Below are 56666 nucleotides of genomic sequence, written 5' to 3' on the forward strand. Positions count from 1 at the left end.
GGGGGGCCGAAGCCGGTGGCCGAGGTGAACAGCACGTTCAGCGGTCCGAACAGGGTGGTCGCCCCGCGCAGCGCGCCCACCAGGAGCGGGTTGCCGACCGTGCCGAGAGCGAGGACGGAGAGCTGACCGGTCGCGTTGCCCACCCCGAACTCCACGACGAAGCGACGGCCGAGGTGACCGCGCCGCAGCAGCGGGCGCAGACTCAGCGGGGTCCCGGCCACCTCGCGGTGGAGCAGGGCGACGGAGAGCAGGAGGGCGGGCAGCGCGGACAGCCCCCAGACGGCGATCAGCCGTGCGGCCCCGGCGCCGTACGGCTGTGTGGACAGCGCGGCCAGCACGCAGCCGAGCCGGAGCAGGTCGGCCGTCAGCGCGAGGTGGGGCTGCTGGAGGGTGGAGAAGGCGTACCGCACGGCGTCCTGGCCGAGGACCACGGGCAGCACGACGCCCAGCATCAGCAGGGCGCGGGCGGTGTCGCCGGGCAGGAAGAGACAGACCGCGGCGAGGAGCGCGCCGAGCGCCGCCGCGCCGAGCAGGGTGAGGACGACGGCCGAGCGGCAGGCGCCGCGGATCTCGTCGCTCCGGCCGCGTTTCAGTACGAGGGGCTGACCGGTGTGGGCGCCGGAGATGCCGAGCAGCACGGTGAAGACGAGGTACACCGCCGAGAAGCGGGCGAAGTCGGTCATGGTGGAGAGCCGGGCGGCCGCCACCAGCACCAGGATGTTGGTGAGGGCCGCCACGCCCTGGTCCGCGACCGAGCAGACGATCGCGGTACGGGTCCTCACGGGCACCCGTGAGGGGGCCCTCATGAACGCCCGGCGGGCAGGTTGTAGGCGCGCAGGCCGAGCGTTTCGGTGGGGTCGCCGGTGGTCGCCGGTCCGGCGACGGGGGCGCCCGGACCACCGCCGGTGCGGCGGCGCGCGGACTTCTGCCGTTTGGCGCGCCGCGTGCGGGCGAGGCGGCCCCGGGCGGGGTGCAGCAGGGCGCCGAGCACGGAGCCGCCGGACGCGCCGATGATCTCGCGGATGCGTTCCAGGTCGCTGCGGTGCACCTCGCGCGGGTCGCAGACGACCATGACGCCCTCCACCCGGTCCACCAGGGCGACCGCGTCGGCGTACGACAGGACGGGCGGGGCGAGGACGATGACCACGGCTCCGGGCCGGTCGGCCTCGGCGACGATGCGGCCGACGGGCGCGGAGGTCAGGGCACGCGGCACGTTGTCCACCTTGGCCCCGGCCACCAGGGCGAAGGCGCCGGAGCCGGGGACGTCGACGTTGGCGCGGCTGCCCGCGGGCCAGATGCCGCCGCCCTCGTGGGCCCAGCGGGGCCGTACGCCGTGTGCCGCCAGGTCCAGTTCCCGGGCCAGCGACGGGGTGCGCAGATCGGCCTCGACGAGGAGTACGTCGCGGCCCATCTCGGCGAAGGCGGCGGCCAGGTTGACCGCTGCGGCCGCCGCCGCCGCGTTGTCGTCGCGGGGCGCGGTGACCAGCAGACGGCGGCGCTGGGCGAACGCCGGGTCGTAGGCGAGCCGGAACGCCACCGCCCGGTACTCCTCGGCGAGCCTGCTGCCGCCGCGGCCGATCGCGAGCAGGGTGCCCGTGGCCGTGCGCTCGCGGGGCAGGGTGCCGAGCAGCGGGGCGCCGAGGGAGCGGACGAGTTCGCGGGTGGAGCGGACGGCCGGGTCGAAGACGAGGCGCACCCAGGACAGCAGCAGGCCGAGCGCGAGGCCGAGGACGCCGCCGAGCCCGAGCAGCAGCGGCAGACCGGCTCCGGTGGGCCGTGTCGGGGCGACGGGCTTCTTGTTGAGATAGCCGGGGGTGGTGTCCAAAGCTTTCAACTCGGAGATTTTGCGCGTGAGTTCGGAGATGGAGACGATGAGGTTGGCGCGGGCGCTGCTCACGTCGTCGGCTTCGTTCGCCCCGATCTGCTGTTCCAGCAGGTCGCGCTTGTCCTCCAGCGGTTCCAGCTGGGCCCGGTAGCCGATGGCCATGTTCGCGATGCTTTCCTCGGTGCGCGCCTTGCGGTGGGCGAGGTAGGCGTTCGCGAGGGCCTCGGCGCGGACACTGGACTGGGCGGGGGTGCTGCCGGTGTAGGAGAAGCGGAGCGTGAGGGTGTTGGGCGGGTTGGTGACCTGGAGGCCGGAGAGCAGCTGCCCGGGGAGGACCGGGTCGCCCTGCTCGGCCAGGGTTTGTGCGGCCAGGGTGCCGACGGTGTCGCTGACGGCGTTCTGCCGCTCGGAGCCGATGTTGATGCCCTTGTCCGCCGAGGCGCCGGTGGCGAAGGGGTCGGCGGTGGCGGAACGGACCTGGACCTCGCCCGTGGCGGTGTAGGTGTCCTCTCCGGCGAGGGCGAGGTAGCCGCCGCCGAGGAGGCCGACGACGACACCGGCGGCCAGCAGCGAGCGGTAGCGCAGGAGTTGGCGGAACTGGTCGCGCAGCAGCGCCGGTTCGTCCTGTTCCTCCAGGGCGCGGATCGGATGCGTCATCGGGGCGGGCTCCCTTGTGCGTTCCCTGAAGCGTTGCCGTGCGCGCCACCTGGTGCGTCGCCAGGCGCGTCGTCGCCAGGCGCGTCGTCGCCAGGCGGGTGATTGCCGGACGTGTTTCCTGAAGCGTCGCCCGGCACGGTGTTCTCGTGCGCGTCGTGCCGTACGTCGCCCAGGAGCTCGGCCAGCAGGGCGTCGAAGCGGGCCAGTCCCGCCTCCCGGCTCAGGTGGTGGGTGACATAGCGCGGTCCATGGGCGCCGAGCGCGTCCGCCGCGGCGGGGTCCCCCGCGAGCTTGCGTACGGCGGCCAGCAGGGCGTCCGGGGCCTCGGGGGCGACGAGCACTCCGGCACCCGAGCGCCGCACCTCGTCCGCCGTGCCGCCCTCGTCGGCGACGGAGGCGACGACCGGGCGCCCCGAGACGAAGTAGGAGGTGAGTTTGGACGGGACGCTCATATCGAGGACCGAGGCACGCTGGGTCACCGCGAGGACATCGGCGGCGGCGAGGATGTCGGTGAACTCCGCCGCTCCGGCGGGCGGCAGGAAGTCGAGGTTGGCCAGCCCGGCGGCGCGGGCGCGCAGCGCGTCGCGCTGGTTGCCGTCGCCCATCAGCACGACCCGGACGTCCGGTGCCCGGCGCGCCGCGTCGACCAGTACCTCAAGCCCCTGCTTGAGGCCCATGTTGCCGGAGTGCAGCAGGACCGGGGTGCCCTCGGCCCAGCCCAGCCGGGCCCGGGTGGCCGCCCGGTCGGCGGTCGGGCCCTGTACATGGGTCCAGTTGGGCACCAGACGAATGCGGGCGGGGTCCACGCCGAGGGCCCTGACGCCGGGTACGAAGCTCTCGTGGATGACCCCGACGAGTGCCGCGCCGCGCAGGGCGTAGCGCTCGGCGGCAGCGGCCACGGCTGCCGCCCGGCCGCCTCCCCGGATACCGCTCTGCGCGGCCGCCGCGCCCATCAGGTCCTGGACGACGGGGAGGTAGGGGACGCCGTGGCGGTGGGCGATCCGGGCGCCGATGACACCGCCCGCGAGGCTCGGCATCTGGGCGATCACGGCGTCCGGCCGTCCGGGCGGCGGCGCGAGGAGCCCATGCCCGAGGACACTCGCCTCGAACGCCGCTCTGCGCAACGCCGTCTGACGGGACGGCACATAGTGCCTCCGGCGGTGGACGACGACGGCCTCACGGGTCTCCGTGGCCCGCCACACCCCCCGGTAGCGGGCGTCGAGGCGCCACGACGGGTAGTGCGGCATGCCGGTGAGCACCTGGAGCCTGGCACCGGAGGCGGCCCAGTGCTCGGCGAGCTGGGTGGCGTACGGGCCGATGCCCGTGAGCTCCGGTGCGTAGTTGGTCGAGACCACCAGAAGACGGCGGTTCTCGAACGGCCTGTGCTGGTCGCCAGCGGACATCACACGATCGCCTTCCCCCCGGAACAGCATCCGCTCCCCTCGGGGAACAGCCCACTGCTGAGCTTATCCGTTCACGGGTTGCACAAGTGTTCTTCACAGTATGGTCGTTGGACATCACCACACATCACGTTCACCGTGGGGGGAGAGAACGGATGGTGCAGCACAGAGTCGGTTACGCGCCGGGGGTGTACGACCTTTTCCATGTCGGACACCTGAACATCCTGCGCCACGCCCGCAGTCAGTGCGACTACCTGGTCGCGGGGGTCGTCTCGGACGAGATGGCCGCCCTCGCCAAGGGGCACAAGCCGGTGATCCCGCTGCCCGAACGGCTGGAGATCGTGCGCAGCGTCCGCTACGTGGACGCCGCGTTCGTCGAGACGGTGCCGGACAAGGTCGAGACCTGGCAGCAGGTCCGGTTCGACGTCATCTTCAAGGGTGACGACTGGCGGGGCACGGCGAAGGGGAAGCGGCTGGAGCGGGACTTCGCCGAAGTGGGCGTGGAGGTCGTCTACTTCCCGTACACCGTGCACACCTCCAGCACCCAGTTGCGCCGCGCGCTGGAGGTCCTGGTCAGTCAGCCCGGAGCGCTCTCAGCTCCCTGAACCATTTGACGAGGAACGCCACCAGGAACACGGCGTGCACAACGGCGAGCACGGCGTACCCGGCCCGGAACGCCCCGGGTGCGCCGAGCAGCGGGAACACCAGGCAGAACACCCCGTAGTCCGCGGGAAGGAGCGCCACGGCCCGCACCCGGGACACCGGTGGGGCGCCACCGGCGGGGACCGGCCGGGCGGCGGCCCTGCCCAGCTGTTCCCGCAGCAGTCCGGCGCAGAAGGTGAGCACCGCGACGAACAGGAAGCCCAGCGGCAGCAACAGCCAGCCGTGACTGGGCAGTTCGCCGAAACGGTAGAAGGAGATCAGTACGGCGGTGTGGACGAGGATCATCTTCGCGCAGTCCACGACATGGTCCAGCCACTCACCGTCGGGTCCGCCGCGTCCGGTGAGCCGGGCTAGCTGCCCGTCGGCCGAATCGAAGGCGAAACCGGTCACCAGCCCCGCCCAGACGGCGAGCCCGATCCCCCACGAGGGTTCGGCCAGGGCGACCGAGGCAATGGCCGCGAAGGTGAACAACGCGCTGATCAAGGTGACTTGATTGGGTGTCAGCCCCGCCCGGTGGGCCCCCGCCGCGAGCACCCGCCCCGCCGGCCGGTTCACGTACCGCGAATAGAGCGAGACGCCCTTGGCCGTTTTCTGTGCGCCGCGCAATTCGCGCAGCACTGTACCCGTGCTTCCCATACGCCCCCCAGCGTCCGGCATTGCCCGCATCATGGCACGTACATGCCTCCTTGTGGGGTGGAGTCGGGATCTCCCCCGGACCGACCGGCGGATGGGGGCCGGCCGGTCTTACTCCGGAGGTAATCGACCCCACCCGGGCCCCCGCGTCATGGTGTGCGTACCGCACCGGAGCACCGGAGCGGTACGGCAGAGGCCCCCAGGGGCCCGGCGAGAGGACCGGCACCATGACCGCACACGAGGACGCCGTGCAGCGCTACTTCACCGCCTGGAACACCACCGGGCCCGAGGAGCTGGAGAAGGCGGTGGCCGCCGCGTTCACCGAGGAGGCCACGTACACCGACCCACTGGCCGACGCCCGGGGGCACGACGGTCTGGTGGCCGCGATCAGCGGCGCGCATCAGCAGTTCCCCGGCTTCGGCTTCCGGCTGACCGGTACCCCGGACGCGCATCACGACCTCGTCCGCTTCACCTGGGACCTGGTCTCCGAAGCGGACGGCTCGGCGCCCGCCGCCGGGTTCGATGTGATCAGGCTGGACGGGGACGGACGGATCAGCTCGGTCAGCGGCTTCCTGGACCGCTTGCCGGGGGCGTGAACCCGACCGCGTCCCAGGGGCGTGCAGCCCTTCTCCTCCGTCACTTCTCCCGGGTCAGCTGCTCGTCCAGTTCGTCGAAGAGCAGCTCGCTGTGGTCGACCTGCCCGGTCCGGTACGCGGACCGGGCCACCAGATGCGCGGCCACCGGGCCCGTGAGCATCTGGAAGAAGCCGATCAGGGCGAGGGTGGCCAGGTCCATTCCGCTGCGCAGCCGCAGCGCCACCCCGGCCAGCACCAGCAGCATCCCGAGCGTCTGCGGTTTGGTCGCGGCGTGGCTGCGTGCCAGGACGTCCGGCAGCCGCAGCATGCCGATCACCCCGAGCAGGCAGATCAGCGCGCCGACGAGGAGCAGCACGGCACCGGCCGTGTCGACGATCCGGAGCCAGACGTTCACCGTCGGCCCTCCTCACTGCCGGGGGCGGGCGGGGGTACGGGGCGGGACAGCGGCCGGTCGCGTACGGCGATGAAGCGGGCGATGCCCACCGAACCGGTGAAGCCGAGGAACGCCAGGACCAGCATGATCGGGAAGTAGAACGAATCCCGGGCGAACGCCGACTTGGCGCCGAGGCCCGCGATGATCAGGGCGGCGCACACATCCAGCGAGATCGCCCGGTCGAGCATGGAGGGACCGCGCCAGATCCGGATCAGCAGCAGCGCCCCGGCGACGACGATCATCACGACGGCGGCGGTCAGCAGGACCCGGTCGACGGTCTCGGGTGCACTCATGAGGCGTCCCTCCCACTGCCCGGAGGCGGTGCGGTCGGGGGCGGTGCGGTCGGGGGAGGCACGGCCACCCGCGCGATCTCGTCGCGGGTGCCGAACGCCCGTACGGTCAGCTCCTCAAGCCGCCACACCGAACGCCGGGCCGCTTCGAGCTCCTCCGGCCGGTCCGCGTCCAGGACGTGCAGGAAGACCGTGGCGGTGGCGCGGCGCACCTCGACGATCGCGCCGCCCGGCACGTTGGAGACGGCGACGGCGGTCGCGGCGAGCATCAGGTCGCTGCGGCAGCGCAGCGGTACGCCGATGACGGCCGCCCGGTGCGGATGCCCGGCGAAGATCTGCCGGGTGACCTTCACGCCCGAGGTGTACATGTCGTAGAAGAGGTAGGCGACGAGCCGCAGGATGCCCCAGAGGTGCAGCCGCAGCCCGAGGTCGACGCGGGGCAGCGGGAAGGCCAGGCAGACGGCGACGGCGACGACCACGCCCGTCAGTACGTTGGCCCAGCTCAGCGTGGACCAGAGCAGCACCCAGATCAGGGTGAGCCAGGCGATCAGCGGAAGGTCGAGCACGCGTCCGCGGCGGTCGCCGAACTCGCAGCTGAAGGGCGGCAGGTCGGCGTTGCGGAACGACAGGGTGAGGATGCGTCTCACCGGCCGAGCACCTCCTCGATGTAGGGCGTCCGCTTCAGGAGTTCGGCGGCCGAGCGGTCGGTGTACTCGGTCAGGGGGCCCGCGAACACGGTGAAGGCGAGGCCGAGCGCGACGGTGGCGGCGGTGGCCGCGGTCATCGTGCGGGGCAGCCGGGTCGTGGTGGTGACGGCCCGTCCGTGCAGGGTGGCGGCGACGACCCGGCCGGCCGGATGGTGCCGGGGCCCGATGCCCTCGTCGCCGGTACCGGGGATGTTGTCGGGGCCCGGGTCGGTGTCGGTGTCGCTGTCGTCGTTGTCGTCGTCGGCCTCCAGGACGGTGCCGTCGGCGGCCTGGCCGGGCGGAGCGGCCCGCCAGAACGCCAGGTTCCAGACCTTGGCCATCACGTACAGCGTGACGAGGCTGGTCGCCGTCGACCCGATGACCAGGATCCAGGGCCAGACCCCGCCGTCGGCGACACCGGCCCGCATCAGCCCGAGCTTCCCGATGAACCCGGACAGCGGGGGAATTCCGGCGAGGTTCATCGCGGGGACGAAGAAGAGGAGCGCGAGGACCGGGGCCGCTTTCGCGAGGCCGCCGAGCCTGGTGAGTTCGGTGGTGCCGCCGCGGCGTTCGATGAGCCCGGCGACGAGGAACAGCGTCGTCTGGACGGTGATGTGGTGGGCGACGTAGACGATGGCGCCGCCGTACGCCTGACGGGTGGCCAGGCCGATCCCGAAGACCATGTAGCCGATGTGGCTGATCAGGGTGAAGGAGAGCAGCCGCTTGAGGTCGGTCTGGGCGACCGCGCCGAGGATGCCGATGACCATCGAGGCGAGTGCGGCGGCCATCAGGAGGTCGCCGAGCCGGTTGCCGGGGAAGAGCAGGGTCTCCGTGCGCAGCATGCAGTAGACGCCGACCTTGGTGAGCAGGCCCGCGAAGACGGCGGTGACGGGGGCCGGGGCGGTGGGGTAGGAGTCGGGGAGCCAGGCGGCGAGCGGAAACACGGCGGCCTTGATCGCGAAGACGGTCAGCAGCATCGCCTGGATCAGGGTCTGTACGCCGAGCGGGAGTTCGCCCAGGCGCTGTGCCAGCTGCGCGAAGTTGGCGGTGCCGGTCGCCGCGTACGTCATGGCGATCGCGGTGAGGAACAGCATCGAGGAGAACAGCGAGATGATCACGTACGTGGAGCCCGCCCGGATCCGGGGTCCGGTGCCGCCGAGGGTCAGCAGGACGAAGCTGGCGACCAGCATGATCTCGAAGCCGACGTAGAGGTTCACGAGGTCTCCGGCGAGGAAGGTGCAGGAGACCCCGGCGACCAGGATGAGATACGCCGGGTGGAAGACGGCCACCGGTGTCTCCTCGTCCCGGTCGGCCATGCCCTGGCCGAGCGAGTAGACCAGCACGCAGAGCGTGACGGACGAGGAGACGGTGAGCATCAGCCCGGTCAGCCGGTCGGCGACCAGGGTGATGCCGAGCGGCGGGGCGAAGTCACCGAGGTGGACGGAGAGCGGTCCCCCGGTGTCGGCGGCGATCATCAGGATGACCGAGAGCGCCGTGACGGCGGAGAGCACGGCGACGCTGATGAAGCGCTGGAAGCGTTTGAGGCGGGTGCCGAAGGCGAGGCTGAGGCCGGTGGCGCAGAGCGGCAGCAGCACCGGCAGCGGGACGAGCGCGTTCATCCGGTCACTCCTCGGTCGTCGTGGTCGCCGTCGCCGCGCCCGTCGTGCGCGTAGTCCTCCGGGTCCGCGCCCAGGACGTCGTGCCACAGGTCGCCGGACGCGTCGCGGCCCCGCGCCTGGAGGGCGCGGTCGGCGCGCAGCCGGGAGCGCAGGCGGCGGCGCTCCTCCAGGTAGCGGTCGCGTTCCTCGCGGGTGGGCTCGGCCCCGGAGCGGTACTCCTCGCGCAGTTGGGCCCGCTCCCCCAGCACCTCGGCGCGCAGCACGATGCGCCGGTCCTCCAGGTCGTCGTGCACCTCGTCGGTGCCGGTGAGCTGGTGGCCCCGGTAGGCCATGGCGAGGAGGAACGCCGTGGTGGCGAGGGTGATGACGATGGCGGTGAGCGCGATGGCCTGCGGCAGCGGGTCGGTGACCCGGCGCAGCGGTACGCCGTAGAGCAGGGGTGCCGCACCGGCCGTGCCGGTGGCGGACAGGACGAGCAGGTTGATGCCGTTGCCCGTGATGACTGCGCCGAGCAGGATGCGGGTCAGTGGCCGGGTGAGCATGAGGATGCCCCCGACCGCGCAGAGCACCACGGCGGTGGCGAGGAGCGAGGCGCTGACGGTCATCGGGGGGTGCCTCCCGCTTCGGGGCCGCCGGCCGGGGCCAGTACGCCCGCCGCCCGTTCGATCTGCCGGTCGATCTTGGCGCCGAGGGCCCGCACGATGTCCAGGACGACGCCGAGGACCAGCAGGTAGACCCCGAAGTCGAAGAGGACGGACGTGCCCAGGTGGTAGTCGCCGAACACCGGCAGATGTCCGCGGTACGTCCAGGCGTGCAGCACGGTGCCGTCCACGAGGCCGAGCAGGGCGACTCCGGTGGACACGAAGAGGCCGAGTCCGGTGAAGAGTCCGGGCTGCAGGGGGGCCGCCTGGGCGAGTTCGAAGCGGCCGCCCGCCAGGTAGCGGGTGATGAGGGCGAGTCCGGCGACGAGTCCGGCGACGAAGCCGCCGCCCGGCATGTTCTCGGCGCAGAACAGCAGGTACACGGAGAGCACCAGGATCGGGTGGAACAGCAGCCGGGCCACCACTTCGAAGACGACGGAGCGGTGTTCGGGGGCGAGCGTCTGCCCGGCCGCCAGCCAGCTCCGCTCGGGGGCGGTGTCGAGCCCCCGCGACAGTCCGCCCAGCGGGCGCGCGGAGAGCGACCAGGCGGTCCGGCCCCGCAGTTCCTCCGGGGCCATGGAGCCTTCGCTGCGGCGGTGCAGGTAGATCAGGCTCGTCACGCCGATCGCGGCGGCGGCGAGCACCGCGGACTCCCCCATCGTGTCCCAGGAGCGCAGGTCGACGAGGATGGTGGCGACGACGTCCTTGAGCCCGTGGTGGGCGGTCTCCTCGACCATCGCGGCACCGGCCGGTTCGGCGGTACGCGCGGCGGCGGCGACCCACACCACCACGCCGACGGTCGCCGCGGCGGCCAGCGCCACCGGGATACGGGCGGCACGCCGCCATGAGCTGACGGACTCCTGGAAGTGCACCGGCATCCGGCGCAGCACCAGCACGAACACGATCATCGACACGGTCTCGACGCAGAACTGGGTGAGCGCCAGGTCGGGGGCGCCCTGGACGACGAAGAGCAGCGCCGCCCCGTATCCGGTCAGCCCCGCCAGCACGACGGCCTTCATCCGGCGGCTCACGGTCAGGCAGAACAGGGCCGCGGCGCAGGTCAGCACGGCGACGGCGCCCTGGAGCGGGGTGTCCCAGACCCGGGGCGCCGCCGCCCCTTTCCAGGGCCGGTCGGTGATCAGCACCGCGAGCTGCCCGGCGAGCATCACCAGGAGTGTGGTGGCGAGGTAGACGGACAGGGAGCCTCGCTGGACGAAGCCGGTGACCTGGAGGGCGAGGCGTTCCAGGCCCAGCAGCAGATGGCCGAAGACGCTGTCGGCGGTGGGCCAGGCGATCCGGCGGGAGAGCCGGGTGACACCCGTACGCCCGGCGAAGAGCACGGCACCGACCGCCCAGGCGACCGCCGACAGGAGCAGGGCGAGGCCGAGGCCGTGCCAGAGGGAGAGGTGGTAGGGGTGTGCGGGGGCGGGGAAGGCGGCCGCGTACGCGCCGAACAGCCGGTCGGTCCAGCCGACGCCGGGGCCCAGCACGAGTCCGCACAGGGCGAGCAGGGCGGGCGGGGCGAGAAAGGCCCAGCCGACGCGGTGGACGGGGGTGTCCTCGACGCCGGGTTTCCGGAAGAAGGCGCCCCAGACGAACCGGAGGGTGTACGCGGTGGTCAGCGCCGAGCCCGCGACGACAGCGGCGAGCGCCCACCGGTCGGCGGTGTCCCCGTGCAGCAGCGCTTCGAAGGCGGCTTCCTTGGCGGCGAAGCCGAGCAGGGGTGGCAGCGCGGCCATGGAGGCGGCGGCGAGCACGGCGACGGTGGCGACGTGCGGCAGCGCCCGGCCGACGCCGGAGAGTCTGCGCAGGTCGCGCGTTCCGGCCGCGTGGTCGACGATGCCGGTGACGAGGAACAGCGGCGCCTTGAAGAGCGCGTGAGCGAAGATCATGACGGCGGCGGCGAGCGCGGCGTCCCGGTTGCCCACTCCGGCGAGCAGGGTGAGGAAGCCGAGCTGGCTGACGGTTCCGTAGGCGAGGACGAGTTTCAGGTCGTTCAGGCGCAGCGCGCGCCAGCCGCCGAGCAGCATGGTCGCGGCGCCGAGCACCAGGACGACCGGCCGCCAGACCGGGATGTCGGCGAAGGCGGGGGCGAGCCGCGCCACGAGGTAGACACCGGCCTTGACCATGGCCGCGGCGTGCAGATAGGCGCTGACGGGGGTGGGTGCGGCCATGGCGTTCGGCAGCCACATGGAGAACGGCCAGAGCGCGGACTTCGACAGCGCCCCGAGGAGGACCAGGACGACGGCCACCTCGACGGCGAGGGTCGGCTCGGGCGGGTCGGCGACGATGGCGGAGATCCGGTAGGTGCCCGCCGCCTGACCGAGGATCAGGAAGCCGATGAGCATCGCGAGCCCGCCGAACGTGGTGACGGTGAGGGCCTGGAGGGCGGACCGGCGGTTCTTCTTGCGTTCGCTGCCGTGGCCGATCAGCAGGTAGGAGAAGACCGTGGTCAGCTCCCAGAACACATAGAGGGAGATCAGGTCGTCGGCGAGGACGAGGGCGAGCATGGCGCCCGCGAAGGCGAGCAGGTTCCCGGCGAAGCGGGCCAGTTGCGGAGTGTCGTCGCCGAAGTAGGAGGCGCAGTACAGGAGCACGAGGGTGCCGACTCCGGCCGCCAGCAGCACCATCAGTTCGGCCAGGGCGTCCAGGCGCAGGGCGAAGGAGACGTCGTACGCCGGGATCCACTGCCAGGACGAGGTGACCGACCGTCCGGAGGCCGCCATGTCCCACTGGGTGGCCGCCCAGACGGTGGCGGCGGCCGGGGGCAGGGCGAGGACGACGAAGGCCCGGCTGCCGAGCCGGTGCACCAGCGGGCCCGCGCAGGCCGCCAGCAGGAAATGGCAGACGATGAGCGCGGTCACCGTGGAGCATCCGGAATAAAGGGCACCAAATACAGATATATCCCTTGACCCGGTTCACCCGTACGGCGCGCCGCGCGAACCCGGACCACCGTGCGGGGGCCCTTCCTTCCGCGCCGGGCGAGCTCCTGCCCGCCCACCGTGCCGGGCACGCTCACACGTGGTCGGCGCACTTCCCGCCGTGGTCGCAGAAGGGGGCGTTCCCCGTGCGCCCGCAGCCGCACAGCATCACCCGGGTCTCCCGCCGGGCGCCTTCGAGGGTGTCGATCTCCAGGTCCCCGCGCAGATGGAGTACGCCGTCGGCGTGCAGGGAGACATGGGTCGGCGTATCGGGGACCTCGTCCGGCAGGCCGTCGGTGCGGTGGTACTGGAGGGCGCCGCTCGGGCAGCGCTGGATGACGTCGGCCACCTCGTCGGCGGAGGCGTTGGCCGGCATGATCCACGGCTTGTGCCCGACCTCGAACACGGTGGGCAGCCCGTGCACGCATTCGGCGGCGTGCAGGCAGCGGTGGGCGTCGTAGCTGACGGTGATGCCCTCGCCGTCGTACGACCGGGCGGCGGGGTGCGGGGGCGGTTCGCTGGTCACGCCTCCACCCTCACCCCGGGCGCGCCGCCCCGCTACTCGACGGCCCGGGTCCCGCCGCGCGCCGAACGGACCCGGTCCCGCCGCGCCTCGGCCGGACGGGACCGTACCGCTGCTCGGGCAGGCCGGACGCGGGATTCATGGGGATGACGTGGGCGCGCCGTGTTGCCCATGTGAGGCCGCTTTCTTTTCTTTTTTGCAGTGTGACTAATATCTATGTGTCGAAGTTCTCAACGGAATTGACCAGTCGTGAGGCTGGCACCCATCGTCAAGGAGCATGCCCTGCGCACGCGCGCGTCTCGGCGGACCGACTCGACCACCATGTCGTTGCGGACAGCCCTGCTCGTACTGGCCATCGTCCCCGGTGTCGCACTGGCAGCCCTCTGGGCCGTCACCAGTGGACAGACACTGCTCGACTTTCAACGCCAGGCAGCCCAGGGACAGTTGGCCGAGAAAGCCGGCCAACCGTCCAACATCGTGTACTACAACCTGCAGGAGGAGCGGCGGCTGAGCGCCGAAGCCCTGGCCGCCTCCGGAGGTTCCACCGAGGCCCTGGACCGTCAGCGGGGGCTCACCGACGACGCGATCGACACCTTCCAGTCGGTCTCCGACGTGTCCACCGACGACGCTCCCGCGGAGGTCCGTGACGCGGTCGGCAAGGCCCGCGAAGAGATCAAACAGCTGCCCGCCCAGCGAACTCTGGTCGACCAGGGCGACAACAAGCAGCAAACAGTGGTGTACGACTACTACACCGACCTGATCGCCGTGGACCTCAAGCTGTTCTCCGCGCTCAGCCATGTGGACAACGGCAAGGTGACCACGCTGTCGCAGCCGCTCGTCGACCTGTTCTGGACCAAGGAGATGATCTCCCGTTCGGACGCGATCCTGGCCCGTGGCTGGCCCAAGGGAAAGCTGAGCGTCGAGGACCTCCAGCAGCTGCGCGGGGAGGTCTCCGCCCAGCCCTTCCAGTACGGCACCAAGGTCCTTCCCTACCTGCCCGACGACGAGCGGTCGATGTGGCAGGAGATCACCGACAGCGAGGCGTGGAAGGCCAAGACCGCCGTCGAGGAGAAGGCCCTGCGGCCCGCCACCCCCGACGACGCCGGAATGGTGGCCCTCGACACGGAGCACAAGACCTGGCGTCAGGCGATGGACGACCTCACGCCCCAGCTGGTGGAGCTGCTGGAGCACCGCACCGCGATGGTCGTCGAGCAGGGCAAGGGGACCGTCATGTCCCTGCTGCTCAAGATGGCGCTCACCACCGTGATCGGTCTGGCCGCCGTGATCGCGGTCATCGTGACCACCTGGCGCCTCACCCGCACGCTGCGCCGCCGGATCGGCGGTCTCCAGGAACGGGCCGAGGAGCTGGAGAAGACGCTCCCCGAGGTCGTCGAACGGCTGGGCCAGGGCGAGAAGATCGATGTCGAGGCCGAGGCCCGCGCGATCGAGCCGGACAACCGCGGCGGTGCGTCCGACGAGCTCACCAAGCTCGGTGACGCGCTGAACCTGGCGCGCACCAGCGCCCTCAACGCCGCGGTCAGACAGGCCGACCAGCACCGCGGCTTCGAGCGGCTCCTCCAGCGCATCGCCCGCCGCACCCAGCAGCTGATCGGCCAGCAGCTGAAGAAGCTGGACGAGCTGGAGCGCAAGCACGAGGACCCCGAGGTACTGGACGGGCTGTTCGACCTCGACCACCTCACCGCGCGCCTGCGACGGTACGAGGAGAACCTCGTCATCCTCGCCGGAGGTGCCCCGCACCGGCGCTGGCGCAAGCCCGTACCCCTGCTGGACGTCATGCGGTCCGCGCAGGGCGAGGTGCAGGACTACCGCCGTGTGGTGCTGGATCTCGACGGCACCCCGTGGCTGGCCGAGCGGGCCATCGGCCCGGTCTCCCATGTGCTGGCCGAGCTGATCGAGAACGCGCTGAGCTTCTCCCGGCCGCCCAGCCCGGTCGAGGTCCGCGCCGCCAAGGTGAGCCGGGGCCTGGCCATCGAGGTCGAGGACCGCGGTCTCGGGATGGACGAGAAGCAGCTGGCCGAGGCCAATGAGCTGATGAGCCGGCCGCCCCGGATGGACGTCCTCGCGCACGCGGACGACATCCGTCTCGGCCTCTATGTGATCGCCCGCCTCGCGGACCAGCACGGTCTGCGGGTCGAGTTCCGGCCGTCCGCCTTCGGCGGTACGCGGGTCGTCGTCCTCGTCCCCGACGAGCTGACGGTCGCCGATCCGTCCGCCGGTCCCGTCGGTGTGCCGCCGGTCGCCGCGCTCCCCTCCTCCCCGGGCCGGACCGCGGCGTCCACCGCCGCTCCGGGCGCCCTGCCCACCCGCGTCCAGGGCAGGGCGCTGGCCGGGGTCACCGCCCTGGTCGACCACGCCGCCGCCCGCGCGGAACGCGGCGAACGCACCGAACGCACCGGTCAGCCGGAGCAGCCGGACGGGCGGGACCTGCCGGGCCGGTCCGAGCAGCCCGAGCAGCCCCCGCAGGCCGATCCGTTCGCCGCCCCCGGGCAGCCGTACACGACCCCGCAGGACCCGTACGCGCCGGTCCCACAGCCGTACGCCGGCGCCGAGGGCACGTACTCCGTCCCGGAGCAGCCGTACGCGTCCGCCGAGGAGACGTACGCCTCGCCCGACGAGCCGTACGCGCCGTCGGAGCAGGCGTACGGACCGGCCGGGCAGCCGTACGTGAGCGCCGAGTCCGCGTCCGCGTACCCGCCGCCGGGGAACCCGTTCCCGGTGGAGGCGAACCGCTACGGCGGCGCCGAGGACCCGTACGCCGCGCCGGAGCAGCCGTACATGACGGCAGCCGGGCAGTACCCGGTGCCGGGTCACCCGTACGCGTCCGCCGAGGACCCGTATCCCGCGCCGCCCGAGCCGTCGTACCCGCAGACCTACGCGGAGCCGTCGTACCCGGAGCCGTACGCGGAGCCGTCGTACCCGGAGCCGTACGTGGAGCGCGACCCCGTCACGCCCCCGCTCCCGGTGCAGTCGGAACACCCGGCCCTCCCCCCGGCACCGGCGCTCGCGGAGTCCGGTGGGGAGCCCCCGCTCCCGCGCCGGGTCCGCCAGGCCAGCCTGGTGGACGAGCTGCGGATCGATCCGGCAGCCCGGCCCGCCGTGCCCAGGCCCCCGAGCTGGGACGAGAACCCGCTGCTCCGGCCGGCCCCGCGTCGGGCCGGAGCCGCCATCGGGGCGTTCCAGCGGAGGTCGCGCGCGGCACGCGCGACCGAGGAGCCGCCGGCACCGCCCGTACCTCCCGCCTCCCCCTTTCCCACGAGAGAAGAACGGTCATGACACGCACAACGGCCACCCTCCAGGATCTCGACTGGCTGCTCGACGGATTGGTGGACTCGGTGGCCGAGACGCTGAACGCCGTCCTGCTGTCCGACGACGGACTGGTGGTGAGCCATTCGCGCACCATCGAGCGGGCCGACGCCGAGCGGCTGGCCGCCATCTGCACCGGCCAGCAGAGCCTCGCCCGGGGGGCCGGCCAGCTGTTCAACGGTGGTTCCGTCCACCAGGTCATCGTCGAACTGGCCGACCTGTGGCTTTTCATCATCACGGCGGGCCAGGGCACCCATCTGGCCGTGGTCGCCTCCCAGGAGGTGGACGCCGAGGTGATGTCGCTGGCCATGCACAACCTGGTCCAGCAGGTCGGCCAGAAGCTCAGCGCCCCGGTGCGCGGTGACTTCGACGCCTTCGGTACCGGGGACGGGCAGCGGGTGTGACGCCCTACTGGGACGAGGAGCCGGAGGAGGACGGCGCGGGCACCATGGTCCGCCCGTACACCATCACCCGGGGCCGGACCGCTCCCGAGCGGGACGACTTCACCCTCATCACCGTGCTGACGACCGCGAACGATCCGCGGGACATCCACGGTGTACCCCTGCGAGCGGGCAGGCTCCAGCCGGAGCACCGCATGATCCTGGACCGCTGCCGGCACTCGGCCGCGGTCGCCGAGGTCTCCGCCGACCTCGATCTGCCGGTCTCGGTGACCAAGATCCTGCTGGCGGATCTGGTCTCCCAGGGCCTGCTGCTGGCCCGTGCCCCGCTGTCGGTGGCACGGGCGTCCGGCGGGGCCCGCATGGGCCTGCTGGCCGCTGTACGTGACGGACTCCGGAGACTCTGAACCAAGATGACAACCCCTCAGACCGCGCCCAGCGCCGTCAAGATCCTCATAGCCGGCGGCTTCGGCGTCGGAAAGACCACCCTGGTGGGCGCCGTCAGCGAAGTGGCGCCGCTGCGCACCGAGGAGTACCTGACCAAGGCCAGCATCGGAGTGGACGATCTGGCCGGTGTCGGCCAGAAGGACACCACCACCGTGGCCCTGGACTTCGGGCGGATCACGGTCAGCCCCGAGCTGGTGGTCTACCTCTTCGGGACCCCGGGCCAGGAACGCTTCTGGTTCATGTGGAACGACCTGGTCAACGGGGCGCTCGGTGGCGTCGTGATCGCCGACACCCGGCGGCTCGACACCAGTTTCGCCTCGATCGACTTCTTCGAGAGCCGGGACATCCCGTTCGTCGTCGCGATCAACTGCTTCCACGGTCACAACACCCGTACCAAGGAAGAGATCCGGTCCGCGCTCGACCTCGATCCGCATGTTCCGCTGCTGATCGGCGACGTCCGGGAGCGGCCGTTCGGGCGCGATGTGCTGCTCGCGCTGGTGGACCACCTGATGAGTCTGCCCGCGGCGGCCGGCTGACCGCCGCCCCTCCTCCCCCGTACCTCTTCTCTCTCACCTTTCGTATCGGAGATCCGAGATGGCATCACCCCTGCGCGTACTGATCCACGGCGGCGGGATCGGCGGGCTGACCCTCGCCGTCGCGCTGGCCCGTCGCGGTCACACCGTCGAGGTCGTCGAACTGCGTGACGAGCTGGACGCGCTCGGCGTCGGCATCATCCAGCCCTCCAACGCCCTGCATGTCATGCGGGAGATCGGGGTCCTCGACGACTGCGTGAAGGCGGGGTTCGAGTGGGAGGTGCTGACCATCTGCGACCCGGCCGGTGCCACGCTCGCCAAGATCCCGCAGCCGCGGATGGGCGACGCCCCCTCCAACAACGGCATACCGCGCCCCGCCCTGGCCAGGGTGCTCGGCGACGCCGCCGCCGCTGCCGGGGTGCCGATCCGCTTCGGTACGACGATCGGCGAACTGGCCGACGACGGCTCCGGCGTGGACGTGACCCTGTCCGACGGCTCGGCCGCCCGCTGGGACCTGGTTGTGGGCTTCGACGGCATCGGTTCGCCGCTGCGCACCCGGCTCTACGGCGACCGCTTCCGCCCCGAGTACACGGGCTTCGCCAACTGGCGGGTCACCGTGCCCCGTCAGCCCGAGGTCCAGGGTGTCGTGATGAGCACGGGCAACCAGGCCGCCAAGGCGCTGCTGACCCCCATCACGGACGAACTGATGTATCTGGGCGCGGTGTTCGCCGAGGCCGAGGACTTCCGGCCGGACCCGGAGCGGGCGCACGAGCAGCTCGCGGAGCGGCTCGCCGGATTCACCGGCCCGGTCGCCGAGGCGCTGCGGCATGTCACCGACCCGCGGGCCGTGGTGTACTCCCGGATCTCCCAGGTGACGGTCGAGGAGCCGTGGCACGTGGGCCGGGTCGTGCTGGCCGGTGACGCCGCGCACGCGAGCACCCCGCATCTGGCGCAGGGCGCGGCGATGGCCGTCGAGGACGCGCAGGTGCTGGCCGAGTCGCTGGACGCCGAGGACGGCGTGGCCGCCGCGCTCGCCGCCTGGGAGGCCCGGCGCCGGCCGCGCGCCATGTGGGTGCAGGGCATGTCGCGGGCGATCCTGAAGCAGGAGACCGGCAACGCGACGACGCCGGAGGAGGACGAGCTGCTGAAGGTCGGGATCCCGGGCGCCGCGCACGTGCTGGTCAAGCCGTACTGATCCGCGGTGCGCGCGTGAGGTCGTCCGCCGGTGGGCGGGCCCGGTCCGACCGGGCCCGCCCACCGGCGCGTTCGGGGCCTCACGGCAGCACGGCGATCCCGTCGAGTTCCACCAGGGCCTGTTCGTCCCAGAGCCTGACCGCCCCGATGACCGCCATCGCCGGATAGTCCCGCCCGGCCAGCCGCCGCCAGACGCGGCCCAGTTCGGCGGCGTGGGCGCGGTAGTCGGCGACATCGGTGGCGTACACGGTGACCCGGACCAGGTCCGCCGGGGCGCCGCCCGCCGCGCGCAGGGCGGTGAGCAGATTGGTGAGCGCCGTCGCGAACTGCTCGGGCAGGGTGCTGCCGGTGATCTTGCCGTCCGGGTCGAGGGCGGTCTGTCCGGCGAGGAAGACCAGCTGACCGCCGGTGGCCGTGACGGCGTGCGAGAAGCCGGTGGGCGGGGAGAGTTCGGCCGGGTTGATCCGTTGGACAGGGCTCATGCGGGCGGCTCCGGGGTCGGGCGGGCGTACAGCTCCTTGGCGATGATCGTGCGCTGCACCTCGCTGGCGCCCTCGTAGATCCGGGGTGCGCGGACCTCCCGGTAGAGGTGTTCGAGGAGGTGGCCGCGGCGCAGGGCGCGGGCGCCGTGCAGTTGGACCGCCGCGTCGACGACGTACTGCGCGGTCTCGGTGGCGTACAGCTTTGCCATGGCCGCGCGCCGGGGTACGCCCGGTTCGCCCGCGTCGTGGGCCGCGGCGGCCGCGTACACCAGGAGCCGGGCGGCCTCGGTGCGGGTGGCCATCTCGGCGACCTGGTGGGAGACCGACTGGAGGTCCCTCAGCGGGCCGCCGAACGCGGTCCGCACGGCGGTGTGGGCCAGGGTCGCGTCCAGGGCGGCGCGTGCCATCCCGACGGCGAAGGCCCCGACGCTCGGCCGGAAGAGGTTGAGGGTGTTCATCGCGACCCGGAAGCCCCGGTCCGGTTCGCCGAGCATGTCGTCGGCGGTGACGGGTACGCCGTCGAAGTCCAGGGCGCCGATGGGGTGCGGGGAGAGCATGTCGAGGGCCGTTCCGGTGAGTCCGGGGCGGTCGGCGGGGACCAGGAACGCGGTGACGCCACGGGCCCCGGCGTCCTTCGTCGTGCGGGCGAAGACGGTGTAGAAGTCGGCCTCGGGGGCGTTGGAGATCCAGCACTTCTCGCCGGTCAGCCGCCAGCCGTCCGCGGCGGGCTCGGCGGCGAGGGACAGGGCCGCCGCGTCGGAGCCCGCGCCCGGCTCGCTCAGCGCGAAGGCGGCGACGGCCCGGCCCGCCCGCACCTCGGGGAGCCAGCGTGCGCGGTGGGCCGGCGTGCCCGCCTGGATGATCGGCGAGGTGCCGAGACCCTGGAGGGCGAGCGCGGTCTCGGCCTCGGTGCAGCCGCGGGCCAGGGATTCCCGGAGCAGGCAGAGGTCGAGGGCGCCGGAGCCCAGCATCCGCCCGAGCAGGCCGAGTTCCCCCAGGGCGGCGAGGAGCGGGCGGTTGACGTGGCCGGGGTCGCCCTTCTCGGCGAGCGGGCGCAGCTGCTGATCGGCGAGGGTGCGCAGCTCTTCACACCAGGCGGTTTGTGCCGGATCGAGGGAGAATGCCGTCATACCGGCGCCTCTCTTGTCACGTCTTATCGCGGACCGTTGACTACCGTCACTCAAACGATACGCTCCAGAAGCGACAAGGGGGCGATCCTCGATGGAGCCGAATTCCTCGCCGAGTACGCATGTGTCCACTTCCCGCGCCCGCGCCGCGAGCGGGCACACCGACACCTTTTCCCGCGACCATCTCCCGCCGCCCGACCAGTGGCCCGAGTTGGTCTTCGACCGCAACGAGCTGAGCTACCCCGACCGGCTGAACTGCGGGTACGAGCTGCTCGACGCCACCATCGGCCATCTGGGCCCCGACCGCCCCGCCTTCCGCACCGGCGACGGCACGGTCTGGAGCTACGGCGAACTGCGGGACCGGGTGGACCGGATCGCCCATGTCCTGACCAGCGATCTGGGCGTCCTCCCCGGCAACCGGGTGCTGCTGCGCGGCCCCACCACGCCCTGGCTGGCCGCCTGCTGGCTCGCGGTGATGAAGGCGGGCGCTGTCGCCGTCACCGTACTGGCGCAGGCCCGTTCCCAGGAGCTGGCCACCATCTGCGCACTGGCCGGGGTGAGCCACGCGCTGTGCGATGCGCGGTCCGCCGACGATCTGCTGAAGGCACAGGTCACGGAGGTGCGGATCACTCTGTACGGAGGGGACGCGCCGGATGATCTGACCCGTCTCGCCGAGGCCCGCCCCGGCCCGTACGAGCCGGTGGACACCGCCGCCGACGATGTCGCGCTGATCGCGTTCACCTCGGGGACCACCGGGCGGCCCAAGGGCTGTATGCACTTCCACCGCGATGTCCTGGCCGTCGCGGACACCTTCTCCCGCCATGTGCTGCGCCCCGTCGCCGACGACGTGTTCGCCGGAAGCCCGCCGCTGGGCTTCACCTTCGGACTCGGCGGGCTGGTGATCTTTCCGCTGCGGGTGGGGGCCTCGTCGCTGCTGCTGGAGCAGTCGGGCCCCGGACAGCTGCTGCCCGCGCTCGCCCGGCACCGGGTCTCCGTGCTGTTCACCGCGCCGACCGCGTACCGCACGATGCTCGACCGGCTCGACGGCCACGACCTGTCCGCGCTGCGCCGCTGTGTGTCGGCCGGGGAGAACCTGCCCGCCGGCACCTGGCAGTCCTGGTACGAGCGGACCGGGCTGCGCATCATCAACGGCATCGGGGCCACCGAACTGCTGCACATCTTCATCTCGGCCGCCGACGAGGCCATCCGCCCCGGCACCACCGGGGTCCCGGTACCGGGCTGGCAGGCGCGCGTGGTCGACCAGGACGGCGAGGAACTGCCCGACGGCGAACCGGGCCTGCTCGCCGTCCGCGGCCCCGTCGGCTGCCGCTATCTCGCGGACCCCCGGCAGACGCAGTACGTGCGCGACGGCTGGAACATGACCGGCGACACCTATGTCCGCGACCCGGACGGCTACTTCCGCTACATCGCCCGCGCCGACGACATGATCATCTCCTCCGGCTACAACATCGCGGGCCCCGAGGTGGAGGAGGCCCTGCTGCGCCATCCGGAGGTGACGGAGGCCGCCGTGGTGGGCCGGGACGACGCCCTGCGCGGCCAGATCGTGGTGGCGCACGTGGTCCTGCGGGAGGGTTCCACGCTGTCGGCGGACTCCCTGCGCGCCTATATGAAGGGCACGCTGGCCCCGCACAAGTGCCCGCGCGTCTTCTCGTTCGCGGCGGCCCTGCCGCGCACCGCGACCGGCAAGCTCCAGCGGTTCCGGCTGCGCGACGGGTCCGCCCCGCCCGGCTCCCGGGCCCTAGAGTGATCACGTGGCCGAGCTGCACACCCCCCGTTCCCTGATCGTCACCCTCTACGGTGCCTACGGTCGCGCCCTGGGCAATGCCCCGCTGCCGGTGGCCGAGCTGATCCGGCTGCTGGACGCCGTCGGGGTCGACGCCCCGTCCGTACGCTCCTCCGTGTCCCGGCTCAAACGCCGCGAGCTGCTGGTCCCGGCCCGTACGGCCGGGGGCGCGGCCGGATACGCGCTGTCGGCCGACGCCCGCCAGCTGCTGGACGACGGTGACCGGCGGATCTACCGGCATCCGGCACCCCGGCTCGCCGACGGCTGGGTGCTCGCGGTGTTCTCCGTACCCGAAGCGGAGCGCCACAAGCGGCACTTGCTGCGCTCGCGGCTGTCCCGGCTGGGCTTCGGCACGGTGGCGCCGGGGGTGTGGATCGCGCCGGCCGCGCTGTACGAGGAGACCCGGCACACCCTGGAACGGCTGGAACTCGCCCCGTATGTGGAGCTGTTCCGCGGGGAACACCTCGGTTTCGCCGTGACGCGGGAGTCGGTGGCGCGCTGGTGGGACCTGGACGCCGTCGCCCGGCTCCACGTGGACTTCCTCCAGCGGCACGAACCGGTGCTACGCGCCTGGGAGGACCGGTCGCGGGAGACCGGCGCGCCTGATCCGCGGGAGGCGTACCGCGACTATCTTCCGGCGCTGGACTCGTGGCGTCGGCTGCCGTACGCGGACCCGGGGCTGCCGGAGGAGCTGTTGCCGAAGGAGTGGCCGGGGGGCCGCTCGGCGGAGGTCTTCGGGCTGCTGCACGAGCGGCTGCGGGACTCCGGGGAGTTGTTCGTACGGCGGTGATCCGGCGCCCCGAGGCGGGGCGTACGGGCGGTGGGCGGTGACCCGATGGGCGTACATGCCGGTGATCCGAGGGGCGTGCGGGCGGTTGGCCCGCCGCCGCGCGAAATCCGGGTGCCGCGCGGTCCGCGTGCCCGGCAGGATGAGGCATGACCTGGACCTTCACGGATGACGTAGACGCGTTCCTGGACGCGGCCGGTGCTTCGCTGTCCGCGCACCCCGCCGACAACAACCTGGTGCTGACCGTCACGGCGACGCTGCGGCGCCGGGGCCCGCAGGCCTACGGCGAGGGGGACCCGGTGCTCGGCTGGTGGCGCGGGGCGGACGATGAGGTGGCGGGGACGCTGGTGTGGACGCCGCCGTACCCGCCGATGCTGGGCCGGGTGGCACCGGAGGCGATCGGTCCGCTGGCCGACGCCCTGGGCCCGACGAGCATCAACGCGGACCGGGCGAGTGCCGAGGCCCTGGCCGCCGGGTGGCCGGGCCACCGGGTCGACATGGAGCAGCGGCTTTACCGGCTGGGCGAGTTGGTCCCGCCGTCACCCGCGCCGCCGGGCCGGGCCAGGGCGGCCACCGCCGCCGACCGGGACCTGCTCGTGGCCTGGCATCTGGCGTTCGCGGAGCAGGTCGGTCAGCCGGGCACCCATGCCGAGCGGCTCGTGGACGAGCGGACGGCGGACGGCGGGCTGACCCTCTGGGAGAAAGACGGCGTCCCGGTGTCGATGGCGGGTATCTCGCCGCTGATCGCGGGTGCGGTCCGGGTGGCGGCGGTGTACACCCCGGCGGAACACCGGGGTCGCGGTTACGCGGCCGCGGTGACGGCCGAGGTCGGCCGGGCGGCGCGGGCGGCGGGCGCGGCGGAGGTCCTGCTGTTCACGAACCTGGCGAATCCGACGAGCAACGGGGTGTACCGGCGCATCGGGTTCGAGCCGGTGTCGGACCGGCTGTTGATCAGTGCGGAGGAGCGGCGTTGAACGGGGCCGCCGCCGGGCCGCCGACGAGGGGACGGGGCCGGGGACGGGAGCAGGGGACGGCGCCGGGTCAGTCCAGCGTGAGCCTCGGCTTCGGTGCGTCCGTGCGGCCGGTCGGCGGGGGCCGGCTGCCCGCACGGTACGGGAGGGGCCAGGGCGCGCCCGTACCGCTGTAGCCCTGGTCGGCGGCGGCGTGCAGCGTCCAGTGCGGGTCGTACAGATGCGGGCGGGCCAGCGCGCAGAGGTCGGCGCGGCCCGCGAGCAGCAGCGAGTTGACGTCGTCCCAGGAGGAGATGGCGCCGACCGCGATGACGGGCACGTCCACGGTGTTGCGGATGCGGTCGGCGTACGGGGTCTGGTAGGAGCGGCCGAACTCGGGGCGTTCGCCGGAGACGACCTGGCCGGTGGAGACGTCGATGGCGTCGGCGCCGTGTACGGCGAAGGCGCGGGCGACGGTGAGGGCGTCCTCGGTGCTGGTGCCGCCCTCGGCCCAGTCGGTGGCGGAGATCCGGACGGTCATGGGCCGGTCGTCCGGCCAGACGGCGCGGACCGCGTCGAAGACCTCCAGGGGGAAGCGGAGCCGGTTCTCGGTCGGCCCGCCGTAGGCGTCGGTGCGGTGGTTGGTGAGCGGGGAGAGGAACCCGGAGAGCAGATAGCCGTGCGCGCAGTGGAGTTCGAGGAGGTCGAACCCGCAGTGGGCGGCGCGCCGGGCGGCGGCGGTGAACTGTTCGCGGATCGCGTCGAGTCCGGCCCGGTCCAGGGCCCGGGGGGTCTGGTTGACGCCCGGTGCGTACGGGATCGGGGAGGCGGCGGAGACCGGCCAGTTGCCCTCGTCGAGCGGCTGGTCGATGCCCTCCCACATGAGCTTCGTGGAGCCCTTGCGGCCGGAGTGACCGAGCTGGACTCCGATCGCGGCGCCGGGCGCGGAGGTGTGCACGAAGTCGGTGATCCGGGTCCAGGCGGTGGCCTGTTCGTCGGTGTAGAGACCGGCGCAGCCGGGGGTGATCCGGCCCTCGGGGCTGACGCACACCATCTCGGTCATGGTGAGTCCGGCGCCGCCGAGCGCGCGTGCGCCCAGGTGGACGAGGTGGAAGTCGCCGGGGACGCCGTCGACGGCGGAGTACATGTCCATGGGCGAGACGACGACGCGGTTGCGCAGTTCGAGGCCGCGCAGCCGCAGCGGGGTGAACATCGGCGGGGTGCCGGGCGGGCAGCCGAACTCCTCCTCGACGGCCGCGGTGAACGAGGCGTCGCGCAGCCGCAGGTTGTCGTGGGTGACGCGGCGGCTGCGGGTGAGCAGGTTGAACGCGAAGCGGCGGGGCGGTTGGTCCACATAGGTGGCCAGCTCCTCGAACCAGCGCAGGCTGGCCGCGGCGGCGCGCTGGGTGGAGGCGACGACGGGGCGGCGCTCGGTCTCGTACGCGGCCAGGGCGGTGGGCAGGTCGGGCTGTTCCTCGATGCAGGCGGCGAGCGCGAGGGCGTCCTCGACGGCCAGTTTGGTGCCGGAGCCGATGGAGAAGTGCGCGGTGTGGGCGGCGTCCCCGATGAGGACCGTGTTGCCGTGCGACCAGCGGCTGTTGACGACGGTACGGAAGGTGAGCCAGGAGGAGTTGTTGGTACGCAGGGGCCTGCCGTCCAGGGCGTCGGCGAAGGTCTTGGCGCAGTGTGCGGTGGACTCGGCGGGGTCGGCCGTGTCGAGTCCGGCGGCCCGCCAGACCTCTTCGCGCATCTCGACGATGGCGGTGGAGGCGTCGGCCGAGAAGGGGTAGGCGTGCAGTTGCTGCACGCCGTGCTCGGTCTCGGCGATCTCGAAGCGGAAGGCGTCCAGGGCGAAGTCGGCGGCGAGCCAGATGTAGCGGTTGCGGTGCGTGGTGAGGTGCGGGCCGAAGGCGTCGGCGCCGGCCTCGCGGGTGGCGCTGTGCACCCCGTCGGCGGCGATGACCAGGTCGTAGCGGGTGGCGAGTTCGGCGGCGGGCGGCGCCTGGGTGCGGAAGCGGAGGCGCACGCCGAGGGACGCGCAGCGGGCGTGCAGGATCTCCAGGAGGCGGCGTCGGCCCAGTGCCGCGAAGCCGTGGCCGCCCGAGGTGTGGGTGCGGCCCCGGTGGACGATGTCGATGGTGTCCCAGCGGACGAATTCCTCGCTCAGGTCCCGGTACACCGCGGGGTCGGCGTGCTCGATGCCGCCGAGGGTCTCGTCGGAGAGGACGACGCCGAAGCCGAAGGTGTCGTCGGGGGCGTTGCGTTCCCAGACGGTGATGTCGCGTCGCGGGTCGAGCCGTTTGAGGAGGGCCGCGGCGTAGAGCCCGCCGGGCCCGCCACCGATGACCGCGATCCGCCGGACGGCGGCCGCCACGGCGCTACCGCCCCTGCCACTTCGGCGGCCGCTTCTCGGTGAAGGCGGCATGGAATTCGGCGTAGTCCTCGCCGTGCATCAGCAGGGCCTGGGTCGCGGCGTCCATTTCGACGGCGGCGGCCAGCGGCATGTCGAGTTCGGCGGTGAGCAGGGCCTTGGTCTGGGCGAGCGCGAGGGCGGGTCCGTCGGCGAGGCGGCGGGCGAGGGCCGCCGCGCGCGCGTCGGCCTGCCCCTCCTCGGCCAGTTCGCTGATCAGTCCGATACGTTCCGCTTCGGGTGCGCGGACCGCTTCGCCGAGCATCAGCAGCCGGGTGGCGTGGCCGAGGCCGACGACGCGCGGCAGCAGGTAGGCGGCACCCATGTCGCCGCCGGAGAGGCCCACGCGGGTGAAAAGGAAGGCGAAGCGGGCGGACGGGTCGGCGATCCGGAAGTCGGCGGCCAGCGCCAGGACGGCACCGGCGCCCGCGGCGACCCCGTGCACGGCCGCGACGACCGGGAAGGGGCACTCGCGCAGGGCCCGTACGACCTGTCCGGTCATCCTGTTGAAGTCGAGGAGCTGCGCGGTGTCCATCGCGAGGGTGGCGCCGATGATCTCGTCGACATCGCCGCCGGAGCAGAACCCGCGCCCCTCACCGGCGAGCACGAGGGCGCGCACGGAGCGTTCCGTGGACAGTTCGGCGAGGAGGTCACGCAGATCGGCGTAGGCACCGAAGGTGAGCGCGTTGAGTTTTTCCGGCCGGGCGAGAGTGACGGTGGCCACACCGTCGTGTCTGGTCAGCCGCAGATGGCGCCAGTCCTCCGTGCGTGGGGCGGAGCTGGGAAAAGGGCTCATGGCGGCGGTCCCCTTCAGCCGTCGGGCTGCTGGATGGCACTGCGCGGGTCTCGTTCCGTCTTCGAAACTATCATCCGTACGTGACTACCGTCACGAGCACGCAATACCCCGGCCATGAGACTGTTGGTGCCGAAGGTCCCGTTTGTACCGGTCGACCGCCCCTATGTCCTTGCCCTTTCGGTTCGTAAGGTTGAAAACAGGAAGTCTCGCTCCGGGACATCCGGGCCCGGGACGTCCGGGCCCGAGAAGTACCGCTCCGAGGAAGTCACGCTCCCGAAACGGAAACCTGCCGTGCCGCCCGACGTCCCAGTCCCCGCCTCCTGGCGCATCACCCTGCCGCACTCCACGGCCGCCGTACCGATCGCCCGCGCCCTCATCCGCACCGCGCTGTCGGACATCGACGCCCCGGCCGACAGCGACACCGCCGAACTCCTCACCGCCGAGCTCGTCGCCAACGCCGTCGAGCACACCCGCGGCCACGACCCGATCGAGCTGGTGGTGGAGCTCCTGCCGAGCGGCTGCCAGGTCGAGGTCCACGACCGCGACCCGGCCCCGCCGGGCGACCTGTCCCGTCCGCGGCCCGGCTCCGAGCCCGACCCGTGGCAGGAACACGGCCGCGGCCTGCTCCTGATCCGCACCCTCAGCTCCGCCTGCGGTCACCGCACCACGGAGCACGGCAAGGCGGTCTGGTTCACCCTCCCGGGGCTGCCGGCCCAGCCGGGCCCGTCGCCCCTGAGCTGACCGTCGCTCCTGAGCCGGCCAGCCGCGAGCGGCTGCGCCCGTAGCAGGCGTACAGCAGCGAACCGGCCGCCAGGAAGACCGCGAACTGCGCCCAGGTCCGCCAGCCCGTCCCGTACATCAGATACAGGCAGAAGGCGACGCCCAGCACGGGGCTCACGGGGTGGAGCGGCACCCGGAAGCTGCGCTTCAGCTCCGGCTCGCGCCGACGGAGCACCACGACCGCGACATTCACCGCGACCATGGTGGCCAGCGTGCCGATGGTCGTCAGGTTCACGACGACGTCCAGCGAAGAGAAGGCCGCCGGGACCGCGAAGACGGTGGCCACGATCCAGGTGTTGGCGACGGGGGTACGGGTCCTGGGCGAGACGCGTTCGAAGACGCGCGGGATCAGCCCGTCACGGGACATCGACATCAGGACGCGGGTCTGCCCGTACATGACCGCGAGCACCACGGACGCGATCGCGACGACCGCGCCGAAGGCGATGATCCCGCCGCCCACGGTGGAATCGGTGACCTGGTTGACGATCAGCGAGAGCGCGGCCGGCTGGTCGGAGACCGCGTCGGCGCCCAGCGCGCCGATGGCCGAGACCGCCACCGCGCAGTAGAGCAGGGTCACGACACCGATGCAGATCATGATGGCGATCGGGATGTTCCGGCGGGGGTTCTTGACCTCCTCGCCCGCAGTGGTGATGGCGTCGAAACCGATGTACGAGAAGAACGCCAGCGACGCGCCGGCGGTGATCCCGCCCAGGCCCTCGCCCGCGAACGGCGTGAGGTTCCCGTCCTCGAACGCGCTGAAGGCGATCGCGCAGAAGGCGGCCAGGATGCCGATCTTGAGGACCGCCATCGCCGCCGTCGCGGTGGCGCTCTCCCGGACGCCGCGCACCAGCAGGGTGGCGGCCATCATGATCACCACGATCGCGGGCAGATTGACCGCACCGCCGTCGCCGGGTCCTGAGGACAGTACGGCGGGCAGTTCCCAGCCGATGAGGCTGTTGAGCAGTTCGTTGACGTACTGGCTCCAGCCGACCGCGACGGCGGAGACCGAGACGCCGTACTCCAGCAGCAGGCACCAGCCGACCAGGAACGCGGTGCGCTCGCCCAGAGCGGCGTAGGCGAAGGAGTACGAGCTGCCGGAGACCGGGATGGCGCCGCCCAGCTCGGCGAAGGAGAAGGCGGTGAAGATGCAGGTGACGGCGGCGAGGACGAAGGACAGCACGACGGCCGGTCCGGCCTTGGAGACGCTGTCGGAGAGCCCGACGAAGATGCCGGTACCGACGATGGCGCCGACCCCGAAGCAGACCAGCTGGAACAGGCCCATGGTGCGACTGAGGCCGTTCCCCTCCAGGTCGGCGCCGGACTCGGCTACCAGCTGATCGGGGCTTTTACGGCGCAGACCGGAACTCATGCGGGGTGTCTCTTCTCTGGTGGTGCAGGTGACGCGTGTGGGGGGAGCCCGTGCGCGGAGCCGTGGGGACTCCGGTGCGGCACATGGCAATGGGGTCCGAGCGTGCGAGCTCGAACCCCACCAAGCGGCGACATCGTAGCCACCCCTGCGCATATTCACCCAATCGGGCGCATGGCCATGCGGTGCGCGTCTACCGGCCGCCCGAGAGCGTGGCCACCAGAACGGCCTTGATCGTGTGCATCCGGTTCTCCGCCTCGTCGAACACGACCGAGTGCGCGGACTCGAAGACCTCGTCGCTGACCTCCAGCTCGCTCAGCCCGTGGGCGGCGTGGATCTCCCGGCCGACCTTGGTGCCGAGGTCGTGGAAGGCCGGGAGGCAGTGCAGGAACTTCACGTCGGCATTGCCGGTGGACCGCAGGACGTCCATGGTCACGGCGTACGGCCAGAGGGCCGCGATGCGCTCCGCCCAGACCTCCTTGGGCTCCCCCATGGAGACCCAGACGTCGGTGGCGATGAAGTCGCACCCCTGGACGCCCTCGGTGATGTCCTCGGTGAGGGTGACCGAAGCACCGCTCTCCCCGGCCAGCTCCCGCGCGCGGGCGACGATGTCCGCGTTCGGCCAGTAGGCCTCGGGGGCCACGATCCGCACGTCCATGCCGAGCAGCGCACCGGTGATCAGGTAGGAGTTGCCCATGTTGAGGCGGGCGTCACCGAGGTAGGCGAACGTGATCCGGTCCAGCGGCTTGTCGCTGTGCTCGGTCATCGTGAGCACATCGGCGAGCATCTGCGTGGGGTGCCAGTCGTCGGTGAGCCCGTTGAAGACGGGGACGCCGCCGTGGGCGGCCAGGTCCTCGACGGTCTGCTGGCTGTCACCCCGGTACTCGATGCCGTCGAACATCCGGCCGAGGACGCGGGCGGTGTCCTTCGTCGACTCCTTGTGCCCCATCTGCGAACCGGAGGGGTCGAGGTACGTGGTGGACGCGCCCTGATCCGCGGCGGCGACCTCGAAGGCGCAGCGGGTGCGGGTGGAGGTCTTCTCGAAGATCAGCGCGATGTTCTTGCCCCGCAGCCGCTGGACCTCGTCGCCCGCCTTCTTGGCCGCCTTGAGCTCGGCGGCCAGGGAAATCAGGCCGCGGAACTCCTCGGCCGTGAAGTCCAGCTCCTTGAGGAAGTGGCGGCCTGCGAGATCTATGGCCATGATGACTGCTCCTGGGTCGGGCGAGGATCGCGTCGTACGGAAATCCTGGAAGTCTGAGTAACCCTGGAAGTCTATACGACGCATTGCATCGCTATACAGGATCCCGTTCCACCGGGCAGCTCATACAGCGCGGGCCGCCCCGCCCCCGGCCCAGTTCGCTGCCGCGGATCTCGATGACCTCGATGCCCTGCTTGCGCAGATGGGTGTTGGTGGTGGCGTTGCGCTCGTACGCGACGACGACGCCCGGCTCGACGGCCAGCACATTGCAGCCGTCGTCCCACTGCTCGCGCTCGGCCGCGTGGACGTCCTGGGTGGCGGTAAGGACCCTGATCGAGTCGAGGCCCAGCGCGGCGGCGATGGCCCGGTGCATGTGCTCGGGCGGATGATCGGTGACCTTCAGCTCACGGGGGCCGGCGCCGGGCTCGATCGTGTACGAGCGGAGCATCCCGAGCCCCGCGTACTGGGTGAACGTGTCGCCGTCGACCATCGTCATCACCGTGTCCAGGTGCATGAACGCGCGGCGCTTGGGCATGTCGAGCGCCACGATCGTCCGCGCGGACCCGGCGTCGAAGAGTCCCCGGGCCAGCATCTCCACGGCCTGCGGTGTCGTGCGCTCGCTCATCCCGATCAGTACGGCGCCGCGGCCGATGACCAGCACGTCGCCGCCCTCGATCGTGGAGGGGTAGTCGTCCTGCCCTTCCGACCAGTGGTGGAAGGCGCCCGCCTCGGGACCGGTGAAGAGCGGGTGGTGGCGGTAGATCGCCTCGAAGTGGACGGTCTCGCGCTGCCGGGCCGGCCAGCGCATCGCGTTGATGGACACCCCGTCGTAGATCCAGGCCGAGGTGTCACGGGTGAAGAGATGGTTGGGCAGCGGGCCGAGCAGGAAGTCGTCCAGATCCATGACGTGGAAGCGGACGGAGGTCGGCTCGCTGTGCCGCGCCAGGAACTCCCGCTTGGTCATCCCGCCGACCAGCGCCTCGGCCAGCTCGGCGGAGGACAGCTCCTCGAAGGCGGCCCGCAGATGCTCGGTGGCGAGCGGGCCGTACTCCTTCTCGTCGAAGACCCGGTCGAGGACGAGCCGCCGGGCCGCCGGAATGTCCAGGGACTCCTGGAGCAGATCGCCGAACAGATGCACCGCCACCCCGCGCTCGCGCAGCACATCGGCGAACCCGTCGTGCTCCTGCCTGGCTCGGCGCACCCACAGCACATCGTCGAAGAGCAGTGCCTTCTTGTTGCTGGGGGTGAGCCGCTTCAGCTCCAGATCGGGGCGGTGCAGTATGACGCGGCGCAGCCGCCCGGCCTCGGAGTCGACGTGGAATCCCATGCCTCCATCCTCACCGCGCGGAGCGCGGTTCACCCGGCGAATCGCCAACGCGTTCCTGAAGCCGGGCCGACACCCCGGCTTCAGGAACGCGTCCGGAGGCAGTCCGGAGGGGGGTCCAGAGGCGCGTCTGGAGGCGCGTCTAGAGGCGGGGGTCCACCGGTTCCGACTCCAGGGCGAGAACCGCGAAGACCGCCTCGTGCACCCGCCACAGCGGCTCGCCGTCGGCCAGCCGGTCCAGGGCCTCCAGGCCCAGGGCGTACTCCCGCAGCGCCAGCGACCGCTTGTGGCCGAGGAAACGGGAGCGCAGCCGCTCCAGATTCTCCGGTCGGGTGTACTCGGGGCCGTAGATGATCCGGAGATACTCCCTGCCCCGCACCTTGACGCCGGGCTGCACGAGGCGGTTCTTCCCGTCCCGGACGAGCGCGCCGAGCGGCTTGACGACCATGCCCTCGCCACCGCGCCCGGTCATCTCCAGCCACCAGTCGATGCCGGAGCGGACCGAGGCGTCGTCGCCGGTGTCGACGACGAGCCGGCGGGTGACCTGGAGCAGCCCGGTCGGGTCGTGCTCGACCAGCCGGTCCAGCCAGGCCAGCTGCTCGTCGTGCGGTACGGAGGCGAGCGAGCGGCCCTGCACGGCCAGGATCTGGAACGGCGCGAGGCGCACCCCGTCCAGTCCCTCGGTGCCCCAGCAGTAGCGCCGGTACGCCCGGGTGAACGCGGCCGCGTCCTCGGCGCGTCCGCGCTGCCGCCCGGCGAGGTCCGCGACGTCGATGCCGCGTCCCGCCGCGGCGTCCAGGGCGGCCAGCGCGCCGGGGAGGACGGCACCGGACGCGGCGCCGACGGCGGCGTACTGCGAGCGCAGCAGCCCGGCGGCCTTGAACGACCACGGCATCAGCTCGGCGTCGAGCAGCACCCAGTCGGTCTCCCACTCCGCCCAGAGCCCGGCGGCGGTCACGGCATCGCGCAGCCGGCCGAGAACCGTCTCGGTGAGCGCCTCGTCGTCCAGGAACGGCCGTCCGGTACGGGTGTACAGCGCACCGGTCGGGCCGTCGACGCCGAACCGTTCCCGTGCGGCTTCGGCGTCGCGGCAGACCAGGGCCACGGCCCGGGAGCCCATGTGCTTCTCCTCGCACACGACCTTGGCGACGCCGTCCGCCCGGTACTGGGCGAACGCCTCGGCCGGGTGCTCCAGATAGCCCTCCTCGTGGGAGGTGGCGGTCGGCGCCATGGTCGGCGGGAGGTAGCCGAGCAGGCGCGGGTCGACGGCGAACCGGCTCATGACCTCCAGCGCGGCCGCCGCGTTCTCCTCGCGCACGGAGACGCGGGCCATGTGCCGGGTCTCCACGGTCCGGCGGCCCTGCACATCGGCGAGGTCCAGCGGGCGGCCCTCCCGGCCGCCGGGCGCCTGTGTGGTGAGCGGCTTGACCGGCTCGTACCAGACCTTCTCGGCCGGTACGTCGACCAGTTCGCGCTCGGGCCAGCGCAGCGCGGTCATCCGTCCGCCGAAGACGGCACCGGTGTCCAGGCAGATGGTGTTGTTGATCCAGGAGGTGCTGGGCACGGGGGTGTGGCCGTAGACCACGGTGGCCCGGCCCCGGTAGTCCTCCGCCCACGGGTAGCGCACGGGCAGGCCGAACTCATCGGTCTCGCCGGTGGTTTCCCCGTACAGCGCGTGCGAGCGGACCCGCCCGGAGGTGCGCCCGTGGTACTTCTCGGGCAGCCCGGCGTGGCAGACGACGAGCTTGCCCCCGTCCAGGACGTAGTGGCTGACGAGCCCGTCGATGAACTCCCTGACCTGTTCCCGGAATTCCGGGTGCTCGGCGTCCTCGCGGTCGAGCTGCTCGATGGTCTCGGCGAGACCGTGGGTGTGCTGGACGGCCCGGCCCTTGAGGTAACGGCCGAGCTTGTTCTCATGGTTGCCCGGTACGCAGAGGGCCTGGCCGGCCGACACCATGGACATGACGCGGCGCAGCACACCGGGGCTGTCGGGTCCCCGGTCGACGAGGTCACCGACGAAGACCGCCGTACGGCCTTCGGGGTGCGCGCCGTCGACGTAACCGAGCTTGCCGAGCAGGGTGTCCAGCTCGGAGCGGCAGCCGTGGATGTCACCGATGATGTCGAAGGGGCCGGTGAGGTGGCGCAGGTCGTTGTAGCGGCGCTCCAGCACCACCTCGGCGTGCTCGGCCTCCTCCTCGCCGCGCAGGATGTGCACCTTGCGGAAGCCCTCGCGCTCCAGGCCGCGCAGCGAACGCCGCAGCTCGCGGCGGTGGCGCTGGATGACGTGCCGGGGCATGTCGGCGCGGTCGGGCCGGTCCGCGTTGCGCGCGACGCAGACCTCTTCGGGGAGGTCGAGCACGATGGCGATGGGCAGGACGTCGTGCTCCCGGGCCAGCTGCACGAGCTGCTTGCGGCTCTCCGGCTGGACGCTGGTGGCGTCGATGACGGTCAGCCTCCCCGCCGCGAGGCGCTTGCCCGCGATGAAGTGCAGCACCTCGAAGGCGTCGCGGCTGGCGCTCTGGTCGTTCTCGTCGTCGGCGACGAGGCCGCGGCAGAAGTCCGAGGAGATGATCTCGGTGGGCTTGAAGTGCTTGCGGGCGAAGGTGGACTTGCCGGAGCCACTGGGGCCGATGAGGACGACGAGGGAGAGGTCGGTCACCGGCAGGGTGCGAGAGGTGCTGGTCATGCGGCTTCCGCCTCCTTCTTGTTGTCGCTGCTGATGCGCTCGGTCTCGTTGTTCTCGGTCTCGCCGCTGCCGGTCTCGTCGTTCTCGGACTCGCTGCTGCCGGTCTTGTTGCCGTCGGTCTTGTTGCCGTCGGTCGCGGTCGTCGTGAAGACGGCCAGCTGCGTGGGCGGACCGACCTCGGGGTCGTCGGGCCCGACGGGCGCGAACGCGACCGTGTAGCCGTGCCGCCGGGCGACCTTCTCGGCCCAGTCCCGGAATTCGGCCCTGGTCCACTCGAAACGGTGGTCGCCATGACGTACGTGCCCGGCCGGGAGGGTGTCCCAGCGGACGTTGTACTCGACGTTCGGCGTGGTCACCAGGACGGTCCGGGGGCGGGCCGAGCCGAACACCGCGTACTCCAGCGCGGGCAGCCGAGGCAGATCCAGGTGCTCGATGACCTCACTGAGCACCGCCGCGTCATAGCCCCGGAGCCGCTTGTCGGTGTAGGTCAGCGAGCCCTGCCGGAGGGTGACCCGGTCGGACTGCCGCTCCCCCATCCTGTCCAGTTTCAGCCGTCGCGAGGCGATGGTGAGGGCGCGCATCGACACATCGACGCCGACGATCTCCGTGAAGCGCGTGTCCTTGAGCAGCGCCTGCACCAACTGGCCCTGACCGCAGCCCAGGTCGAGCACCCGGCTCGCCCCCGCCGTGCGCAGCGCTTCGAGGATCGCCGTACGCCGCTGTGCGGCGAGCGGCACCGGCTTCTCCTCGGTGTCCGTGGTCTCGTCCACCGCGTTGTCGACGTTGTCCACGTCGAGGTCGTCCGACTCGGCCAGCCGCACCAGTTCGAGTGCCTGTGCGGCCTGGCGGGTCAGGTTCCAGCGACGGGCCAGATAGCGGCTGGTGATCAGGTGCCGCTCGGGGTGGTCGGCCAGCCAGCCCGCACCGGCCCGCAGCAGCTTGTCCACCTCGTCCGGGGCGACCCAGTAGTGCTTGGCGTCGTCGAGCACCGGCAGCAGGACGTACAGCTGGCGCAGCGCGTCCGAGAGCCGCAGCTCTCCCTCCAGCACGAGCCGTACGTAGCGCGAGTCGCCCCACTGGGGGAACTCCTCGTCCAGCGGTACGGCCACGGCGTCCACCGTCGTCCAGCCGAGCGGCCCGAAGAGCTTGTGGACCAGCTCCGCACCGCCGCGCGCGGGCAGGGCGGGCACCTCGACGCGCAGCGGCAGGGGCGCCTCGGCCCGCGCGGGCATGGCCCGGCAGGCCCCGCTCAGGGCGGACTTGAAGACCGTGGACATGGCCACGGACAGGAGTGAGGACGCCGCGTAGGGGCGGTCGTTGACGTACTGCGCGAGCGCCGCGTCGGGCGCGCCGCCCCGGCCCTTGCCCTTTCCGCGCCGCACCAGCGCCACCGGGTCCACCTCCAGCAACAGCGCGGCCGTGCAGCGCTCGGCGGACGCCTCGGGGTAGAAGACGTGCGCGGTGCCGTACGAGGTGGAGAACGACTGCGCCTTGTCGGGATGCTTGTGCAGCAGGAAGCCGAGGTCGGTGGCGGGTCGTTCCGGGGTGCCGGTCGTACTGATTGTCAGGAACACCTGTCCGAGTATGGTCCTCTCCTCCGTGCCCCACCAGGCAATTTCCCCGCCCCGGCAAGGCCGTTCACCACTGCGGCGCGTACGGCCTCTCCTCCGATCGGTGCTTCCTCCGATCGGTCGTTCCTCCGGTAGGTGCCGTCACCGCTCCAGCAGGCCGGCCAGCTCGGCGATGCGGTCGGGCCCCACCCGGCAGCAGCCACCGACCAGCCGGGCCCCGGCCGTGGTCCAGGACCGCACCCGCTCCGGGTCGAAGGTGCTCTCCCCCATCCAGCCACGGCCCCCGGCATCCCATCGCTCCCCGCTGTTGGGATACGCGACCACCGGCTTGCCCGTCACCGCCGCCGCGATCTCGACCGCCCGCTCCACATCCCCCGGATCGCAGCAGTTGACCCCGACCGCCACCACCTGGTCCCGCCCCGCGGCGAGCGCGAACGCCTCCTGGAGCGGCTGCCCGGCCCGGGTCCGGTCACCCTCGACGCTGTACGAGAGCCACACCGGCAGCCCGTACTCCTCGGTCACCCGCAGCAGCGCCTCGGCCTCGTCCAGGTCCGGCACCGTCTCCAGGGCCAGTACATCGGGTCCGGCGGCGGCCAGCGCGGCCACCCGGGGACGATGGAAGTCCGCCAGCTCCCGGACGGAGAGCCCGTAGCGCCCCCGGTACTCGCTGCCGTCCGCGAGCATGGCCCCGTACGGTCCGACCGAGGCGGCGACCCAGATCTCCCGCCCGGGACTCTCCCGCCGAGCCGCGTCACCGGCCGCGTCGGCCAGCCGCACACTGCGGGCCAGCAGCTCCTCGGCTCGGGCCCGCCCGATCCCGTACCGCCGAAACCCTTCGAACGTCGCCTGATAGCTGGCGGTGATGAGCACCTGCGCACCCGCCCGCACATACGCCAGGTGCGCGGCCTCGATCTGCTCGGGCGCGTCGGCCAGCAGCCTGGCCGACCACAGGGCGTCGGACAGATCGCAGCCCTGCGCCTCCAGTTGGTTGGAGAGACCGCCGTCGAGAAGGACGGTCCCCCCGGCGAGGGCGGCCGGGAGAGTGCGGGCCGACGGGTGGCTCTCACCCGACCGCGTGGACTGCACAGGTACCACTCCTTCTTCTCCGGGACCGGAACGACTCGGGACGGGCACGTCGGGACGGGACGGGCGAGATCGGGACGGGCCCGAGGCAACCGGTTCGGTTCGGCTCGGCGCTCAACTCAGCGCTCAGTTCAGCTCGGCTCAGTTCAGCTGGGACTGGACCTGCGAGGAGATCAGTTCCAGGTGGTCCAGGTCGTCCAGGTCCAGGACCTGGAGGTAGACGCGGGATGCGCCGATCGCACCGTACTGACCGATCTTGTCGACCACTTCGGCGGGCGAGCCAGCCAGCCCGTTCGCCTTCAGCTCCTCCACGTCCCGCCCGATGGCCGACGCGCGTCGCGCTACTTCCGCGTCGTCCTTGCCGGTGCAGACCACCAGTGCGTTGGAGTACACCAGGTCCTCCGGCCGGCGGCCCGCCGCCCTGGCCGCCTCCCTGACCCGCCCGAACTGCTTCTCGCTGTCCTCCAGCGAGGCGAAGGGGATGTTGAACTCGTCGGCGTACTGCGCGGCCAGCCGCGGGGTGCGGGTAGCGCCGTGCCCGCCGATCAGGACCGGCACCTTGGCCTGGGCCGGCTTGGGCAGTGCGGGCGAGTCGGTGAGCTGGTAGTACGTGCCGTCATAGCTGAAGGTCTTGCCGGTCTCCGTCGCCCACAGGCCGGTGACGATCGCCAGCTGCTCCTCCAGCCGGCCGAACTTCTCCTTCGGGAAGGGAATGCCGTACGCCTTGTGCTCCTCCTCGAACCAGCCTGCGCCCAGGCCCAGCTCGACCCGGCCACCGGACATCTGGTCGACCTGGGCGACCTGGATGGCCAGCACCCCGGGCAGTCGGAACGTGCCCGCCGTCATCAGCGTGCCCAGCCGGATCCGCTTGGTCTCACGCGCCAGTCCGGCGAGGGTGATCCATGCGTCGGTCGGACCGGGCAGCCCGTCTCCGGAGCCCATGTGGAGATAGTGGTCCGAGCGGTAGAAGGCGTCGAAGCCGAGGTCCTCGGCGGCCTTGGCGACGGTGAGCAGCGTGTCGTAGCTCGCCCCTTGCTGGGGCTCGGTGAAGATTCGAAGATCCATGCATCCATCCTGCCCCGTCGGACGCCGGTCCTCCTCTCATGGCCCGGCGCACAACCGTCCCGGCCCCCGGCTCACGACCGGCGCACTCCACCCGGCCAGGATGACCCCCCTCACAGTGCCGCCCCTCGTCACGAGCACCCCTCCTCAGGGTCCGCTCCCCCTCAGAAGCCCGCCGCCGATCCCGCCGGGCCGTGGAGCACCCCGTACGGGCTGTCCCGCTTCCCCTCCCGCTCGCGTTCCTTCTCACGCTCCCCCGCCGCCAGCCGTCTCAGCATTCCGTGCACCCGGTCCATCGACTCGTCCGCGGCGTCTATGGCCTCGATGCACTGCCAGTACAGCCCGTCCTCCCCGGTGTCACAGGCCACCCCGACCAACGCGATCCCGGCCTCGCCGAGCAGCAGCGCCAGCCCCGCCAGGACCCCTCGCACATCGGTGACTTCGGAGAGCTGCGAGGCCCGGGTGCCTCCGGCGAGCACCATCGGGTGGTCGAGCACCGAGAACCCCTGTCCGCCGATCTCGCTGAGGCCCCGCGCGTCGCCCCGTAACTCCATCGGACCGCCCTGCGCCAGCCTGCCGCCGACCGTCCGGGCCAACGCCTGGGCCTGCCAGGCCTCCGCCATGATGTTCAGCGCGCCCCGGCTCTCCGCCAGAGCACGCCGACCGATCTCAATGAGCCGCTCCGCTTCCATGCCATTCCCCCGTCCGTACGAAAACCCGCTCACCTCATCCATTACCCACAGTGAGGTGGACGGCACCGTAAGGCCAGAGGAATTCGGAAATCTGTGGACACAAAGTCGACTGTGGATAAAATGATCACTCCGAAGAGTGACATTTTGTGGGTTCTGCGGTGTCCCGAACCGGGAAGCGTTTCTCATTCCGGTCCATCTTGGCCGCCAGCGCCGCCAGCGCATCGATGCCCAACACCTCGCAGAACTGGAGCAGATAGGCGAGAACATCCGCGACCTCGTCCGCCACCCGATGCGCCGAGTCCGGCTCCTCCATCACCCGCGCCGACTGCTCGGGCGTCAGCCACTGGAAGATCTCCAGCAGTTCGGAGGCCTCGACGCTCAGCGCGGCCGCCAGATTCTTCGGGGTGTGATACTGCCCCCAGTCCCGTGCCGCCGCGAAGGCGGCCAGTCGCCGCTGGAGTTCTGCCACATCGAGTTCCGTCACGGTCCCAGGTCTACCACTGTCACCCCGGCCGTCCCGAAGGCCCCTGCCGCCGAGGTGTCCGTGACCGTCCCCAACAGCCGGATGTGCCCGTCACCGCAGCTCGACGAGGCCAGTGCCAGCAGCTCCCGCAACTGCCGCCCGCCCAGATTCCGGTCCAGCCCGTCGGCCAGCACCGTGAGTGCCCGCATCGCCTGCGGCACCTCCGCCGGAGCGTCCGCCTCCAGCACCTGAGGGCCGTTCAGCAGGACCAGGGCATGGGCCAGATACCTGAGTTCACCGTCGCCGAGCCGGCCCATGGGCGTGCGGTGTGCCGCGTCGCGCCCCACCCAGGCCCGTACCGTCCCGTCCCCCAGCTCTTCCGCGTACAGGCCCGTCACCGGACCGGCGCACCCGGCGTCGGCCGCGGCGACCAGCCTGGCGTGCCGGTACCCGCCCAGGGCGTGCGTCCGGGCCAGGACCTCGGCGAGATTGCCGCAGTCCGGCCGCAGGTGCCCAGGACCCACCGGCACCGGCACCCGCATCAGCTGCGGCTGCGGATCACAGACGAAGGCCGACCTCAGGGCCACCACCACCTGCTCGGCGGCGGCCAGCACCTGCAACTGCCCCTCCGTGGTGCCCGCGACCCGCAACGGCAGCAGCGCCGTCGCGAGCCGGTCGTCCGGCAGCGGAGCCCGGGTCACCGGAACCAGGCCCGCCGTGTGCCAGGCGGCCTGGACCATCGGGCGGCGCGGATCGCGCAGCGCGGTGGCCATCAGGGTCTCGCCGCCCCCGGTCAGCCGTTCCCCGACGACGCGGAGCGTGGGCTCGGCCTGGACCGCCACCTCCAGCCGGACCGGTCCGGCCGGGCCGTCCACGGTGCAGCCGAGCCGGAACCCGCGCCGCCCCTGTGCGTCCGGACCGGCCCGCTCGGGCACACAGGCGACCGGATCGGGGAAGACCTCGTCCAGCGGGTCACCGGCCCCGAGCCGCGCCAGCGCCTCGTACGCCCGCAGCGCGGTCGTCTTGCCGGTGCCCGCTCCCCCGGTGACGAGCGTCACCGGCCCCATCGGAAGGACCGCGCGGCGGTGCGAGGCGAAGGCGGCGAGCCGTAACTCGGTGACCGCCGGGCGGACGGGGCGCGGGGGGCTGTCGGTGCGGGCTGTGCCCGCGGGTGCCGGGCGGGCCGTGCCCGCCGCGCCCCCGGTTCTCGGGCGGGCCGGACGGGCCGTGCCCGCAGGGGCGGGGAGCGAAGGGTCCGGGCCGGGCAGCGAACTGATGGCTGTCATGGGCGGACCGTACGCACGGCTCCGCCGGCCGAACCGTATTACCCCGTGACCTTCCTACGATTGAGGGAGACCCGCGGGCGTGACCCCTTCGACCTCCATACCGACCGGCGCCAGCAGGAAGACGTTCCGGTCGACGCGGTGCATACCGCTGCCGAGTCCGAAGACGACGCCGCTGCTGAAGTCCAGAATCCGTTTGGCCACATCGGATTCGGCCGCCGTCAGGTCGAGCAGCACCGGAACCTGTGCGACCAGGTACTCGGCGACCTCGCGTGCGTCCGCGAAGACCTGTACCCGCAGCACGACGAGCCGTCGCTGTTCGGCGGCGCGCTCGTCCGGGGCCGTGCGGTGGTCGACTCTGGAAGGCCACTCGTTGCGGCCCCGCAGCGGTACGACCTGGGCGAGCCCCTCCCACTGTTCGTCGGTGGCGTCGTACCTGTCGTACCTGTCGTACCTGCTCACAGGGCCACCCCGTCCGTGCGCCGGTTGGGTTTGCGCCGGCCGCGCTCATTGTTCATCCGGCAATCCTCTCGTCCCTCACCCGTTCGGCGTACCACCGACACGGCGAAGACCGGGATCGAGCGGAGTGAAACGGACCGGCAGGTGGACCAGCGCGCGGTGGAACGGTCCGGGCCGCCACATCAGCTCGGCGGCCTCGGTGGCCAGTTCCAGGTCGCAGAGCTGACTGGTCAGCTGCTCGATCGCGGTCATCGCGATCAGGAGGGCGGGCTGCTTCGCCGGACACCGGTGCGGCCCGGTCGACCAGGCCAGATGCGCGCTGGCGCCGGAACGCACCCCGGCGTCCGAACGGGTGGGCGGGGACTGGGTGTTGGCGGCGGCGAAGGAGACCAGGAGCAGCTGTCCGGCACGCAGGGCGACGCCGTGGAACTCGGTGTCGCGACGGGGGTAGTGGGCGCCCAGATTGGCCAGCGGGGGGTCCTGCCACAGGATTTCGTCGATCGCCTCGTGAGCCGTCATCGCGCCGCCGTGCAGCGAACCGGAGTAGCGCGCGTCGGTGAGCATGTGGAGCAGCGCGTTGCCGATCAGATTGGTCGTGGGGTCGTGCCCCGCGCTCATGAGGAGTGTGATCTGACGCACTGTCTCGTCGTTGTCGAGACCCGCCGGGTGCGCGAGGAGGTACGAGGTGAGGTCACGGCCGGGACGGGCGCGCCGGGCCGCGACGAGGTCGGTGACGACACCGACGAGATCGGCGTACGCGGCGGCGGCGTCCGCGGCGGAGTTCATCATCCCGCCGACGCCGTTGACGATGCGCTCGCCTTCCCCGGGCGGCACGCCGAACCAGGTGGTGAACACGTGCAGGGGCAGCCGTTGGGCGTACTGGGCGACCAGGTCGCCGCTGCCCGTCGCCGAGAACTCGCCGATGAGCTGCTGGGCGACCCGGGTGACCTCGGCCCGCAGGATATGGGGTTCGATCAGGGCCACGCTGTCGTTGATGGCGTCGCGGTAGCGGGTGTGCACGGCTCCGTCGCTGAAGAGCGCGGTGGGCCGGTGGCCGAGCACGGGCAGGACCGGTGAGTCCGCGGGGACGGTCTCCTGCCAGGCGCGGGGGTCCTTGGTGAAGGTGTCGGTGTCGCGCACCAGGTCGACGGCGGCCTGGTAGTCCGTGACGAGCATCGCGTCGATGCCGGGGGCGATGACGACCCGGGCGAGGGGGCCCTGTGCGCGGAGCCTGCGGTAGTGGTCGTGCGGGTCGGCGGCGAAGTCGGGGCCGTACAGCGCGAGCGGCTGGAGGGGCGAGCGGCGCGAGGCGCCCGGCGGGGAGACGGTCATGACGGGTCCCGGGGCAGGGGAGGAGACGGGGACGGTGACGCGGACGGGGGCTGGGATGTGGCCAGGGCCTGAGGTGCGGGCGGCGGCTCGGGCAGGCGGGTCAGGGCGTGCTCGGCCAGGGCGATCAGCGCGTCGATCGAGCCACGTCGTTCGCGGGCGTCGCACTGCACCAGCGGTGTCTCGGGAGCGAGGTCGAGGTGTTTGCGCAGGACCTCGTCGGTGTGGGCGGGGGCGTCCGGGAAGCGATTGACGGCGACGGCGTACGCCAGGCCGTGCTCCTCCACCATGTCCATCACCGCGAAGGAGTCTTCGAGCCGACGGGTGTCGACCAGGACGAGGGCGCCGAGAGCACCGCGTGCGATGTCCGCCCAGAGCGGGAAGAAACGCTCCTGCCCGGGGGTGCCGAACATGTAGAGCACCAGGTCGTCGGGGACGGTCAGCCGGCCGAAGTCGACGGCGACCGTCGTCGTGGTCTTGTCCGGGAGGCCCGCGGTGTCGTCGAGCGCGGTGCTGGACTGCGTCATCGCCTCCTCGGTGTGCAGCGTCGGAATCTCCGACAGGGTGCGGATCAGGGTCGTCTTGCCCACGCCGAAGGGACCCGTGACCACGAGTTTCATCAGGGTCTGGGCGGCACTCGGCAAGTAGCCGATGCCGGTCCGGTCAGTGGAGGGAGCGGAGTCCAACGAGCAGCCTCTCGACGAGCGACCGGTCGATCTCCCCGGCGCTGGGGATCGGAGGTCGGGTGTGCAGATGTCCGGCGGCAGCGAGGTCCGCGGCCAGGAAGACCGTGGCGCTGACCGGCAGTTCCAGGTGGGCGGCGCACTCGACGACGGTGAGTGCGCCCGGTTCCAGCAGCTCGCACAGCCTGCGCTGTTCGGATCCGGCGTCCGGGGGCAGCGCCGAGTCGGTACGCACGAGCACGGCGAGCCGGTCGAGCGCGGGGCCGGTGGGCGCGGAACGGCCACCGGTGACCAGATAGGCGGGGATCAGACGGCGTCCTGGGCCGGGGGTCATGGCCGGGCGGCAGCGTCCGGTTGGCGGGTGGGGGCGTTCATCGCCCGGGTCAGCGCGGTGACTTGCACCTGCATTTGGTACGCGATGTTGCCGAGGTGCGCGTCGGGTGCCGCGAAGAGGGCGAGGGTGGTGTTCCGGCCCGCGGGGACGACGATGGCGAAGCCCAGTTCGGACTCCACGACGGTCTGCGCCAGCCGGGGTTTCTCCGCCTCGGTGAAGGCGGTGGTGAAGGCACGCGCCGCCGCGTGCACGGTGGCCGTCATGGCGGCCACGCGCTCGGCGGACGCCCGGTCGAGACCCTCGGAGGCGCCTTCGACGAGCCCGTCGCCGGTGGCGACCACCGCATGCTGGACGCCGGGCAGTTCCAGCAGCGGGGTCAGCACCCAGGCGAGGTCACCGGTGGTGGGAGTAGGGGCGCTCACGTCTCGTCGTCTCCTTGGTCATCCGATGGCGATGCGGGTGCTGGTGCGAGTACTGGTGCTGCGGGCGTGGAGGCCGGGGCTCCGGGGCCGTCCGGCGCGGCGGCTTCGGCCCGGCGACCGCTGACGGTGCCCTGCTGGAGAGCCGTCCAGGACGCTCCGGCCTGTTCGGGGGTACGGGGCGCGGGCTCCTCCGCCGCCGGACGGTGCGCGCTCGCCGTGTCGGGGACGGCCGGGCGGCGGGCCCGTCGACGGCGGGTGGGCAGCTCGGTGCGGGGTTCGGTAGGGGGCTCCGTGTCGGGCTCCGTGCGGGGCACCGTGGCGGTCGGGGTCATGGCGGGCCGGGGTTCGGGAACCGCCGGATCGGGCTGCCCCAGCGCCTCCGGTGCACCCAATGCCTCCGATGCGCCCGACGCATCCGGTGCGCCCGCCGCATCCGGTGCGCCCGCCGCCCGCGTCGGCCGCGGGTGGGCGTGTACCGGCTTCGGTGCGAGCGCCGACAAGGCGCGGCCCTCCTCCATCACGGTGAGCAGATGGGCCGGGATGCGGAGCATGGTGCGCATCCCCCCGTACGGCGAGGACTCGATGTGACAGCTGAAGCCGTACCGCGCGACCAGCCGGCCGGCCACGGCGAACCCGGTCTGCGGCGGGTCCCCCAACTCCGTGAGCAGCACCTCGGACGGCCCGGCCAGCAGCGCGCGGGCCCGCTGGAGCGCGTCGTCGTCCATACCGATCCCGGCGTCGTCGACCAGCACCAGGGCGCCGCGCCCCGGGGTCTGCTGGACGGTGACCGGTACCTCGGTGTCCGGGTGCGAGTACGCCGCCGCGTTGGCCAGCAGCTCCGCGAGGACGATCGCGAGGGGTTCGGCGGCGCGGGCGACGACGGCGAGCCGTTCGTCGCGCAGGTGGTTGGCGATCCGGATGCGCTCGTAGCCCGCGACCCGGGACTGGGCGCCGAGCACGACCTCCACGAGCGGGGAGTTCTGCCGGGCGAGTCCCGGCCAGGCGTCGCAGAGCACGGCGGTGGCCTGGGTGCGGCGCAGTGCCAGTTCGTTGCGGAAGTCGAGTTGCAGGATGCGCGGGTCGTCGTACTCGTGCTGCATTTCGTGGAGCAGTTGCTGGGACTGGTTGAGCAGTGACTGAATCTTGGCCGAGGTGCCGCGCATCGCGGCTCTCGCGGCGGCGTCGACGCGTTGCCGTTCCTCGACGACCGCCGCACGGGCCGCCTGTACGGCCTCGGTCAGCAGACGGGCGGCGTCACCGTCGATCCCGGCGGCCTCCCGCAGTCCCGGCACGGACGCGGTGGGGTGGGACAGGGCGGTCGCGGCGGCGGGTATCCGCCTCTCGGCGAGCTGGCGTATCTCGTCGGTGAGCGCGAGGGTACGGGCCTCGGCGGCCTTCGCCTGCCGGTCCGCCAGCTCGGCACGGGCCGCGGCCGCATAGGCGTCACGGGCCGACTGCTGTCCCCGGATCACCGCCGTCACGGCCCAGGCGACGGCGATCAGCGCCACGATCCATCCCACGCCGGTCACCGCGTCTTTCGTGTCGGGCGGGTCCCGCGCACCGGACGGTGGCGGGTGGTGGTGAGCGTGATGAGGCCGGTGACGGCGGCGGTCGTACGCGCCCGGCGGGCTCCCGGGGCGGTACTCACTCCGTCCTGCCGACCGGCTCGAAAGCGGACTCCCCAGCTCCGGTGCGGCGGAGCCCACCGCCCGTACGCGCCTCCTCGACCTCCTGCGCCAGCACGGCCACCTCGGTCATCACCTGGAGCACACCGGGCAGTTCGGAGCCGTCCAGATGCCGGTACTCGCTCCCGATGGTGACCACCAGCCGCTCCGGCAGGCCGAGTTCCGGGTACCGGCCCTCGCCGATCACCCGGCGGGCCGCCTCCGGCGCGGGCACGCCCGCCACGTGGAAGGCGTGGGCGCGCTCGCGTACGTACTCCAGGTAGACGATGTGCTCCCGCACCCCGGCCGCGTCGAGCACCGGTCCATGGCCCGGAACGATGATCTCGGCGCCGGTCGCGAGCACCCGTTCGCAGGCCGCGATCACATTGCTCAGCGGGCCCGCCCAGTGCACCGGGTGGTCGCCCGGCTGCCGAGGAGTGGCGGAGAAGATCACGTCGCCGCTGAACACGGCGCGCTGCACGGGCAGGTGCACGATCAGGTCGCCCGTGGTGTGGGCGGGCGGCAGGGCGGACACCTGGACCGGGTAGTCCCCGAGGGTCAGTTCCAGTTCCCCGGTGAAGTACGTGGTCGGCCGCACGGGTTCGGTGGCCGACCAGTCGAACGGGCCGAAGTGGCGGGCGAGGTAGGCGCCGAGCGGGGTGGCCGGATCGCCGCCCGTCACCAGCGCGTGCTGCTGTTGCGGGGTGGGCTCGTAGTGGATGTGTTCCCTGGCCTCGCGCGTCGCGATGATCTCGGCGTCCGGAAGCACTCCCGCGCCCCAGAAGTGGTCCCCGTTGGCATGGGTGACGATCACCCGATCGATGGAGACCCCGTCGGGCAGCCGTTTGACGCTCTCCGCCAGGAACTGCCCGGCCAGCAACCGGTCGTAAGGGGTGTCGACCCACAGCGCGCCGCGCTGCGACACGAGGAGACCGCAGTTGGCCAGCCCCCAGCCGCGTTTCGGCGGCAGCCAGGCGTACAGGCCCCGGCCCAGATCAACGACATCCCCACCCGTGATCGACATGGACGCGATTATGCCGACAGCCATCCGGCCACGTGTTCGGACTCGGCCAACGAGCAGGCCGACTGGCGCAAAATCACCCCTCCCTCACCCACATTCCGACCCTTTTGCACCATCTATGGCGGCCGACGGTGACGTTCCGGAGTCGACTTACCTCGGCCGCGCCGGGAACTTTTCGGACCAGTCAGGCGGTGTCACCCGATTTCGCGAGCCCGCACGACAGTTGCCCAGCCGACGACGACCGAACCGGATTCAGCCGACTACCCACCGAGCATGGCTGAAAACCGCCGCATCAACGCCACTCACACACAGAGCGCGCGAGCACGGACCGCCCGAACGAACCGCAGCACGAACCGCGAGCACGGAGCACGGCTCAGACGGCGATGACGTCGACGCCCGCCTCGATGAACCGGACCCTCGCCTCCGGCGTGATACCGGAGTCGGTGACCAGTACGTCGACCAGGCCGAGATCGCAGACGCGCGCGAACGCCCGCTTGCCGATCTTCGAGGAGTCGGCCGCCACCACCACCCGCTGCGCCCGCTCCGCGAGCAGCCGGTTGACGCTGGCCTCGCCCTCGTGATGGACGTACGCCCCGCGCTCGATGTCGATCGCATTGACGCCCAGCACGGCGGTGTCCAGGGTGATCTCGTTCATCACGCCGACGGCCAGCGGGCCGGTCAGCTCGTACGACTGCGGCCTGGCCACGCCCCCGGTCACGACCATCTTGATCTGCGGCCGCATCGCCAGCTCGCCCGCGATGTTCAGCGCGTTCGTCACCACGGTCAGGGTCGGCTGCCCGGCCGCCGCCCCCGCCTCACCGACGATGTCGGGGCGCACGGCCAGCGCCCTGGCCACCTCGGTCACCGTCGTACCGCCGGTCAGGCCGACCACCTCGCCGACCGCGACCAGGTCGGACACGGCGCGGCCGATCGCCTGCTTCTCCGGGGCGCGGCGGCCCGCCTTGTAGCGCAGCGCCAGCTCGTAGGCGACACCGTGCGCGACCGCTCCGCCCCTGGTCCGGGTGAGCAGCTGCTGCTCGGCGAGCTGGTCGAGGTCGCGGCGGATCGTCGCGGCCGACACGTCCAGCGTCGCCGCGGCGTCGTCGACCTCCACCCGGCCGTTCTTGCCGACCAGTTCCAGCAAAGCGTCCCAGCGGGCATCCCTGGACAAGAGCACGTCTCCTTCACCGTCCGGCGCGAGCACCCGCGCTCCCCGGGAACGCGGAGACCGGGACGCGGTCACCGGTGGCCGGACAGACGCAAGCGTCGCACAGGACTCCGGCAGGACACGGGCCACCGATTCACCCCCCACTCCATGCTTGTTCTTGCTCGATAGGCGCATGTAACGTGCAGAATCAAACATTCAATGCTTCATTCACCACGCCCGAGCGGAGTGCAGACGTGTCGTATGTAGAGACCGAGACAGCCAGCCAGCCCGACTGCTGGCGCCGTGCCGCGAAGCTGGCCGGAGACCACGCGGCAGCCCTGCCCGCGACGGGCGAACGCATCGCGGTCGTCGGCTGCGGAACCTCGTTCTACATGGCGCAGGCATACGCCTCGCTGCGCGAGACCTCCGGCCAGGGCGAGTCGGACGCCTTCGCCGCCTCGGAGTTCCCCTTCGGCCGCTCCTACGACCGGGTCGTCGCCCTCACCCGCTCGGGAACCACGACCGAGGTGCTGGAACTGCTGACCCGGCTGCGCGGCACGACCCGCACGGTGGCCATCACCGCCGATCCCGAGACCCCGGTGATGTCGGCGGCCGACGATGTCGTCGTCCTCGAATTCGCCGACGAGCGGTCCGTCGTCCAGACGCGCTTCGCCACCACCGTCCTCACCCTGCTCCGCGCCCACCTCGGGCTGCACACCGAGGACGCGGTGCGGGACGCGGAGACCGCGCTCGCCGAGCCGCTGCCGGAAGGGCTGGTGGACTGCACCCAGTTCTCGTTCCTGGGCCAGGGCTGGACGGTCGGGCTCGCCAACGAGGCGGCGCTGAAGATGAAGGAGGCGTCGCTGTCCTGGACCGAGTCGTACCCGGCCATGGAGTACCGCCACGGCCCCATCAGCATCGCCACCGCCGGTACGGCGACCTGGATGTTCGGCACCGCGCCGGAGGGCCTGGCGGAGCAGGTGCTCGCCACGGGCGCCCGCTGGGTGCGGAGCGACCTGGACCCGCTGGCCGATCTCGTACGCGTACAGCGGCTGGCGATCGCACGGGCCGCGGCGCGCGGTCTCGACCCGGACCTGCCGCGCCACCTGTCCCGTTCGGTGGTCCTCGACGAGGCATGAGTCCCGGGGAGCGACGCCGGTCCCCGCTACCGACCGCGATCGACCGCGCCCGCCCCCGGCCACGCGTGACGTCCCGCGGTTTCCCGCGCCCCCTCGGCAGGGGAGCGGGAAACCGCAGGGTGCTTCGACGGAAGACTCCGTACCGGCACTGATCTGCGGTTCCTCACGTTGACGGTATGTCGCGGGCGATGTCCCGCGAGCCCCCGACCGTCACCCTGGAGAGCCCGTACATGGACCTCGTACTGTCAGCTGCCGCGCAGGAGCCCTTGGGCGGCATCGCGGGCTGGGCCGCCGGCCTGGTCGCCACCCTCGGCGGGCCGGGTGCCGGTCTGGCCATCGCGCTGGAGAACCTGTTCCCGCCGCTGCCCAGCGAGATCATCCTCCCGCTGACCGGATTCGCCGCGTCGCAGGGAGTGCTGAGCCTGGCGTCCGCGCTGTTCTGGACCACGCTCGGCTCGGTCGTCGGCGCGGTCGTCCTGTACGGGATCGGGCTGGTCTTCGGCCGTGAGCGGATGCACAGATTCTGGGCGAAGCTGCCCCTGGTCAAGGTCTCCGACCTGGAGCGTACGGAGCAGTGGTTCGCCCGGCACGGCACCAAGGCGGTCTTCCTCGGGCGCATGGTGCCGGTCTTCCGGAGCCTGATCTCCGTGCCCGCGGGCGTCGAGCGCATGCCCCTGCCCACGTTCGTCGCGCTGACGACGGCGGGCAGCCTGCTGTGGAACACGGTCCTGGTGATGGCGGGCTACTGGCTCGGGGACCGGTGGCACCTGGTGGAGACGTACGTCGGCGTCGTGTCCAAGGTCGTGCTTGCCGTGGTGCTGCTCGCCGTGATCGGTTACGTGGCCGTACGCCTCCGGGGCCGCAAACGCGCCCGGCACCGCCGCACCCCGTGACCCCTGCCCCGGCCGCCCACCCCGGCCGTCGGCTCCGCACAGGGGTGCGGGGCCGTCCTCGGGCGAGCGGCACGGCAGACCGGCACGGCGGCCGGGTGCGGCAACCGGGCGGGGGCAGCCCCCAGCACGGCTGTCACGCACGGGCGTGACGGCCGTGCGTGACGGCCGTGCGTGACGGCCGTGCGTGACAGCCGATCGGAGCCGGAGCCCGTCGCTCAGGACTCTTCGAAGTAGGCGTCCAGAACGGTGTCGAGCTCGCCCGGCCACTCCTTGAGCCGGGTCCTGCTCTCCGCCTCGACCTCGGCGTTGAACCAACGGCGCGTCGACAGATGCACGGTGACGGTGAACCGGCGGGCGAAGCGGGCGGTCTTGACCTCGACCGCGCCGATCTCGTCCCACAGGAACTCGGCCTCCTGGTCGTCCAGCCGGAACCGGACGCCCTCGCGGTCCACCCGGATCGATCCGCGGCGGTCGCTGACCTCGAAGACGGCCCCTTCTTCGGCCCCGTCCTCCGCCGCGGGCTCGGGTTCCTCACCGGCGGCGGACGCCTCCGGTGACGTATCCGCGTCCGCTTCTCCGTCCACGTCCGCATCCGTGTCCGTGTGCGCGTCCACGTCCACGTCCACGTCCACGCCTGCGGGATCGTCGTCCGACGTCGGCTTCTTGTCCTCCGTCCGAGCCGCGGAAGGGGCCGTCAGGCCGGGGATGTACGCCGGGTCGGTCCCCGCGGCGAACTCGGGTTTCGTGTTCGAATCTATGCTCTGCTCCACGGCGCGCAGTATGGCCGACGAACCTGTACGAGACCAGTCGCCGCGGTCGGCGGACGCCATTACAGCACTCCCCTGCGCCATTCACGGACCAGCAGATACCCGAGGTACGCGCCCCCGATCGCCATCGTGTAGATGCCGACCGGCAGGTCCTCGAACAGCGGGAGTTGCTGGGCGCAGAGATCGGCCGCCACGAGCAGCAGCGAGCCGGTCAGGGCGGACAGCAGCAGGTGGGGGCCGGACACACGGGTGACGCGCTTGGCGATCTGGGGTGCCGTCAGGGCGATGAAGGCGACGGGCCCGGCCACGCTGACGGACGCGGCGGAGAGCACGATCGCGAGGACGACGGCGACCGTCTTCGTCCGCTTCGGCTCGGATCCCAGACCTTCGGCGAGGTCGTCGCCCATCTCGCCGATGTCCAGCCGCCGGCCGATCAGGGCCGTCAGCGGGGCCACCACGAGCAGGACCAGCCAGATGGTGGTCGCGTCGCTCCAGGAGCGGGCGGCCAGGCTGCCGTTGACGTAGGCGGTGAGGACGGACGCCTTGTCCCGCTCCATCGCGTACACGACGTACTGGGTGATGGCGGCGCCGATCGCGGCGACCCCGATCCCGGCCACGACGAGCCGCGCCGGATTGCGGAAGCCGGTGCCGGTGGACACGTACACGAGGGCCATCGCGAGGATCGCTCCGACGAGGGCGCCGACGGCCACCGGGACCGTGTCGGGGAACATCAGCGCGGAGATGGCGGCACCCGCCCCCGCACCGGCCGCCAGGCCGATCACGTCGGGGCTGCCCAGCGGGTTGCGGGTGACTGACTGGAACAGCGCGCCGGACAGTCCGAGCGCGGCGCCGGTACCGAGGGCGACGGTCAGCCGGGGGCCGCGCAGCCGGTTCAGTACGAAACGGTTCTTGCCCCCGGCGTCACCGGTCAGCGCGGCGGGCAGGTCCGCCAGGTCGACGCCCAGCCGCCCCATGGACAGGGTCGCGACGGCGGCCACGACGATCAGGACGAGAAGCACGGCCGCGGCGACGACGGAGACCCGCCGCACGGGAATCGCCACATGGCGGCCGATCGTGAGGAAGCCCTTGGGCGGGGCGAACCGCGATGCGGGGCCCGGCACGGGGCCCGGCACGGCGCTCGTGGTGGATTCCGGGGTGGTGGTCATGCGGTGCCCCTCATCCGGCGTACGGCGATGAGCAGTGCGGGCGCGCCGATGAACGCGGTCACCACGCCGACCATGAGTTCGGTGGGCCGCATGACGACCCGTCCCACCACATCGGCGAGGAGCAGCAGCGTGGGCCCCGCGAGCGCGGAGAACACGATCTGGACCCGGAAGTCGATGCCGACCAGGGCTCGTACGACATGCGGCACCGCGAGGCCGACGAAGGCGATCGGGCCGACGGCCGCGGTCGCGGCGGCGCTCAGCAGGGTGGCGGCCAGCAGGCCGCCGCCACGGATCCGGGCCGGGTTCGAGCCGAGCGAGACGGCCATCGCGTCACCGAGCGCGAGCGCGTTGAGGCCGGGACCCAGCGCCAGGGCGAGGAGGAAGCCGACCGCGGCGAACGGGAACACGGACCAGAGGACGTCGAAGTCACGGCCACCGAGCGCTCCGACGACCCAGTAGCGGTAGCTGTCGAACACCTGCGGCTTGCTGAGGGTCACCGCCTGGATGAACGCCATCAGCACGGCGGAGAGGACGGCACCGGCCAGCACCAGTCGCACCACGCTCGTTCCGGTACCGGCGGAACCGATGACATGGACGAGCACCCCGGCGACCAGCGCCCCGGGGAGCGCCCACCACATGGTGTCGGTGGAGCCGGACGCGCCGAACCAGGCGGTCGCGGCGACGATGCTCGCGGACGCGCCCGCGTTGATGCCGAGCAGGCCCGGTTCCGCCAGCGGGTTGCGGGAGACGCCCTGCATGAGGGTGCCCGCGACGGCGAGGCAGAGTCCGGCCAGGACACCGAGCGCGGTGCGCGGATAGCGGCTCTCGATGATCGTGGTGACGTTGGGGTCGGCGGTGCCGGTGAGCACGTCGATGACATCGCCGAGCGAGGTGCTGCGGCTGCCGAACATGACGCTCGCGCACAGGGCGAGCGTCAGGGCGGCGAGCCCCAGGAGCAGGAGGAACGCCAGCCGAGCGGCACCGGTACGCGAGGTACCGGCGCCGCTCGGCGGTGCGACCGCGGTGGTTGCCATGGGTGTGCGGGGTGCCCCGGTGCCCTACTTGCCCGCGGTGGCGACGGCCTTGTCGATGATCGGCAGGTAGCGCTCGATCGTCCACGGGACGGTCAGCGGGTTGATGATCGAGGAGGCCGTGACGAAGGAGTTGTCGTCGCTCGCGACGACGGCGCCCTTCTTGACCGCGGGGATCGCGCCGTACAGCGGCTGCCCCTCGATCTCCTTACGGGTCTTGTCGTCCGTGTAGAACGTGAAGACGAGGTCGCTGTCCTTGAGCTTCTCGGCGTTCTCCAGGCCGATGAGCGCCGAGTCGGTGCCTTCGGTCTCCTTGAAGGTGTTCACGACGGGGTCGACGGTCAGGCCGAGCGAGGAGACCATCTTGACGCGCTGCTCCCCGGGCTTGAAGACACCGAGGGTGCCGGGGCCGGAGGTGTAGACGTACGAGAACGTGACGTTCTTGTAGTTCGGCCGGGTGGCCGCGGCGTCGGCGAGCTGCTTCTCGATCGTCGTCTTCAGACCGGAGGCGTCCTCGGTCCGGCCGAGCGCCTTGCCGATGATGTCGATCTGCTGGTCCCAGTCGGTGCTCCACGCCTTGTCGGGGTAGGCGACGGTGGGCGCGATGTCCTTGAGGATGTCGTACTGCTTCTGCGTGATGCCCGACCACGGGGCGAGGATCACGTCGGGCTCCAGCTCGGTGATGGCCTCGAAGTCGATGTCCTCACCGCCGGTGAACTGCTTGGGCAGCTTGTCGCCCGACTTCTTGACGGCCTCGTTGATCCACGGCAGGTAGCCGGACTTGTCGCTGCCCCACTCGTAGCTCTCGATGCCCACCGGGGTGTGGCCGAGCGCGATGGCGGTCTCCGCGGACCCCTGGCCGAGCGTGACGACGCGCTCGGGCCTGTCCTCGATCTTCGCGGTGCCGAGCGAGCTCTTGATCGAGACGGGGAAGGCTCCGCCGCTCTTCGCCGAGGACTTCGCCGGGTCCTTGTCGCTGTCGCCGTCCGAGGAGCAGCCACCGAGGGCGAGTGCGAGAGCGACGGCGGTGGCCGAAGCGGCAAGGGTGTGACGACGCACACGGGTGAACCCGAGCATTGGTGTTCCTCATGATTGGCGAACGAGTGAGAGTAAGGCAAGCCTAAGCTAATGCGTTGAGCGCGCCCCGACCGCCCCTCACCTGCCCCGCGACCACTCCCTCCCGGCCCCCACCCCCCCGGCCCGCGATCGACGCCGCCCGGGGTTCGGTGCCGATAGCAGGGTCCGACGGCGCGTGTCCCGCAGATGTAGAGACACGACACAATCACGCAACATTTAATCTTTCACTAGATGATTGACTGACAGACGAAAATTTCGTACCGTCGAGCCTCATGTTGCACTTCGATGCACCGCCTCGGGGGCGAAGTGCGATCCGCGTACTGGCCCCCGGCCGACCGTCATTGCTCACCGCCGGCATGACGGCATTACTCCAGGAGGACCCAGGGTTCGAGATCCTCACGGCCCGCCCCGCCGCGGCGGACGCCGCACCTCGCACCCCCCTCCCCGACGTGGTCCTGATCGAGGACGTCCCCACCGTCCCGGTCGACGAAGCCGTCGGACCCGCCCTGCGTTCTCCCGGCGAGACGCGCGCCACCCGTGCGCTGATCGTCATGGAGAACGGCCGCACCGACCGCGTCTTCGGCTACCTCCGGCTCGGCGCCCGGTCGTTCGTCACTGTCGACGCCGTACCGGAAGTCCTGCTCGCCGCAGTCCGGGCCACCGCCCGGGGCGAAGCCTTCCTCACCCATGACGCGGCCCGCCGCGTCATCGACACCGCGCTCCCCCACGGACCCGAAGACGTGTCCCCACCGGCCGGTCCCACCACGCCGCTGACCGTCCGGGAGAGGGAGATCCACGCCCTACTCGCGGCCGGGCGGTCCAACGCGGAGATCGCCGAGATCTGCGGCCTGAGCAGCAAGACCGTGAAGTTCCACGTCTCGAACATCCTGCGCAAGCTCGGCATGCGCAACCGCATCCAGGCCGTCGTCCACGCCGCGCATCTGTGCGGTCAGGGCACGGCGGCCTGAGCCTCGCCCGACCCCTCACGGACGCCCCACCCCACACGGACGCCCGACCTCCCGCGGACGCCCGACCCCACACGGGCGTCCTCGGCCCCGTCCGTTCATCCGCCACACGGCTCAGCACTCGCCCGCACACCCGCCTACCCCCGCGTTTTCGCACATGTATGGAGAGGTTCATGCCGACACGACCCGCCGCGGCCGTCGCCGCAACCACGACAGCCCTGCTCCTCTCGCTCACCGCCTGCGGTGGCGGCGGGAGCCAGGGCGCCGGAAAGGGGGGCGACCCCGTACGCGGGGGCACGTTCACCTACGCCGCCGCCGTCGGCACCTCCTGCCTCGACCCGCACACCAGCCCGGGGGACATCGCCGCCGTCGTCCAGCGCAATGTGTTCGACTCGCTCGTCCAACTCGACGCCAAGGGCAGGCTCCACCCCTGGCTCGCCACCTCCTGGGAGGTCTCCGCCGACGCCCGCAGCTACACGTTCCAGCTGCGCGACGACGTCACCTTCCACGACGGAACCCCGTTCGACGCGGCCGCCGTCAAGGCCAACCTCGAACACATCAAGGCCCCCGCCACCAAGTCCCTGTACGCCTCCGCCCTGCTCGGCCCGTACAGCGGCAGCGAGGTGCTCGGCGAGCACAGCATCAGGATCACGTTCTCCGAGCCCAACATCCCCTTCCTCCAGGCCGCGAGCACCCCCTACCTGGGCATCGCCTCGCCCACGTCCCTCAAGAAGTTCAAGGACCAGCTCTGCGCGGGCGGGAAGTACTCCGTGGGTACCGGCCCGTACCGCTCGGAGCGGTACGTCAAGAACGACCGGGCCGAGTTCACCCGTAACAAGGACTACGCGTGGTCCCCGCAGGGCGCCGCCCACCAGGGTCCGCCGCTCGTCGACAAGCTCGTGATCCGGTTCCTGCCCGAGGACTCGGTCCGGGCCGGAGCCCTGACCAGTGGTCAGGTGGACGCCGCGGCGGTGCCCGTGACCTCGGCGAAGGCGGTGCGGCGCGATACCTCGCTGCGCCTGACCAAGCAGCAGTCACCCGGCGCCTCCTACTCCCTGTACCTCAACACCGACCGCGGACCGCTGCGCGACGAACGGGTCCGGCGCGCCTTCCAGCAGTCCGTCGACGTGGACGCGCTGATCCGCAGCATCTACCGGGGCGAGTACGAGCGCGCCTGGAGCCCGCTGAGCCCCACCACCCCCGCCGCGTACGACGAGTCCATCAAGGGCGCCGTCCGCCACGACCCGGCCGCCGCGGCCACCCTCCTGGACCGGGCGGGCTGGACCGGGCGGGACGCGAAGGGCTATCGCACCAAGGGCGGTGAACGCCTCGCGCTGCACTGGCCGTTCATCGGCGCCCTCGTCCGCGACCAGCGCGATGTGCTGGCCGAGGCGGTACAGGCGGAGCTGAAGAAGAACGGCATCGACCTGGTCCGCGACCCGGTCGAGACCGGCGCCTACTTCGAGCGGTACGGCAAGGGCGACTACGACGTGTGGGACAACGCCTGGGTACGCGCCGACCCGGCGATCCTCGCGGGCTTCTACCTCTCCACCAACCTGCCCTCCGCGGGCGGGCAGAACGTCTCCCACACCGACGACCGGCAGGTCGACAGCTGGCTGCGCGCGGGCGCGGCCGAGGAGGAGCCCGCCACGCGCGAGACGTCGTACGCCAAGGTCGAGCGCTGGGCGGTCGACCACGGCACCGTCCTGCCCCTGTACGTCCCGGTCACCTCGATCGGCACCACCGCGGCCGCCCGGGGCCTGACCTTCGACGCCAACGCGTGGCCGCAGTTCGCCGGTGTCTGGAAGAACACGAAGTGAGCGGCCGCCTCCCCCCGGCCGGCCGCTGGCTGCTCCACCGGGCCGTCGGCGCCGTGCTGGTGCTGTGGGGCGCGGCGAGTCTGACGTTCCTGGTGCTCCACC

At 71.9% G+C, this 56666-nt stretch carries 53 protein-coding genes (2 of these 53 cut by a window edge); 16 read left to right on the plus strand and 37 right to left on the minus strand.

Annotated features, from left to right (window positions below; translation table 11 throughout):
* The 3 genes in view from OG413_RS36285 to OG413_RS36295 are tightly spaced (at most 20 nt apart) and all read right to left on the minus strand, a layout consistent with a single transcriptional unit that may run on beyond the window.
* On the minus strand, window positions 1-782 hold the 5' portion of the coding sequence (locus tag OG413_RS36285) for a hypothetical protein (protein WP_266812941.1). The gene continues 463 nt to the left of window position 1, outside the view; 782 of the gene's 1245 nt are visible here — the first part of the coding sequence; it begins with the start codon at window positions 780-782; the stop codon falls past the left edge of the window.
* 20 nt (window positions 783-802) lie between these two features.
* Window positions 803-2482, minus strand: coding sequence for a lipopolysaccharide biosynthesis protein (locus tag OG413_RS36290; protein ID WP_266812942.1), 1680 nt, complete (start codon window positions 2480-2482; stop codon window positions 803-805).
* Window positions 2479-3885 carry a glycosyltransferase gene (locus OG413_RS36295; protein WP_266812944.1) on the minus strand — a complete coding sequence of 469 codons (1407 nt, stop codon included), beginning with the start codon at window positions 3883-3885 and terminating at the stop codon, window positions 2479-2481. The genes OG413_RS36290 and OG413_RS36295 overlap by 4 nt, the downstream gene beginning before the upstream one ends.
* Before the next feature lie 152 nt (window positions 3886-4037).
* On the opposite strand from OG413_RS36295, the gene OG413_RS36300 reads away from it, so the two are divergent.
* Window positions 4038-4487, plus strand: a complete 450-nt coding sequence (locus OG413_RS36300; protein WP_266812946.1) for an adenylyltransferase/cytidyltransferase family protein — start codon at window positions 4038-4040, stop codon at window positions 4485-4487.
* On the opposite strand, the gene OG413_RS36305 is transcribed toward OG413_RS36300, so the two are convergent.
* Complete coding sequence (locus OG413_RS36305) at window positions 4456-5181, minus strand: CDP-alcohol phosphatidyltransferase family protein (RefSeq protein WP_266812948.1); 726 nt, start codon at window positions 5179-5181, stop codon at window positions 4456-4458. The genes OG413_RS36300 and OG413_RS36305 overlap by 32 nt on opposite strands.
* Before the next feature lie 224 nt (window positions 5182-5405).
* Between OG413_RS36305 and OG413_RS36310 the strand changes: the two genes are divergently transcribed.
* Window positions 5406-5774: a nuclear transport factor 2 family protein gene (locus OG413_RS36310; RefSeq protein ID WP_266812950.1), complete on the plus strand. Its 369-nt coding sequence runs from the start codon at window positions 5406-5408 to the stop codon at window positions 5772-5774.
* A gap of 40 nt (window positions 5775-5814) precedes the next feature.
* Here OG413_RS36310 and mnhG read toward each other — a convergent pair whose 3' ends face one another.
* From mnhG to OG413_RS36345, 7 genes are all read right to left on the minus strand, one after another.
* Window positions 5815-6168: a monovalent cation/H(+) antiporter subunit G gene (gene mnhG / locus OG413_RS36315; RefSeq protein ID WP_073720861.1), complete on the minus strand. Its 354-nt coding sequence runs from the start codon at window positions 6166-6168 to the stop codon at window positions 5815-5817.
* Window positions 6165-6500, minus strand: coding sequence for a monovalent cation/H+ antiporter complex subunit F (locus tag OG413_RS36320; protein ID WP_266812953.1), 336 nt, complete (start codon window positions 6498-6500; stop codon window positions 6165-6167). The genes mnhG and OG413_RS36320 overlap by 4 nt, the downstream gene beginning before the upstream one ends.
* Complete coding sequence (locus OG413_RS36325; protein ID WP_266812955.1) at window positions 6497-7144, minus strand: Na+/H+ antiporter subunit E; 648 nt, start codon at window positions 7142-7144, stop codon at window positions 6497-6499. The genes OG413_RS36320 and OG413_RS36325 overlap by 4 nt, the downstream gene beginning before the upstream one ends.
* Complete coding sequence (locus tag OG413_RS36330) at window positions 7141-8802, minus strand: Na+/H+ antiporter subunit D (RefSeq protein ID WP_266812957.1); 1662 nt, start codon at window positions 8800-8802, stop codon at window positions 7141-7143. Before OG413_RS36330 ends, OG413_RS36325 begins: the two co-directional genes overlap by 4 nt.
* A complete protein-coding gene (locus OG413_RS36335) occupies window positions 8799-9407 on the minus strand; it encodes a Na(+)/H(+) antiporter subunit C (protein WP_266812959.1) in 609 nt (202 codons plus the stop codon). Before OG413_RS36335 ends, OG413_RS36330 begins: the two co-directional genes overlap by 4 nt.
* Complete coding sequence (locus OG413_RS36340; RefSeq protein WP_266812961.1) at window positions 9404-12307, minus strand: Na+/H+ antiporter subunit A; 2904 nt, start codon at window positions 12305-12307, stop codon at window positions 9404-9406. Before OG413_RS36340 ends, OG413_RS36335 begins: the two co-directional genes overlap by 4 nt.
* Before the next feature lie 151 nt (window positions 12308-12458).
* Window positions 12459-12890: a (4Fe-4S)-binding protein gene (locus OG413_RS36345; RefSeq protein WP_266812962.1), complete on the minus strand. Its 432-nt coding sequence runs from the start codon at window positions 12888-12890 to the stop codon at window positions 12459-12461.
* 246 nt (window positions 12891-13136) lie between these two features.
* On the opposite strand from OG413_RS36345, the gene OG413_RS36350 reads away from it, so the two are divergent.
* Genes OG413_RS36350 through OG413_RS36370 form a run of 5 tightly spaced genes read left to right on the plus strand, consistent with a single transcriptional unit; the run spans window position 13137 to window position 18784 of the window.
* Window positions 13137-16181 carry a nitrate- and nitrite sensing domain-containing protein gene (locus tag OG413_RS36350; RefSeq protein ID WP_266812964.1) on the plus strand — a complete coding sequence of 1015 codons (3045 nt, stop codon included), beginning with the start codon at window positions 13137-13139 and terminating at the stop codon, window positions 16179-16181.
* On the plus strand, window positions 16178-16615 hold the full coding sequence (locus OG413_RS36355) for a roadblock/LC7 domain-containing protein (RefSeq protein ID WP_073720868.1): 438 nt from the start codon (window positions 16178-16180) through the stop codon (window positions 16613-16615). Before OG413_RS36350 ends, OG413_RS36355 begins: the two co-directional genes overlap by 4 nt.
* A 44-nt stretch (window positions 16616-16659) precedes the next feature.
* Window positions 16660-17016 (plus strand): DUF742 domain-containing protein, encoded by a 357-nt coding sequence (locus tag OG413_RS36360; RefSeq protein ID WP_266813308.1) that lies wholly within the window; start codon window positions 16660-16662, stop codon window positions 17014-17016.
* A 6-nt stretch (window positions 17017-17022) separates the two neighbouring features.
* A complete protein-coding gene (locus tag OG413_RS36365; RefSeq protein WP_266812967.1) occupies window positions 17023-17592 on the plus strand; it encodes an ATP/GTP-binding protein in 570 nt (189 codons plus the stop codon).
* Between the two features lie 58 nt (window positions 17593-17650).
* Window positions 17651-18784 (plus strand): FAD-dependent monooxygenase, encoded by a 1134-nt coding sequence (locus OG413_RS36370; RefSeq protein WP_266812969.1) that lies wholly within the window; start codon window positions 17651-17653, stop codon window positions 18782-18784.
* A gap of 79 nt (window positions 18785-18863) precedes the next feature.
* Here the strand turns inward: OG413_RS36370 and OG413_RS36375 are convergent, their stop codons facing one another.
* On the minus strand, window positions 18864-19265 hold the full coding sequence (locus tag OG413_RS36375) for a RidA family protein (protein WP_266812971.1): 402 nt from the start codon (window positions 19263-19265) through the stop codon (window positions 18864-18866).
* Window positions 19262-20395: an acyl-CoA dehydrogenase family protein gene (locus OG413_RS36380; protein WP_266812973.1), complete on the minus strand. Its 1134-nt coding sequence runs from the start codon at window positions 20393-20395 to the stop codon at window positions 19262-19264. Before OG413_RS36380 ends, OG413_RS36375 begins: the two co-directional genes overlap by 4 nt.
* A 91-nt stretch (window positions 20396-20486) precedes the next feature.
* Here OG413_RS36380 and OG413_RS36385 point away from each other — a divergent pair, with 91 nt between their 5' ends.
* From OG413_RS36385 to OG413_RS36395, 3 genes are all read left to right on the plus strand, one after another.
* Window positions 20487-22160, plus strand: coding sequence for an AMP-binding protein (locus OG413_RS36385; protein ID WP_266812975.1), 1674 nt, complete (start codon window positions 20487-20489; stop codon window positions 22158-22160).
* A 4-nt stretch (window positions 22161-22164) separates the two neighbouring features.
* Window positions 22165-22986: a PaaX family transcriptional regulator C-terminal domain-containing protein gene (locus tag OG413_RS36390; RefSeq protein WP_266812977.1), complete on the plus strand. Its 822-nt coding sequence runs from the start codon at window positions 22165-22167 to the stop codon at window positions 22984-22986.
* A 146-nt stretch (window positions 22987-23132) separates the two neighbouring features.
* Complete coding sequence (locus tag OG413_RS36395; protein WP_266812978.1) at window positions 23133-23957, plus strand: GNAT family N-acetyltransferase; 825 nt, start codon at window positions 23133-23135, stop codon at window positions 23955-23957.
* Between the two features lie 67 nt (window positions 23958-24024).
* Here OG413_RS36395 and OG413_RS36400 read toward each other — a convergent pair whose 3' ends face one another.
* Window positions 24025-26358 (minus strand): bifunctional salicylyl-CoA 5-hydroxylase/oxidoreductase, encoded by a 2334-nt coding sequence (locus OG413_RS36400; protein ID WP_266812980.1) that lies wholly within the window; start codon window positions 26356-26358, stop codon window positions 24025-24027.
* Window positions 26312-27139 carry an enoyl-CoA hydratase family protein gene (locus OG413_RS36405; protein ID WP_073720878.1) on the minus strand — a complete coding sequence of 276 codons (828 nt, stop codon included), beginning with the start codon at window positions 27137-27139 and terminating at the stop codon, window positions 26312-26314. Before OG413_RS36405 ends, OG413_RS36400 begins: the two co-directional genes overlap by 47 nt.
* Before the next feature lie 291 nt (window positions 27140-27430).
* Between OG413_RS36405 and OG413_RS36410 the strand changes: the two genes are divergently transcribed.
* A complete protein-coding gene (locus OG413_RS36410) occupies window positions 27431-27880 on the plus strand; it encodes an ATP-binding protein (RefSeq protein WP_266812983.1) in 450 nt (149 codons plus the stop codon).
* Here OG413_RS36410 and OG413_RS36415 read toward each other — a convergent pair.
* The 18 genes from OG413_RS36415 to OG413_RS36500 form a co-directional block, all read right to left on the minus strand.
* The gene (locus tag OG413_RS36415; RefSeq protein ID WP_266812984.1) at window positions 27831-29288 is read right to left on the minus strand and encodes an amino acid permease; all 1458 of its coding nucleotides are present in this window, start codon (window positions 29286-29288) and stop codon (window positions 27831-27833) included. The genes OG413_RS36410 and OG413_RS36415 overlap by 50 nt on opposite strands.
* 190 nt (window positions 29289-29478) lie before the next feature.
* The gene (argF, locus tag OG413_RS36420) at window positions 29479-30486 is read right to left on the minus strand and encodes an ornithine carbamoyltransferase (RefSeq protein ID WP_266812986.1); all 1008 of its coding nucleotides are present in this window, start codon (window positions 30484-30486) and stop codon (window positions 29479-29481) included.
* A gap of 91 nt (window positions 30487-30577) precedes the next feature.
* Window positions 30578-31810 (minus strand): arginine deiminase, encoded by a 1233-nt coding sequence (locus tag OG413_RS36425; protein ID WP_266812988.1) that lies wholly within the window; start codon window positions 31808-31810, stop codon window positions 30578-30580.
* A gap of 139 nt (window positions 31811-31949) precedes the next feature.
* Window positions 31950-34493, minus strand: a complete 2544-nt coding sequence (locus tag OG413_RS36430; protein ID WP_266812990.1) for a polynucleotide kinase-phosphatase — start codon at window positions 34491-34493, stop codon at window positions 31950-31952.
* Window positions 34490-36067 carry a 3' terminal RNA ribose 2'-O-methyltransferase Hen1 gene (locus OG413_RS36435; protein ID WP_266812992.1) on the minus strand — a complete coding sequence of 526 codons (1578 nt, stop codon included), beginning with the start codon at window positions 36065-36067 and terminating at the stop codon, window positions 34490-34492. Before OG413_RS36435 ends, OG413_RS36430 begins: the two co-directional genes overlap by 4 nt.
* 138 nt (window positions 36068-36205) lie before the next feature.
* The gene (gene mmuM, locus OG413_RS36440) at window positions 36206-37150 is read right to left on the minus strand and encodes a homocysteine S-methyltransferase (RefSeq protein ID WP_266812994.1); all 945 of its coding nucleotides are present in this window, start codon (window positions 37148-37150) and stop codon (window positions 36206-36208) included.
* A gap of 138 nt (window positions 37151-37288) precedes the next feature.
* Complete coding sequence (locus tag OG413_RS36445; RefSeq protein WP_266812996.1) at window positions 37289-38212, minus strand: LLM class F420-dependent oxidoreductase; 924 nt, start codon at window positions 38210-38212, stop codon at window positions 37289-37291.
* 161 nt (window positions 38213-38373) lie between these two features.
* Window positions 38374-38901 carry a DUF6099 family protein gene (locus OG413_RS36450; protein WP_266812998.1) on the minus strand — a complete coding sequence of 176 codons (528 nt, stop codon included), beginning with the start codon at window positions 38899-38901 and terminating at the stop codon, window positions 38374-38376.
* A gap of 124 nt (window positions 38902-39025) precedes the next feature.
* Window positions 39026-39385 (minus strand): nucleotide pyrophosphohydrolase, encoded by a 360-nt coding sequence (locus OG413_RS36455; protein WP_266813000.1) that lies wholly within the window; start codon window positions 39383-39385, stop codon window positions 39026-39028.
* Window positions 39382-40650, minus strand: coding sequence for an ATP-binding protein (locus tag OG413_RS36460; RefSeq protein WP_266813002.1), 1269 nt, complete (start codon window positions 40648-40650; stop codon window positions 39382-39384). Before OG413_RS36460 ends, OG413_RS36455 begins: the two co-directional genes overlap by 4 nt.
* Window positions 40651-40704: 54 nt before the next feature.
* Window positions 40705-41109: a cell division protein SepF gene (locus OG413_RS36465; RefSeq protein WP_073720890.1), complete on the minus strand. Its 405-nt coding sequence runs from the start codon at window positions 41107-41109 to the stop codon at window positions 40705-40707.
* A gap of 75 nt (window positions 41110-41184) precedes the next feature.
* Window positions 41185-42438, minus strand: coding sequence for a cytochrome P450 (locus OG413_RS36470; protein ID WP_266813004.1), 1254 nt, complete (start codon window positions 42436-42438; stop codon window positions 41185-41187).
* Entirely contained in the window at window positions 42435-43121 is a 687-nt protein-coding gene (locus tag OG413_RS36475; protein WP_266813006.1) for an ATP/GTP-binding protein, read from the minus strand. Before OG413_RS36475 ends, OG413_RS36470 begins: the two co-directional genes overlap by 4 nt.
* Complete coding sequence (locus OG413_RS36480; protein WP_266813008.1) at window positions 43099-43452, minus strand: DUF742 domain-containing protein; 354 nt, start codon at window positions 43450-43452, stop codon at window positions 43099-43101. Before OG413_RS36480 ends, OG413_RS36475 begins: the two co-directional genes overlap by 23 nt.
* A complete protein-coding gene (locus OG413_RS36485; RefSeq protein WP_266813010.1) occupies window positions 43449-43874 on the minus strand; it encodes a roadblock/LC7 domain-containing protein in 426 nt (141 codons plus the stop codon). Before OG413_RS36485 ends, OG413_RS36480 begins: the two co-directional genes overlap by 4 nt.
* Complete coding sequence (locus OG413_RS36490; protein WP_266813011.1) at window positions 43871-45403, minus strand: ATP-binding protein; 1533 nt, start codon at window positions 45401-45403, stop codon at window positions 43871-43873. Before OG413_RS36490 ends, OG413_RS36485 begins: the two co-directional genes overlap by 4 nt.
* Window positions 45404-45518: 115 nt before the next feature.
* Complete coding sequence (locus tag OG413_RS36495; protein ID WP_266813012.1) at window positions 45519-46562, minus strand: MBL fold metallo-hydrolase; 1044 nt, start codon at window positions 46560-46562, stop codon at window positions 45519-45521.
* Between the two features lie 370 nt (window positions 46563-46932).
* Complete coding sequence (locus tag OG413_RS36500; protein ID WP_266813014.1) at window positions 46933-47730, minus strand: DeoR/GlpR family DNA-binding transcription regulator; 798 nt, start codon at window positions 47728-47730, stop codon at window positions 46933-46935.
* Window positions 47731-47960: 230 nt separating this feature from the next.
* Here OG413_RS36500 and OG413_RS36505 point away from each other — a divergent pair, with 230 nt between their 5' ends.
* Both OG413_RS36505 and OG413_RS36510 read left to right on the plus strand, forming a co-directional pair.
* Window positions 47961-48845, plus strand: coding sequence for an SIS domain-containing protein (locus OG413_RS36505; protein WP_266813016.1), 885 nt, complete (start codon window positions 47961-47963; stop codon window positions 48843-48845).
* 230 nt (window positions 48846-49075) lie between these two features.
* Window positions 49076-49738 (plus strand): DedA family protein, encoded by a 663-nt coding sequence (locus OG413_RS36510; protein ID WP_266813310.1) that lies wholly within the window; start codon window positions 49076-49078, stop codon window positions 49736-49738.
* 215 nt (window positions 49739-49953) lie between these two features.
* Here OG413_RS36510 and OG413_RS36515 read toward each other — a convergent pair whose 3' ends face one another.
* From OG413_RS36515 to OG413_RS36530, 4 genes are read right to left on the minus strand one after another with little or no spacing between them, the layout of a single operon-like run.
* Window positions 49954-50508 (minus strand): hypothetical protein, encoded by a 555-nt coding sequence (locus tag OG413_RS36515; protein WP_266813018.1) that lies wholly within the window; start codon window positions 50506-50508, stop codon window positions 49954-49956.
* A 59-nt stretch (window positions 50509-50567) separates the two neighbouring features.
* Complete coding sequence (locus tag OG413_RS36520; RefSeq protein WP_266813020.1) at window positions 50568-51671, minus strand: iron chelate uptake ABC transporter family permease subunit; 1104 nt, start codon at window positions 51669-51671, stop codon at window positions 50568-50570.
* On the minus strand, window positions 51668-52705 hold the full coding sequence (locus OG413_RS36525) for an iron ABC transporter permease (RefSeq protein ID WP_266813021.1): 1038 nt from the start codon (window positions 52703-52705) through the stop codon (window positions 51668-51670). The genes OG413_RS36520 and OG413_RS36525 overlap by 4 nt, the downstream gene beginning before the upstream one ends.
* Before the next feature lie 24 nt (window positions 52706-52729).
* Window positions 52730-53779, minus strand: a complete 1050-nt coding sequence (locus OG413_RS36530) for an iron-siderophore ABC transporter substrate-binding protein (protein ID WP_266813023.1) — start codon at window positions 53777-53779, stop codon at window positions 52730-52732.
* A 356-nt stretch (window positions 53780-54135) separates the two neighbouring features.
* Between OG413_RS36530 and OG413_RS36535 the strand changes: the two genes are divergently transcribed.
* The 3 genes from OG413_RS36535 to OG413_RS36545 all read left to right on the plus strand — a co-directional run.
* Complete coding sequence (locus OG413_RS36535) at window positions 54136-54747, plus strand: response regulator transcription factor (protein ID WP_266813024.1); 612 nt, start codon at window positions 54136-54138, stop codon at window positions 54745-54747.
* Window positions 54748-54917: 170 nt separating this feature from the next.
* Window positions 54918-56564, plus strand: a complete 1647-nt coding sequence (locus tag OG413_RS36540; protein WP_266813026.1) for an ABC transporter substrate-binding protein — start codon at window positions 54918-54920, stop codon at window positions 56562-56564.
* Window positions 56561-56666 carry the beginning of an ABC transporter permease gene (locus OG413_RS36545; protein WP_266813027.1) on the plus strand. Its footprint extends 842 nt past the window's final position, so the window shows 106 of its 948 coding nt (coding positions 1-106); the start codon lies at window positions 56561-56563; its stop codon lies off the right edge, out of view. Before OG413_RS36540 ends, OG413_RS36545 begins: the two co-directional genes overlap by 4 nt.

The sequence above is a fragment of the Streptomyces sp. NBC_01433 genome (genome assembly GCF_026340105.1).
Taxonomy (GTDB): domain Bacteria; phylum Actinomycetota; class Actinomycetes; order Streptomycetales; family Streptomycetaceae; genus Streptomyces.

What these genes read in the sequence shown, in the direction of transcription:
- OG413_RS36380 (WP_266812973.1), bottom strand. Translation starts at nt 20,395, where the DNA reads ATGACGGCATTCTCCCTCGATCCGGCACAAACCGCCTGGTGTGAAGAG.
- OG413_RS36415 (WP_266812984.1), bottom strand. Translation starts at nt 29,288, where the DNA reads ATGAGTTCCGGTCTGCGCCGTAAAAGCCCCGATCAGCTGGTAGCCGAG.
- OG413_RS36305 (WP_266812948.1), bottom strand. Translation starts at nt 5,181, where the DNA reads ATGGGAAGCACGGGTACAGTGCTGCGCGAATTGCGCGGCGCACAGAAA.
- OG413_RS36365 (WP_266812967.1), top strand. Translation starts at nt 17,023, where the DNA reads ATGACAACCCCTCAGACCGCGCCCAGCGCCGTCAAGATCCTCATAGCC.
- OG413_RS36540 (WP_266813026.1), top strand. Translation starts at nt 54,918, where the DNA reads ATGCCGACACGACCCGCCGCGGCCGTCGCCGCAACCACGACAGCCCTG.
- argF (WP_266812986.1), bottom strand. Translation starts at nt 30,486, where the DNA reads ATGGCCATAGATCTCGCAGGCCGCCACTTCCTCAAGGAGCTGGACTTC.
- OG413_RS36470 (WP_266813004.1), bottom strand. Translation starts at nt 42,438, where the DNA reads ATGACCGTCTCCCCGCCGGGCGCCTCGCGCCGCTCGCCCCTCCAGCCG.
- OG413_RS36535 (WP_266813024.1), top strand. Translation starts at nt 54,136, where the DNA reads ATGACGGCATTACTCCAGGAGGACCCAGGGTTCGAGATCCTCACGGCC.
- OG413_RS36530 (WP_266813023.1), bottom strand. Translation starts at nt 53,779, where the DNA reads ATGCTCGGGTTCACCCGTGTGCGTCGTCACACCCTTGCCGCTTCGGCC.
- OG413_RS36460 (WP_266813002.1), bottom strand. Translation starts at nt 40,650, where the DNA reads ATGACAGCCATCAGTTCGCTGCCCGGCCCGGACCCTTCGCTCCCCGCC.
- OG413_RS36300 (WP_266812946.1), top strand. Translation starts at nt 4,038, where the DNA reads ATGGTGCAGCACAGAGTCGGTTACGCGCCGGGGGTGTACGACCTTTTC.
- OG413_RS36355 (WP_073720868.1), top strand. Translation starts at nt 16,178, where the DNA reads ATGACACGCACAACGGCCACCCTCCAGGATCTCGACTGGCTGCTCGAC.
- OG413_RS36360 (WP_266813308.1), top strand. Translation starts at nt 16,660, where the DNA reads ATGGTCCGCCCGTACACCATCACCCGGGGCCGGACCGCTCCCGAGCGG.
- OG413_RS36290 (WP_266812942.1), bottom strand. Translation starts at nt 2,482, where the DNA reads ATGACGCATCCGATCCGCGCCCTGGAGGAACAGGACGAACCGGCGCTG.
- OG413_RS36395 (WP_266812978.1), top strand. Translation starts at nt 23,133, where the DNA reads ATGACCTGGACCTTCACGGATGACGTAGACGCGTTCCTGGACGCGGCC.
- OG413_RS36310 (WP_266812950.1), top strand. Translation starts at nt 5,406, where the DNA reads ATGACCGCACACGAGGACGCCGTGCAGCGCTACTTCACCGCCTGGAAC.
- OG413_RS36495 (WP_266813012.1), bottom strand. Translation starts at nt 46,562, where the DNA reads ATGTCGATCACGGGTGGGGATGTCGTTGATCTGGGCCGGGGCCTGTAC.
- OG413_RS36450 (WP_266812998.1), bottom strand. Translation starts at nt 38,901, where the DNA reads ATGGAAGCGGAGCGGCTCATTGAGATCGGTCGGCGTGCTCTGGCGGAG.
- OG413_RS36320 (WP_266812953.1), bottom strand. Translation starts at nt 6,500, where the DNA reads ATGAGTGCACCCGAGACCGTCGACCGGGTCCTGCTGACCGCCGCCGTC.
- OG413_RS36385 (WP_266812975.1), top strand. Translation starts at nt 20,487, where the DNA reads ATGGAGCCGAATTCCTCGCCGAGTACGCATGTGTCCACTTCCCGCGCC.
- OG413_RS36405 (WP_073720878.1), bottom strand. Translation starts at nt 27,139, where the DNA reads ATGAGCCCTTTTCCCAGCTCCGCCCCACGCACGGAGGACTGGCGCCAT.
- OG413_RS36425 (WP_266812988.1), bottom strand. Translation starts at nt 31,810, where the DNA reads ATGGGATTCCACGTCGACTCCGAGGCCGGGCGGCTGCGCCGCGTCATA.
- OG413_RS36480 (WP_266813008.1), bottom strand. Translation starts at nt 43,452, where the DNA reads ATGACCCCCGGCCCAGGACGCCGTCTGATCCCCGCCTATCTGGTCACC.
- OG413_RS36400 (WP_266812980.1), bottom strand. Translation starts at nt 26,358, where the DNA reads ATGCCGCCTTCACCGAGAAGCGGCCGCCGAAGTGGCAGGGGCGGTAGC.
- OG413_RS36520 (WP_266813020.1), bottom strand. Translation starts at nt 51,671, where the DNA reads ATGACCACCACCCCGGAATCCACCACGAGCGCCGTGCCGGGCCCCGTG.
- OG413_RS36375 (WP_266812971.1), bottom strand. Translation starts at nt 19,265, where the DNA reads ATGAGCCCTGTCCAACGGATCAACCCGGCCGAACTCTCCCCGCCCACC.
- OG413_RS36525 (WP_266813021.1), bottom strand. Translation starts at nt 52,705, where the DNA reads ATGGCAACCACCGCGGTCGCACCGCCGAGCGGCGCCGGTACCTCGCGT.
- OG413_RS36335 (WP_266812959.1), bottom strand. Translation starts at nt 9,407, where the DNA reads ATGACCGTCAGCGCCTCGCTCCTCGCCACCGCCGTGGTGCTCTGCGCG.
- OG413_RS36370 (WP_266812969.1), top strand. Translation starts at nt 17,651, where the DNA reads ATGGCATCACCCCTGCGCGTACTGATCCACGGCGGCGGGATCGGCGGG.
- OG413_RS36430 (WP_266812990.1), bottom strand. Translation starts at nt 34,493, where the DNA reads ATGACCAGCACCTCTCGCACCCTGCCGGTGACCGACCTCTCCCTCGTC.
- OG413_RS36330 (WP_266812957.1), bottom strand. Translation starts at nt 8,802, where the DNA reads ATGAACGCGCTCGTCCCGCTGCCGGTGCTGCTGCCGCTCTGCGCCACC.
- OG413_RS36295 (WP_266812944.1), bottom strand. Translation starts at nt 3,885, where the DNA reads ATGTCCGCTGGCGACCAGCACAGGCCGTTCGAGAACCGCCGTCTTCTG.
- OG413_RS36510 (WP_266813310.1), top strand. Translation starts at nt 49,076, where the DNA reads ATGGACCTCGTACTGTCAGCTGCCGCGCAGGAGCCCTTGGGCGGCATC.
- OG413_RS36445 (WP_266812996.1), bottom strand. Translation starts at nt 38,212, where the DNA reads ATGGATCTTCGAATCTTCACCGAGCCCCAGCAAGGGGCGAGCTACGAC.